Genomic DNA, 55,829 nt, shown 5'->3' on the forward strand with positions numbered 1-55,829 from the left:
CCCCCAATCGGGCCAAAGCAAGGGCCAGGGCCACCTGCGCATCATCGCCGGCGAGTGGCGCAGCCGCCGCCTGGCAGTGCCCGAAGGTGAAGGCCTGCGACCAACGCCCGACCGCGTGCGGGAAACCGTATTCAACTGGCTGGCGCCATACATCGAGGGCGCCCGCGTGCTGGACGCCTTCACCGGCAGCGGCGCCCTGGTACTCGAAGCCCTGTCCCGCGGGGCCGAAGACGCCGTGGCGCTGGACAGCAACCCGGCGGCAATCGCCAACCTGAAGAACAACCTCGAGATCCTGCGCTGCCCGCGCGGGCAAATCCTGCAGACCGACGCCCTGCGCTATCTGCAAGGCCCGGCCAAGCAGCAGTTCGACGTGGTGTTCCTCGACCCACCGTTCCACCAGGACCTGCTGGCAGACACCTGCAACCTGCTGGAACAGAACCAGTGGCTGCGCGAGCAGGCGTGGGTCTATACCGAAAGCGAAGCTGCGCCGTCGACCTTGCAACTGCCGGGCAACTGGCGCCTGCACCGCGAGAAAAAGACCGGCCAGGTGCACTATGCACTCTGGCAGCGGGGCTAATTATCTAGTGCAGGCGGGCTCATTCATTCGCTGAAGCTGTTCTGGTTCACCCCAACCAGAGCACTTCAACGATGACTTTGCCTACACCTTTGCCCGTCGATCTCGACAAGGTTTCTGCGGGGCTTGCGGCACTTGCTTCTGCCGCCCCCGCGCCGCTGCAGCATTTCACCCTGGAAAACGGCCTGTCCGTTTACCTGCGGGAAGATCACCATACCTCGCTGGCCGCAGTCCAACTCTGGTATCACGTGGGCTCCAGCGATGAACCAATCGGCCATACCAACCTGTCACACCTTCTGGAGCATTTGATCTTCGAAGGTAGCAGCAAGCTTGCGGCCGGCCAGTATTCCCGAGTGATCGCGCGCATTGGTGGCGAGGCCAATGCCACCACGCACCTGGACGCCACTTCATACGAAATCTCGCTACCGGCCTCCCGCCTGCCAATCGCACTGGAAATCATGGCCGACGCCATGGACAGCGCGACCTTCGCTCAGCCCGAAATGGACCGGGAAATCAAGGCGGTCGAGGACGAACGCCGGCTCAAGTTCGATATCCAACCGGATCAACAAGCCTTCGATCGGCATAGCGCTCTGGCACACGGGGCCAGCCCCTACGCTGCCCCGACTTTCGGCTACCCGGCCGACCTTGGCAACATCAAGCTGGAGACCCTCCGTACCTGGTATCGCACATGGTACCAGCCAAACAATGCCACCCTCGTGGTTGCCGGCAGCGTGGATTTGCCAACACTTCGGCAACAGGTAACACGTTACTTCGCAAGCTTGCCCAAGGCACCGATCGCCGACCGGCCGGTGCCGCGCCACGACACGCTGCTACAGGCACGCAGCCATGTTGTGAGCCTGCCCGGATTACGCGACGGACTCATCATGTCGTTCAACGTCCCAGGCAAAGCTACCGCCCCGGACACGGCAACGGCACCAACACTGGAACTGCTCAGCGAACTGCTCGGCGAAGGTTTCAGCTCCAGGCTGTATAGCGATCTGGTACGGGACAAACGCATGCTGACAGGCGTCAGGACGACGTATGACCCGCTGGTTCGGGGCGACACGCTGCTAACGATTTCAGCCTATGTGAACACCGCCAACGCCACGCCGGAAGAGGCCGCGGAGGCCGTTTACCAGCATGTGGACGAGCTGCGGAGCAAGGTTCTGTCCGCAGAGGAGCTCGAGCGCGCGAAGCTGCGCATGCTCGCGAGCCGTCTATACAGCCGCGACGACCTTGCTTCGCAGGCAGAGCAGATCGGCGCGGCCGCCGCCGTCGGCCTTCCAGCCTCGGTTATCGACCAGGACATCGCCATCATCCGCCATCTCGGGAGCGCGAAGGTGCAACAAGTGGCGTTGGATTATCTGGGACGCGAACGGCTGACCATCACCTACCTTCAGCCAGGAGCGCCAGCATGAACCACAACAACTCCCTTACCGCCCGGCCCCTGCTGTGCGACGGCCCCGCTACCGATACCGCCCTCGCGGCCATGGCCAATTTGCGGTCCACACAGGATATCGAGCTTGGTCAGGTTCCACCCTTGCAAGCCGCGCCGGAACTGTGGCAAACCGCTGAAGGCGCGAAAGTCAGCTTCATTGAAACCCATGGCCGTCCAATGTTCGACCTGGCACTGCGCTTTCGCGCGGGCAGCGTCCTCGACGGCACCAACCCAGGGCTTGCAGCGCTTGTACTGTATAGCCTGGATCAAGGGACCGAGCAGCTCGATGCAGCGCAGTTTGCGCAGCAGATAGAGGGTTATAGTGCAATCCTGAGCAGAAGAATCAGCGATGACAGTGCTGTCATCACACTACGCTGCCTGAGCCTGCCAACGTTACGTGCCAGCGTCATGCAGTTGCTTGCCGACATGCTGGCTCGGCCTGCTTTTCGTGAACCTGACGTGGCAAAAATCCGCGAGCGTATAGCTTTCAATCGGGCCAAGCTAGGCAACCACCCTTTGATACGGCTAGCAGACACGACAACCGCACATGTCTTCAGAGGCCACCCATATGCCTCCCGCCTCACCGCGGACACTATCTCCAGTATCAGCGACGAGCAGATAAGGGCTTTCCACCAACGCGCCTACTCGGCCAACAACCTCGATATCGGCCTGGTGGGAGACCTCACCCGCGAAGAAGCAGAGCAACTCATCAACGACCTCGTCCGGGCTCTACCGCAAGAGTGGGCCGCAACAGCCCCGCCACCGGCGCCCGAACATCAGCCACTTGTGCAGCACCTGGAAGCCGCCGGGGGCGCGACCCGAGCAATACTGACGGTTTCGTCCAAGGCGTCACCACGCGACCCGGTATTCCCTGCGTTGACATTGCTGAACGTGATTCTCGGCAGTACCTATGAATCACGGTTGTCGCAAGAGTTACGCACCCTGCGAAACCTGACCTACTCCATCTATTCCGACTTGAAGCCACTCGACGCCGCGAGCTTGTTGCAAATTCACTGGGATACCGCGCCTCAATACAGAGACGCGGCCGGTGCGCTGGTGTCGGGCATACTGGCGTGCCTTCGCGACCGGGGCCCCAGCCAGGCGGAATGCGATGTGGCTGTGAACCAGATAGCAGGCAAACTGCATCACAATCTGGCAAACAACGCGAAACTTGCCCAAGCGCTGGCGACATACAGCCATCAAGGGTTACCGGGAGACCACCTGGCCACCTTCCTTGAGAAGCTCGGGGCACTCACGCCTGCGAACCTGCGTGAAGCCGCGCAGGTATGGTTGAACCATGACGCGCAGGTTTTCGTCACGCTTGGCCCGGTTACAGAGCAATTGCCGCTGCCGGTTGCACCGCCGGTCGACCAATAGCGCAGGTACAGTGGCGCTGTTCCATGGCACTCTAGGCAGGCACATCACGAGTCGCCCAGCATGCCCAGCCCCAGCGCCACATTCCGCCCGGCCATCGGCCTGTCCAACCCCCACCTGCAAACCCTGTGGGGGCCCCTGTGGCGCAAGTTGCCCGAACTGCAACGCAACCGCGAACGGTTGTGGCTGGCCGATGGCGATTTCATAGACCTGGACTGGCACGGCCCGCACCAGCCGCATGCACCGTTGGTGCTTGTACTGCACGGGCTGACCGGTTCCTCCCACTCGCCCTACGTCAAAGGCCTGCAACAAGCGCTGCAAGGCCGCGGCTGGGCCAGTGTGGCGGTGAACTGGCGCGGTTGCTCGGGCGAGCCCAACCTGCTGCCACGCAGCTACCATTCCGGCGCCAGCGAAGACCTGGCCGAAATCGTCAGCCACCTGCGCGCCCAGCGCCCTTTGGCGCCATTGTATGCGGTGGGTTATTCGCTGGGGGGCAATGTGCTGCTGAAGTACCTGGGCGAAAGCGGTGTCGCCAGCCAGTTGCAGGCTGCGGTGGCAGTGTCGGTGCCGTTTCGCCTGGACCACTGCGCCGACCGCATCGGCCAGGGCTTTTCAAAGGTGTACCAGGCGCATTTCATGCGCGAGATGCTGGCTTATGTGCAGCTCAAGCAGCGGCACTTCCACGACAAGGGCCAGCATGAAGGGCTGGCGACGCTGCAACGGCTGGGGCCGTTGGGTAACCTGCGCACGTTTTGGGATTTCGACGGCAAGGTCACCGCACCGCTGAACGGTTTTCGCGATGCGCACGACTACTACCGCCGCTCATCGAGTCATTTCTTCCTCGGCCAGAACCGCACGCCGACGCTGATCATCCACTCCAGCGATGACCCTTTCGTCTCCGGCCACAGCCTGCCAACGGCCCGCGAACTGGCGCCGCAGACCCGCTTCGAACTGCACAGCCGCGGCGGCCATGTGGGCTTTGTCGATGGCAGCCTGCGCAACCCGGGGTACTACCTGGAGCGGCGCATTCCGCAGTGGTTGGTGGAAGGTAGCTAGTCCCGAATATCCTGAGACTGCGCGATCCATGTGAAAGCGGGTTCACCCGCGAAGAATCCGGCGCGGTGGATGGCACCCGCTCTGCCGGTATTCGCGGGTGAACCCGCTCCCACAGAGTCCCTGCTAAAACCGCAGATACATTGTTATTCGCCAGTAGCCACACCATGCTCCGGATCATTGATCCACTCGCTCCACGACCCGGCATACAGCTTGCCCAGCGGATACCCCGCCAACGCCAGGGCAAACAGGTTATGACACGCCGTCACCCCTGACCCGCAATACGCCACCAACTGCTCCGGCGCACGCCCGGCCAGCTTTTCAGCAAAGCGCTGTTTTAGCTGCTCCGGCGGCAGGAAACGCCCATCGGCTCCCAGGTTGTCGGTAAATGCCGCGCACTGCGCCCCGGGAATATGCCCGGCCACCGGATCGATCGGCTCCACTTCGCCACGGAAACGCGGCAAGGCACGCGCATCGATCAAGGTCAGGTCTGCGTTACCCAAGCGCTTGGCCAGGTGCTCGGCATCGATCAGCAGCTTGCCGTCCGGCTCACCGTTGAAGGTGCCTTCCCGCTTGAGCGGCGGGTCCAGGCTGAGCGGCAGGTGCGCCGCATGCCAGGCCTTCAGGCCACCGTCGAGGATCGCCACGCCGCTGCGCTTGCCCAGCCAGGCCAGCAGCCACCAGGCACGGGCGGCAAAAGCACCAGGGCCGTCGTCGTACAGCACCACCTCGCTGTCGTCGTCCAGGCCCCACTCACGCAAGCGCTCGACCAGCCGGCGTGCACCCGGCAACGGGTGGCGCCCGGTGCGCCCCTTGCTCACCGGCCCGCTGAGGTCACGCTCCAGGTCGGCAAAATGCGCCCCGGCAATATGCCCCTGGGCATAGCTGCGTTGGCCATAGTCCACATCCTCGAGGGCAAAGCGGCAGTCGAGGATCACCAACTTGGGCGAGCCCAGACGCTCAGCCAACTGCTGCGGGGTGATCAATTGCGCTAGGGGCATGACAATCTCCTGATCGATGGCACTATCGATAGCACTAAGGCCCTGGGCTAGTGCTCCAGGGCCTGGTTGAACGGTACATGGAATTCCTGGCAAAGGGCGTCCACCGCATTGCGGGCGTTGTCGGTGACGAAGCCGAGCTCCAGCACCAGTACCTGGTAGACGCCGCGCTTGAAGGCTTCTTCACCCAGGTGCGCGGAATGCTCCCGCGTGGTGCTGAGAAAACGTACCCAGGACGTCAACACGATCCAGGCGTTGATGGTCAGCGATTCGATCTGCGCTGGTGCCATGGCCAGGATGCCCGCCTCGACGAAGCCGCGGTAGATCGCCTGGCCCTGGCGCAGGCAGCGCTCGGAAAAGCGCCGATAACGGGCGGCCAGTTCCGGGTCGCTGTCCAGCAGGTGCTCCAGGTCGCGATGCAGAAAACGGTAGTTCCACATCGCCGCCAGCAGGGCCTTGAGGTAGAAGCGCTTGTCTTCCACGGTCGCCGCGCGGCCTTGCGGCGGGCGCAGGAAGCTGTCCACCAGTTCTTCGTACTGGCTGAACAGCAAAGCGATGATCGCCTGCTTGTTGGGGAAGTGGTAATACAGGTTGCCGGGCGAAATTTCCATGTGCGCGGCAATGTGGTTGGTACTGACGCTGCGTTCGCCCTGCTGGTTGAACAGCTCGAGGCTGTTCTGCACGATGCGCTCTCGGGTCTTCATGCGCGGGGCCATGCTCAGCTCCCAGTCTGCGGGCCTTCATCAAAGGGTCATCTTACGGCGTATTGGCAATGGAATGCACCGCTCGACAACGCGGAAAAATTCGCACCATGGTACAAATTAGAGTATAGGCTCTAGGGATTCCCTGCCCGGACTCGAAGCCGCCATGAACTCGCCCAGTGCCTTGCCCCCTGTGCAATCCGACCTCGACCTTGCGGCGACGTTCGCCACCCAGCGCCAGGCCTTTTCCGGCAACCCCTTGCCAGCGGCGGCGCAGCGGCGCCAATGGCTGAAAAGCCTGCGGGAAGCCTTGCTGGCCGGCCAGGCCGAACTGATCGAGGCAATCGGCCAGGACTTTGAGGGGCGCAGCGCCGACGAGACCTTGCTGGCCGAGCTGCTGCCCTCGGTGCAAGGCCTGCGCCACGCCGAAAAGCACCTGCAGCGCTGGATGCGCGCCAGCCGGCGCAAGGTCGGCCTGGCCTTCCAGCCGGCCAGCGCTCAGGTGCGCTACCAACCCCTGGGCGTGGTCGGCATCATCGTGCCGTGGAACTACCCGCTGTTCCTTGCCATCGGCCCGCTGACCTGTGCCCTGGCCGCCGGCAACCGGGTCATGCTCAAGCTCAGCGAAGCCACGCCCGCCACTGGCCAGGCGCTCAAGCGACTGCTGGAGCAGGTGTTCCCCACCGATCTGGTCAGCGTGGTGCTCGGCGAGGTCGAGGTAGGTCAGGCCTTTGCCCGCCTGCCGTTCGATCACCTGTTGTTCACCGGTGCCACCAGCGTCGGGCGCCAGGTAATGCTGGCTGCGGCGCACAACCTGACCCCCGTCACTCTGGAACTGGGCGGCAAGTCGCCAGCCATAGTCTCGGCCGACGTACCGCTGGACAGCGCCGCCGAGCGCATCGCCTTCGGCAAGACCCTCAACGCCGGGCAGACCTGCGTCGCCCCCGATTACGTACTGGTGCCACGCGAGCGGCTGGAGGCCTTCAGCGAAGCCTACCAGCGTGCCGTACACCGGCTGTTCCCGCGCATCGCCGACAACCCCGACTACACCGCCATCATCAACACGCGCCAGCTGCAGCGCTTGCAGCACCTGCTGGACGATGCCCACGCCAAAGGTGCGCAGGTGCTCGACCTGTACCCCGGTGAAACCCGCCAGGGCCGGCGCCTGCCACCCCACCTGCTGCTGGAGGTGAACGACGGCATGCAGGTGATGCAGGACGAAATCTTCGGCCCGCTGCTGCCGCTGGTGCCCTACGACAGCCTCGAGCAGGCACTGGCCTATATCAACCAGCGCCCGCGCCCTCTGGCGCTGTACTACTTCGGCTATGACCGCGCCGCTCAGGAGCAGGTGTTGCGCCACACCCACTCCGGCGGGGCATGCCTGAACGACACCCTGCTGCACGTGGCTCAGGATGACTTGCCGTTCGGTGGCATCGGCCCTTCAGGCATGGGCCATTACCATGGCCATGACGGCTTCCTGACCTTCAGCAAGGCCAAGGCGGTGCTGGCCAAGCAACGCCTCAACGCTGCCCGGTTGATCTACCCGCCTTATGGCAAAGCCCTGCAGCGTCTGGTCTTCAAGCTTTTCATCCGCTGAGGGCCGGCCCATGCACCGCCGCGACCTGCTGCGTTTCAGCCTTGGCGCCAGCGTCTTTCTGGCCGGTACCAGCCTGGTCGGCTGCAGCGCACAGACAGCCGCGACGGGCTACCAGGTACTGCGCGACGACGACCTGCCGCTGCTGAACGCGCTGATCCCGGTGGTACTGGCCGGCACGCAGGCCGCCGAGACTCTGGTGCTGCACAGCCTCGACCACAAGTTGGCGGCGCTGTCGCCGGAAATGCTCAAGCTCACCCGGCAGTTGTTCGACGTGCTCAACCTGCCGCTCACCCGCGGCCCACTGACCGGTGTCTGGGGCGCATGGGAATACGCCAGCGCCGCGCAGGTCACGGCCTTCCTGCAACGTTGGCAGCGCAGCTCGCTGAACCTGCTGCGCATGGGCCACGCCTCGCTGCTGCAGTTGCTGCAGATGGCCTGGTACGAACGCCCTGAATCCTGGGCCAACTGCGGTTACCCGGGGCCACCGAAAATCTGAAAACGACAAGAGCAGCGCCAATGCCTGTACCCGACCCCTTTCGCCAAGGCCTGGAACGCGGCTGGATCACCCACGACGCGTCGCGCCTGGAGCACGACCTCACGCTGGAGGCCGACGTTGCCGTGATCGGCAGCGGCGCCGGTGGGGCTACCAGCGCACAGATGCTCAGCACTGCCGGCTTCAAGGTGCTGCTGATCGAAGAAGGCCCGCTGAAGACCAGCAGCGATTTCCACCTGCTGGAAAACGAAGCCTATGCCAGCCTGTACCAGGAAGGCCTGGGCCGCATGAGCAAGGATGGCGCCATCACCATCCTCCAGGGCCGTGCCGTGGGCGGCACCACGCTGGTCAACTGGACCTCGAGCTTTCGCACGCCGCCACAGACCCTGGCGCACTGGGCCGCGGCCCATGACGTGACCGGCCTGGGCGAAGAGCAAATGCGCCCCTGGTTCGAACGCATCGAGCAGGAACTGGGCATCACCCCATGGGCCTTGCCACCGAATGCCAATAATGACGTGCTGCGCCGTGGCTGCGAACAGCTGGGCTATCACTGGGCAGTGATCCCACGCAACGTGCGCGGCTGCTGGAACCTGGGCTACTGCGGCATGGGTTGCCCGGTCAATGCCAAGCAATCGATGCTGGTAACGCGAATTCCCGCCACCCTGGAACGGGGCGGCGAGCTGTTGTACCTGGCTCGGGCCGAGCGCTTCGAACACAACGGCGAGCGCATCCAGGGCTTGTCATGCCAGGCCCTGGATAGCCAGGGCATACACGCCACAGGCCGGCAGGTCCGCGTTCGCGCACGTCACTACGTCCTTGCCGGTGGCGGCATCAACAGCCCGGCCCTGCTGCTGCGCTCCGACGCGCCCGACCCGCACGGACGCCTTGGCAAACGCACCTTCCTGCACCTGGTCAACTTCAGCGCTGCACGCTTCAACGACCGTATCGACCCTTACTACGGCGCGCCGCAGTCCATTTACAGTGACCACTTCCAGTGGCAAGACGGCAGCGACGGCCCGGTTGGCTACAAGCTGGAAGTACCTCCGCTGCACCCTGCCCTGGCCAGCACGCTGCTGGGCGGGCATGGCCACGAGAATGCCCGGCGCATGGCCGAACTGCCACACACCCACGTGATGCTGGCGCTGCTGCGTGACGGCTTCCACCCGCAAAGCCAGGGCGGCGCCGTGGAGCTGCGCGGCGATGGCTCACCGGTGCTCGATTACCCGATCACCGACTACCTGCGCGACGGTCTGCGCCGCGCCTATCGCAGCATGGCGCAGATCCAGTTCGCCGCCGGCGCCACCCAGGTCACCCCGGTGCACAGCGATGCCAGCGCTGCATCCAGCCTGGAGCAGGCCTTGGCCATGATCGACAAATTGCACCTGGAGCCCTTCCGCACGCGCCTGGGCAGCGCCCACGTGATGGGTGGCTGCGCCCTCGGCGACGACCCGCGCCAGGCGGTGTGCGACAGCCTTGGCCGCCATCACCAGCTGGAAAACCTGTCGATTCACGACGGCTCGCTGTTCCCCACAAGCATCGGTGCCAACCCGCAACTGTCGGTGTATGCCATCAGCGCCAAGCTCACCGAAGCGCTGGTCGCCCGCCTGGCACACAGCGCATGACAAGCAACCGGGCCCCTGTCTATAGTGCCATCAGCCGGCCGCATGACTTGGCCGGGGCGCCGTCGCTGCGCTACCATCCGACTCCCCAACGCACTCCAGCCAGGATGACGCGATGAACCGAGTGTTGTACCCGGGTACTTTCGACCCCATTACCAAAGGCCATGGCGATCTGGTCGAGCGCGCCTCGCGGCTGTTCGACCACGTGATCATCGCGGTGGCGGCCAGCCCCAAGAAAAACCCGCTGTTCCCGCTGGAACAACGGGTGGGTCTCGCCCGTGAGGTCACCAAGCACCTGCCCAATGTCGAAGTCATCGGCTTCTCCTCGCTGCTGGCGCATTTCGCCAAGGAACAGGGCGCCAACGTCTTCCTGCGCGGCCTGCGTGCGGTGTCCGACTTCGAGTACGAGTTCCAGCTGGCGAACATGAACCGGCAACTGGCGCCCGACGTCGAAAGCCTGTTCCTCACGCCTTCGGAGCGCTACTCGTTCATTTCCTCGACCCTGGTCCGGGAAATTGCCGCGCTGGGGGGGGATATCAGCAAGTTCGTCCACCCAGTGGTGGCAGATGCGCTGACCGAACGCTTCAAGAAGTAATCTTTAGCGGCTGATCATCGCGCCCGCGTGCACTGCGGGCGCGAATGCGGCACAATTGTGCCCACTGCGTTGAACATGCCCGGGCGCTGAGCCCCGGCCGGAGTCCCCATGTCCCTGATCATCACCGACGATTGCATCAACTGCGACGTCTGCGAACCCGAGTGCCCGAACGAGGCCATCTCCCAAGGCGAAGAGATCTACGTGATCGACCCTAACCTGTGCACCCAGTGCGTGGGTCATTACGACGAGCCGCAGTGCCAGCAGGTCTGCCCGGTCGACTGCATCCCGCTGGATGAAGCGCACCCGGAAACCGAAGAAGAACTGATGGCCAAGTACCGCCGAATCACCGGCAAAGCCTGATCGCTGTATGGCAAGGGCTTCGCCCTTGTTCGCGGGTAAACCCGCTCCCACAGGTATTGCACTACCCTCAAGGCCTGCGCTGTACCTGTGGGAGCGGGTTCACCCGCGAATTGGGCCGCACAGCGGCCCTAGCCTCAGCGCTGACAGCGCGGGCAGAACACGCTGGCCCGTTGCCCCAGCTTCACCTCGCGCAACTCCGTGCCACATACCTTGCACGGCTGCCCGCCCCGTCCGTACACGAACAATTCCTGCTGGAAGTACCCAGGCTGCCCGTCGCCACCGATGAAGTCGCGTAGCGTGGTGCCACCCTGCTCGATCGCCGCCGCCAGCACGCGCTTGATCTCGATCGCCAACTTCAGGTAGCGCGCCCGGGAAATCCCGCCCGCCTCCCGACGAGGGTCGATGCCGGCGGCAAACAGCGCCTCGGTTGCGTAGATGTTGCCCACACCCACCACTACCGCGTTGTCCATGATGAACGGCTTGACCGCCATCGATCGGCCGCGTGACAGCTGGAACAGGCGCTCACCGCCGAACAGGTCGGTCAACGGCTCCGGCCCAAGGCGCAGCAACAGCTCGTGATTGAGCGGGTCCAGGCTCCACAGCATCGCGCCAAAGCGGCGCGGGTCGGTGTAGCGCAGCATCAACCCCGACTCCAGCTCGATATCCACATGCTCATGCTTGGCCGCCGGCAGGCCCAGCTCGACCAGGCGCAGGTTGCCCGACATGCCCAGGTGGCTGATCAGGGTGCCGACCTCGGCATTGATCAGCAGATACTTGGCGCGCCGCTCGACACTGACGATGCGCTGCCCCGACAGGCGCACATCCAGGTCTTCCGGAATCGGCCAGCGCAGGCGCCGGTCACGCACCACCACCCGGCTGACGCGCTGGCCTTCCAGATGGGGCGCAATACCGCGCCGGGTGGTTTCTACTTCTGGCAATTCCGGCATGTGTCAGTGCCCGCCCAACTCGCGAATGTTCTGCTTGAGGTTCTCGAAATCGTATTCCGACAAGCCAATGTAATCGAGCACCAGCGGGCCGACCACATTCCATTCGTGGTCCACGGTCTGGTTGCCCAGCACCCGGTACGATGCGCAGATGTGTTCGGCCATCTTCAGCACCGCCAGCAGGTTTTTCAGCTGGTTCTGGGTATTGCGCGAGCTCTCGTCGCGGAACACCGCCAGGGCGTTGTGGTGGTTGGCAATGGCCGCGCTGAGGTGCTCGGGCAGGCGCCAGGACTTGGCCGTGAAATAGCCGACCACCGAATGATTGGTGTTGAACGCGCGGTTTTCGGTATCGACCACGCGGGTTTCCTCGTCGGCCTTGGCATAGGCTTCTTCCAGCACCTCCATGTAGTCGGGGAAGCGCTTGAGCATAAGCGGCACGCCACAGTCATGGAACAGGCCCAGGGTGTAGGCCTCGTCCGCCGCCTGGATGCCGGTGCGCTTGGCCAGGGTCAGGCAGGTCATCGCCACGTCCTGGGCGGTGTCCCAGAAGCGGTTGAGGGTAACGATGGTCTCGTCGGACATCTCGCCCTTGATCGACTGGGCGTTGATCAGGTTGATGATCGAACGGCTGCCCAGCAGGTTCACCGCGCGCTGGATCGAACCGATCTTGTTGGAAAGGCCGAAATGCGGGGAGTTGACCAGCTTGAGCAAGGCGCCCGAGAGGCCCGGGTCCTGGGAAATCAGCTTGGCGATGGTTTCCAGGTCAGGGTCAGGCATGTACTGCTCGAACTGCAGGTCGACCATGATCTGCGGTTGCGGCGGGATGGTGATGCCTTGCAAGGCTTGCTGGATCTGTTCGGCGCTGAGTTCTTGGGACATACGTGCACACTCGTTTGGGACCGCCGATTCTAACCCTCCAGAGCGGAAAGGGACCAACCACTGAATCGTTGCGCCGGAACTTTACCTTATCCATCCAGGCCTCCTTCTCATATTCATCAAGCAAAGGAGCAAGGCCCATGAGTGCAGAACTGAACGGCAAGCGAGTGGCTTTCCTGGTCACCGACGGCTTCGAGCAAGTGGAACTGACAGGCCCTCGCGAGGCCCTGGAACAGAGCGGCGCGGTGGTGGACATCCTCAGCGACAAGGAGGGAACGGTACGCGGCTGGAACCACGACCAGCCGGCCGATGAATTCGCCGTGGACGCAACCTTCGAAAGCGCCCACCTGGACCTCTACGATGCCCTGGTGTTGCCCGGCGGCGTGCAAAATTCTGACACGATTCGGTTGATCCCCGCTGCGCAGAAACTGGTGAAAAGCCACGATTCGGCTGGCAAGCCGCTGGCGGTGATCTGCCATGGTGGCTGGTTGCTGGTGTCGTGCGGGTTAACCAAGGGCAAGCGGCTGACCAGCTACAAGACCCTGCAGGACGACATCCGCAATGCAGGGGGGGACTGGGTGGATGAAGAAGTGGTAGTCGATGGCAACCTGATCACCAGCCGCCAACCCGATGACATTCCGGCGTTCAACCAGCAACTGATCAAGGCATTGGCAGCCTGACGCCATCTCATGGCCTACGCGAGACCTGTAGGAGCGGCCTTGTGTCGCGAAAGGGCCGCAAAGCGGCCCCGGCAATTTATGCGCCGCTGCTGAAGTTCCGGGGACCGATGCGCAGCCCTTTCGCGACGCAAGGCCGCTCCTGCAAGGGACGCGTGCCCAGGCAACAGGCTATAATCCCGCTCTTTTTTCCCGGAGCGACGTCATGTCCCTGCCCAGCCTACGCCTCAAAGCCAACGCCGACCGCCGCCTGCGCGCCGGCCACCTGTGGGTCTACAGCAACGAAGTCGACGTCAGCGCGACCCCGCTGCAAGGCTTCCAGGCCGGCCAGCAGGCTGTTCTCGAGGCAGCCAATGGCAAGCCGCTGGGCATCGTCGCGCTGAGCCCGAACAACCTGATCTGCGCGCGCCTGCTGTCGCGTGATATCAAGCTGCCGCTGGACAAATCGCTGCTGGTGCACCGCCTCAACGTCGCCCTGTCGCTGCGCGAGCGCCTGTTCGACCAGCCGTGCTACCGCCTGGTCTACGGCGACTCCGACTTGCTGCCAGGCCTGGTGGTAGACCGCTTCTTCGACATCCTCGTGGTGCAACTGGCCTCGGCCACCATGGAAGCGCACAAGGACGACGTGATTGCAGCCCTGGTACAGGTACTCAAGCCAAGCGGCATCCTGTTCAAGAACGACTCCGCCGCGCGTGACGCCGAAGGCCTGCAGCGCTATGTCGAGACCGTTTACGGCGAAGTACCGGACTGGGTGCCGCTGGAAGAGAACGGCGTCAAATTCGAAGCCCCGGTACGCGAAGGCCAGAAGACCGGCTGGTTCTACGACCACCGCATGAACCGTGCACGCCTGGCGCCGTACGTGAAAGGCAAGCGCGTGCTCGACCTGTTCAGCTACATCGGTGGCTGGGGCGTGCAGGCCGGCGCCTTCGGCGCCAGCGAAGTGTTCTGCGTGGATGCCTCGGGCTTCGCCCTGGACGGCGTCGAGCGCAACGCCGCGCTGAACGGCATCAGCGAGAAGCTGACCTGCATCGAAGGCGATGTGTTCGAGGCCCTGCGCGAACTGAAGGCCGCCGAAGAGCGCTTCGACGTGATCATTGCCGACCCACCCGCCTTCATCAAGCGCAAGAAGGACCTGAAAAACGGCGAAGCAGCCTACCGCCGCCTCAACGAGCAGGCCATGCGCATGCTGACCAAGGACGGCATCCTGGTCAGCGCATCGTGCTCGATGCACCTGCCCGAGGACGACCTGCACAACATCCTGCTGACCAGCGCCCGCCATCTGGACCGCAATATGCAATTGCTCGAGCGCGGCGGCCAGGGCCCGGACCATCCGGTGCACCCGGCCATCGCCGAAACCCGCTACATCAAGAGCATTACCTGTCGGTTGCTGCCCAACAGCTGACAGACAAGGCAACTCTGACCCTGTGGGAGCGGGTCTACCCGCGAATGCGATGGCGTGGCTACCGCCGTCTTCGCGGGTGAACCCGCTCCCACAGAGTCCCCTCAGGCTTCAAAAGGGCCAACTATCCATATCTGCATTCCCTCGCCGCGCCAGCGGTGTAGAATCGGCCTATTCATCGCCAGTCATCCCCGGCGGGTTTATGAGCTCTGCCCAAGCACGCGGCGATCCCGCGCGGTCTTCGGCCCCCATCCGTGCCAGTGGCAACCGGCCTGCGGCGCAAAGGACATAGAGAAGCTCACTCCCCTTTTAGTGACCTGATTAAGCCGCCAGGAGTGTTTCATGCCTGATTATCGTTCCAAGACTTCCACCCAAGGCCGCAACATGGCCGGCGCCCGTGCCCTGTGGCGTGCCACCGGGATGAAGGACGAAGACTTCAAGAAGCCGATCATCGCCATCGCCAACTCGTTCACCCAGTTCGTCCCGGGCCACGTGCACCTGAAGGACCTGGGCCAGCTGGTCGCCCGCGAAATCGAACGCGCCGGTGGCGTGGCCAAGGAATTCAACACCATCGCGGTCGATGACGGCATCGCCATGGGCCACGATGGCATGCTCTACTCGCTGCCAAGCCGCGAGATCATCGCCGACGCCGTGGAGTACATGGTCAACGCCCACTGCGCCGACGCCATCGTGTGCATCTCCAACTGCGACAAGATCACCCCCGGCATGCTGATGGCCGCCCTGCGCCTGAACATCCCGGTAATCTTCGTGTCCGGCGGCCCGATGGAAGCCGGCAAGACCAAGCTGGCCAGCCACGGCCTGGACCTGGTCGACGCCATGGTCATTGCCGCCGACTCCTCGGCTTCCGACGAAAAAGTCGCCGAATACGAGCGCAGCGCCTGCCCGACCTGCGGTTCGTGCTCCGGCATGTTCACCGCCAACTCGATGAACTGCCTGACCGAAGCCCTGGGCCTGGCCCTGCCCGGCAACGGTTCGACCCTGGCCACCCACGCCGACCGCGAACAGCTGTTCCTCACCGCCGGCCGCACCATCGTCGAGCTGTGCAAGCGTTACTACGGCGAGAACGATGAGTCGGTACTGCCGCGCAACATCGCCAATTTCAAGGCGTTCGAGAACGCCATGATGCTCGACATCGCCATGGGTGGGTCGACCAACACCATCCTGCACCTGCTGGCTGCAGCCCAGGAAGCCGAGGTAGCGTTCGACCTGCGCGACATCGATCGCCTGTCGCGCAAGGTGCCACAGCTGTGCAAGGTTGCGCCGAACATCCAGAAGTATCATATGGAAGACGTGCACCGTGCCGGCGGCATCTTCAGCATCCTCGGCTCGCTGGCCCGTGGCGGCCTGCTGCACACCGACCTGCCGACCGTGCACAGCCGCAGCATGGAAGAAGCCATCGCCAAGTGGGACATCACCCAGACCGATGACGAAGCCGTGCACACCTTCTTCAAGGCCGGCCCTGCCGGCATCCCGACCCAGACCGCGTTCAGCCAGTCGACCCGCTGGCCGAGCCTGGACCTGGACCGTGCCGAAGGCTGCATCCGCAGTGTCGAGCACGCCTATTCGCAGGAAGGCGGCCTGGCCGTGCTGTACGGCAACATCGCGCTGGACGGCTGCGTGGTGAAAACTGCCGGCGTCGACGAGTCGATCCACGTATTCGAAGGCACCGCGAAGATCTTCGAGAGCCAGGACAGCGCCGTACGCGGCATCCTCGCTGACGAAGTGAAGGCCGGCGACATCGTGATCATCCGCTACGAAGGCCCGAAAGGTGGCCCGGGCATGCAGGAAATGCTGTACCCGACCTCGTACCTGAAGTCCAAGGGCCTGGGCAAGGCTTGTGCCCTGCTCACCGACGGCCGCTTCTCGGGCGGCACCTCGGGCCTGTCGATCGGCCACGCCTCGCCGGAAGCCGCCGCTGGCGGCGCCATCGGCCTGGTGCGCGACGGCGACAAGGTGCTGATCGACATCCCGAACCGTTCGATCAACCTGCAGGTCAGCGACGAAGAGCTGGCCGAGCGCCGAGTCGAGCAGGACAAGAAGGGCTGGAAACCGGCTGAAGTACGCCCACGCAAGGTGACCACCGCGCTGAAGGCCTATGCCCTGCTGGCGACCAGTGCCGACAAGGGTGCTGTGCGTAACAAGGCTATGCTCGAAGGGCTGTGAGGCTCTGAAGGTGTGAAAGAAGAACCGGCGCCCAGAGCGCCGGTTTTTTTATGCCTGCAAGGGCCCTTTCGCGGGTAAACCCGCTCCCACAGGTACAGCGCCTGACTCAAAGGCAGTGGGGTCCTTGTGGGAGCGGGTTTACCCGCGAAGAGGCCTCTCCCACAGGTACGGTGCCTGGCTCAAAGGCTGTGGGGTCTCTGTGGGAGCGGGCGCGCCCGCGAAGAGGCCAGCACAGGCACCCCATGGCTTACTGAATCTGCTCCGGCGTCACGATCACCCAGTTCTTGTCCGCCGTCACCGGCAGCCCTTCCTTGGCCTGCGCCGCGGCATTCCTGGCAATCATCCCGTTCATCTGATCCATGTACTTGGCCTTGCGGTTTATCCACAAGTGGATGCCGCCTTTGCCCACATCCACCCCATGAAACTGCATGTAGCCATCGCTGGTCGGCGTATCGCCCCCCACCAGCACCGGCTTCTTCCACTCATCGATATAGGTCAGGATCGCCGCCTGCTTGCCCGCCATCCAGGTGGCCGGGGTCCACAGGTACGGGGTCAGCTCCAGCCCCACGTTAGCCTTGGCATCATACTGCCCGGCGCTGATCTGCTTGCGTGCGGTGGTCAACTGGCCGCTGGCGCGGTCCTTCAGCAACAGGCTGACGCCAATCACGTTCTGCGGCTTCACGTTGTAGCCGTACTTGGGGTCCGACGCGACCATGCGCACCAGCTCCTCGGAAGCGGCGGAAATCACGTAGACCTCGATACCGTTCTCCATCAGCTTGTTGTACAGCTCGGTCTGGCCCTTGAAGACCTTGGGCGGCTGTACCTCGATGGCCTTGACCTGGTCCCCTTCGTAATAGGTGGCGGGGATCGGCTTGCCCGAGGCCATTAGCTCATCCACCTGCACTTTCAGCTCCTGCAGGGTAAAGCCGGAGAATACCTGGGCCACCCACGGGTAACAGACCATGTCATCGACTTCGCACAGCCGGTAGTAGTAGCTGAACAGGCTTTCCTTATGCTCGGCGGTGTCCTTGAACGGCATCAGCTTCAACGAGGGGTCGAGCTTGTCGCGGCTCAGCAGGCCTTTGTTTTCCATGAACGGCAGCAAGGCCTCTTCAAGGTCGTAGCGGTAACTGGTGTTGTCCATGTCGAACACCGCGTAGTTACCCTTGTTGGCATTGGCGGCAATCATGCTGTCGAGCTGCCTGGCTGCCTCGGCGGGCCAGTGTTTGAGCTCGGTGGCGAAGGTTTCGATACTGAACAGCAGGGACAGGCTGATGGCGACGGCTTTCGGAGCGAATTTCATGCATGAATCTCCTGAAATGACCCGGAAACGCTAGTGCAACAATCCCCGTCGACAGGCCTCGATAACGACCCTCATGCAACTGCAAACGCCTTGTTCATTGCAATCCGCGACACGCCGTTATTCCATAAACGACTATGCACATTCGATTTAGGTATAAATTCGTTTGTTTTCAGGCTGTTAGCATTTCCGTTCGCAATCGCTCACAGAGGCGATGCCTCTTCTGCTTTTTTCCGCTGGAGCTTCAATGAATCTGCCGCTGTCCCTTAATCTGCTGGCGTTCCTGGCCCTGCTGCTGGGCCTGGCACAAACCCGCCGCACCGACTGGAGCCTGGCCAAGAAGGTATTGCTGGGCCTGGTGCTGGGCGTGGTGTTCGGCCTGGTCCTGCATACCATCTATGGCGCTGGCCACCCTGTGCTCAAGGCCACCATCACCTGGCTCGACCTGGTCGGCAACGGCTATGTCGGCCTGTTGCAGATGATCGTCATGCCGCTGATCTTCGCCTCGATCCTGAGTGCCGTGGCGCGCCTGCACAACGCCTCTTCGCTGGGCCGCATCAGCGTGCTGAGCATCGGCACCCTGCTGCTGACCACCGCTATCGCTGCGTTGATCGGCATCGTCCTGACCAACCTGTTCGGCCTCAGCGCCGAAGGCCTGGTAGCTGGCGCGCAGGAAAGCGCGCGCATGCAGGTTATCCACAGCGACTACGCTGGCAAGGTTGCCGACCTCAACATCCCGCAGCTGCTGCTGTCGTTCATCCCCAGCAACCCGGTAGGTGACCTGGCACGGGCCAAGCCGACCTCGATCATCAGCGTGGTGATCTTTGCCGTGTTCCTCGGCCTGGCTGCGCTGCAGCTGATCAAGGACGATGCCGAGAAAGGCGAACGCGCGCTGACGGCCATCGACACCCTGCAGGCCTGGGTGATGCGCCTGGTGCGGGTGGTGATGAAGCTCACCCCGTATGGCGTTCTGGCGCTGATGACCAAGGTGGTGGCCAGCTCGAACATGGAAGACATCCTCAAGCTGGGCAGTTTCGTGGTGGTGTCCTATTTGGGTCTGGCGCTGATGTTCGTGGTGCACGGCGTTATCCTCGCCGCCACCGGCGTGAGCCCGCTGCGCTTCTTCCGCAAGGTGTGGCCGGTACTGACCTTCGCCTTCACCAGCCGCTCCAGCGCCGCAAGCATTCCGCTGAACATCGAAGCGCAAACCCGCCGCCTGGGCGTACCGCAGTCGATTGCCAGCTTCAGTGCATCGTTCGGGACCACCATTGGCCAGAACGGCTGCGCCGGCCTCTATCCCGCCATGTTGGCGGTGATGGTGGCACCGGCGGTGGGCATCGATACCTTCGACCCGCTGTGGATCGCCACCCTGGTGGCCATCGTCACCCTGAGTTCGGCAGGTGTTGCCGGTGTGGGCGGCGGTGCAACTTTCGCCGCGCTGATCGTGCTGCCGGCCATGGGCTTGCCGGTGGAACTGGTGGCGTTGCTGATTTCGGTAGAGCCGCTGATCGACATGGGCCGTACGGCGTTGAACGTGAACGGTTCGATGACCGCAGGGGTGGTGACCAGCCAGCTGCTGAAAGAGACCGACAAGAATGTGCTGGCTGGCGATGAACATGCCGAGCTGAGCCATACCTGACGGATTGCCGAGCCACTGTGGGAGCGGCTTTAGCCGCGAACACCGGCGAAGCCGGTGCCATGCACCGCGTTGGATTCTTCGCGGGTGAACCCGCTCCCACAGGGACCGCGCAGGCCTCGACCTCACTTGGTCCCTGAGCGGCCTTGTGTCGCGATAGGCTGCAAAGCAGCCCCAAAATCTCAAACCCTGTCCCAAACCTCAAAGTGGTACGCAGGTTTACCTTCCTCAGCCTGCGCCTCGCTCGACACCAGCTTCCACTGCTCCCGATCAAACTCCGGGAACCACGCATCCCCTTCCGGCGACAGCTCGACCCGCGTCAGGTACATCCGGCTGACCAACCCCTTCTCCAGCGCCTGCCCATACAGCTGCGCCCCGCCAATCAGCATCAGCTCATCGACACCCTTCTCCCGCGCCCACTGCTCGGCCCGCAGCAGCGCCTCTTCCAGCGATGCAAACACCTCGGCCCCCGCCAGTTCCAGCCCTGCCTGGCGGCTGACGACGATATTCAATCGCCCTGGCAATGGCCTGCCCAGCGAGTCCCAGGTCTTGCGCCCCATGATGATCGGCTTGCCCAGGGTAGTGGCCTTGAAGTACTTGAAGTCCCCCGGCAGATGCCAGGGCATGGAGTTGTCGATGCCGATCACGCGGTTCTCGGCGTGAGCCGCGATCAGGCTGAGGGGGAGTGATGTATTCATGCCAGCGAGGATAGCACCGGGCGTGTGGGTTATGCTTCTGCCCTGACCTGTGCAATGGAAGACCTTGTGACCGCACCGACTTCACTGGACAAGCGCTGGCTCACCGAAGCGATACGCCTGCGCGAGGAACATGCCGGCCCCCTGGAGGACCAGGAAGCCAACCGCCGCGCCCGCCAGGCAGGCGGTGACCTGGCGGCCCGCATCGAAACCCGTGCCCTGTTCCTGGCCGAACGCGACGGCATCAGCACCGCCCTGCGCCACTGGAAACAGGGTGCACGCCTGGCGTTGCTGGCCTTGCTGGTGCTGGCCATGCTCAGCGGCGCAGGGTTGGCGCTGGCCGCCCTGGGCGACGGACAGCGCCCGGTGAATGTGTTCTGGGCCCTGGGCAGCCTGCTCGGGCTGAACCTGCTGATGCTGCTGGGCTGGGCCATCGGCTTTGCCCTGAGCGGCGAGCATGGCGCGGGGCTGGGCCGCCTGTGGCTATGGTTGAGCGAACGCTTTGCCCGCGACGCCAAGGCCGCGCACCTGGCACCGGCGCTGCTGGTGCTGCTGCAACGCCAGCGCCTCAACCGCTGGCTGCTCGGCCTGCTGGTGCATGGCCTGTGGCTGCTGGGGATGATCACCGCGCTGGGCATGCTGCTGGCCCTGCTGGCGACCCGGCGCTATGGCTTTGTCTGGGAGACCACCTTGCTCGCCGCCGACCCGTTCATCCACCTGACCCGGGCCCTGGGCGCACTGCCCTCGTTGCTGGGCTTCACGGTACCCGACGAGGCCATGATCCGCGCCAGCGGCGATAGCCAGCCGGCCCTGGACCTGGCGCGCCAGGCCTGGGCCAGCTGGCTGCTTGGCGTGGTGCTGGTGTACGGCCTGCTGCCGCGCCTGCTGTTGGCCGGGCTGAGCCTGTGGCGCTGGCGCCAAGGCCGCCAGCGCCTGGCGCCGGACCTGAGCCTGCCCGGTTACGCGCAATTGCGTGAAGCGCTGATGCCGCGCAGCGAACGCATCGGTGTCCAGGATGCCGCGCCCGAAGCACTGCCGCAGTTTGCCGCTGGCCAACTGGAAAGCGGCAGCAGTGGTGCCCTGCTGGTCGGCCTGGAGCTGGACGACCAGCACCCCTGGCCGCCCGCCCTGCCGAAAAACGTGACCAGTGCTGGCGTGCTCGACAGCCGCGAATCGCGCAACCGCCTGCTCGAACAGCTCAGCCGTTTTCCACCGGCACGCCTGGCCATCGCTTGCGACCCACGCCGCTCGCCCGACCGTGGCAGCCTGGCGCTGCTCGCCGAGCTGGCACGCAACGCCGGTGCCACCCGTATCTGGCTACTGCAGGCCGCACCGGGCGAGGCCCTGGACGCCCAGCGCCTGGGCGACTGGCACGAAGCCCTCGACCGCCTTGGCCTGGCGTATGCCGATACCTCGCCGCTGACCTGGCTGGAGCATGGCCATGACTGAGCCGCTGAAACTGGCCGTGGTCGGCCACACCAACGTCGGCAAGACCTCGCTGCTGCGCACCCTGACGCGCGATGTCGGCTTTGGCGAAGTCTCCCACCGCCCCAGCACCACCCGCCATGTGGAAGGTGCGCGGCTGTCGGTGGACGGCGAACCCTTGCTCGAGCTGTACGACACCCCGGGCCTGGAAGACGCCATCGCCCTGCTCGACTACCTCGAGCGCCTGGAGCGCCCGGGTGAGCGCCTGGATGGTCCGGCCCGCCTCGAGCGCTTTCTGCAAGGCAGCGAGGCACGCCAGCGTTTCGAGCAGGAAGCCAAGGTGCTACGCCAGCTGCTGGCCAGCAATGCCGGCTTGTATGTAATCGACGCCCGTGAACCGGTGCTGGCCAAATACCGCGACGAACTGGAAGTGCTGGCCAGCTGCGGCAAGCCGCTGCTACCGGTGCTCAATTTCGTCGCCAGCCATCAGCACCGCGAGCCGCAATGGCGTGAAGCCCTTGCCAGGCTTGGGCTTCACGCGTTGGTGCGGTTTGACAGCGTGGCACCGCCAGAGGATGGCGAGCGCCGTTTGTACGAAAGCCTGGCCCTGCTGCTGGAGGACGCCCGACCGGCCCTGCAGCGGCTGATCGATGACCAGCAGGCACAGCGCCTGGCGCGCCGGCACAGCGGCAAGCGCCTGATTGCCGAGCTGCTGCTGGACTGCGCCGCCTGCCGGCGCAGCGTCGAGACCGACCCGGCTGCCGAAGCCCGGGCCATCGAGGCATTGCGGCAGGAGGTGCGCCAGCGCGAACAGCGCTGCGTCGAAGCACTGCTCAAGCTATATGCCTTCCGCCGCGAGGACGCCCATGCCAGTGACCTGCCGTTGCTGGATGGCCGTTGGGGCGATGACCTGTTCAACCCCGAAACCTTGAAGCTGCTGGGCGTGCGCCTGGGCAGTGGTGTGGCCGCCGGTGCTGCGGCGGGTGCCGGGGTGGACCTGCTGGTCGGCGGCCTGACACTGGGGGCTGCCGCCCTGGCCGGGGCGATTGCCGGCGGCGCGCTGCAAACGGCGCGCAACTATGGTTCACGGTTGATGGGCAAGCTCAAGGGCAAGCGCGAGCTGACGGTGGACGATACGGTGTTGCGCTTGTTGGCCTTGCGTCAGCAGCAGTTGATGGTGGCGCTGGAAAACCGCGGGCATGCGGCGCAGGACAGCATTCGGCTGGGGGAACTGGATGAGAAAGCCTGGCGGGAGGGCAAGTTGCCGGAGGCGCTGAGCAAGGCGCGGGCGCACCCGCAATGGTCCACGTTGAACCCTGGGGCGAAGCTGAATCAGGCTGAGCGGCAGGAGCAGCTGGAGGCGCTGGTTTCACAATTCTGAGTGGGCAGGTCTGGCCTCTTCGCGGGCATGCCCGCTCCCACAGGTATCTCACATTCCTTGAGATGTGCGCTATTCCTGTGGGAGCGGGTTCACCCGCGAAGAGGCCGGTGCAGGTTACTGCTGGGCCACCTTCTCCGACTTGCCGTCATAGCGCTTGCGCCACTCGGCCAGGATCTGGTCACGGTTCTTCGAGGCCCAGGCAAAGTCGTTCTTGATCAGGCGCTGTTCATAGTCCGCCGGCAGCTCGGTCTGCGGCTTGGCAATACCCGGCGCAGCCAGCACGGCAAAGTTCTCCTTGTACAGCTCCATGGCCGCCGGGCTTGCCGAGAAATCAGCCAGGCGCTTGGCCGCATCCGCTTTTGGCGAACCTTTGATCACCGCAGTCGCCTCGATCTCCCAACCCAGGCCTTCCTTCGGCAGCACGATATCCAGCGGCGCGCCCTGGCGCTTGAGCTGCACGGCCGGGTACTCGAACGAGATACCGATCGGGAATTCACCCGCTGCGGCAAGCTTGCACGGCTTGGAACCGGAATGAACGTACTGGCCGATGTTCTGGTGCAGCGCATCCATGTACGCCCAACCCTGCGGCTCGCCAAAAGTCTGCAACCACGCACTGACATCCAGGAAGCCGGTGCCGGACGAGGCCGGGTTAGGCATGACGATCTTGCCTTTGTACTCAGGCTTGGTCAGGTCCTGCCAGCTCACCGGCTTGCTCAGGCCCTGCTTCTCGGCCTCGATGGTATTGAAGCAGATGGTGGCGGCCCACACGTCCATACCGACCCAGGCTGGCGGGTTGGCAGCATCGCGGTAGTTGGCGGCAATCTTGCCCAGGTCCTTCGGTGCATAGGCTTCGAGCATGCCGTTCTGGTCGAGGATGGCCAGGCTGGAAGCGGCCAGGCCCCACACCGCGTCGGCTTGCGGGCGGTCTTTCTCGGCCAGCAGCTTGGCAGTGATGATGCCGGTGGAGTCACGGACCCACTTGATCTCGATGTCCGGGTTGGCCTTCTCGAAGGCCTGCTTGTAGCTCTTCAGCTGTTCGGCTTCCAGGGCGGTGTAGACCGTCAGCTGGGTACCAGCGGCCGAAGCCTGCAGGCTGAACACGGCGGAAACGGCAGCGGCAAGTGCAAGGTGCTTGTACATGGGTAGGTTCCCTACAGGTCAGACAGTCGCGGCGCGTTGGCGCCAGGCTTGGGAGCGGCGCAGCAGGCCGCGTGAGGCTGCGGCCAGCAGCAGTGAAGCGCCGGCACTGGTCAGCAGGATCAGGGTGGACATGGCGGCGGCACCACCGACGTTGCCGGCGTCGTCCATGTTCAGCACGGCGACGGCTGCCAGGATGGTGTCGGGGCTGTACAGGAAGATCGCCGCCGAGACGGTGGTCATCGCCGAGACGAACAAGTAGCGAATGATGTCCAGCAGCGCCGGCAGGCAGATCGGCACGGTCACCCGCAGGAAGTGCCTGTACAACGGCGCCTTCAGCGACAGCGCGGCGGCCTCGAATTCGCCGTCTAGCTGGCGCAGGGCGGTGGTCGCGGTCATCTGCGCGGTGGTCAGGTAGTGGGCGATGGTACACACCACCAGTAGCCCCATGCCGCCGTAGAACACATGCAGCGGGTTGCCGTTCAGGTTGAAGAAGAATACGTAGCCCAGGCCCAGCACCAGGCCCGGCACGGCCATGGGGATGAAGCTGAGCAGGCGCAGCGCCTGGTTGAGCAGGCGTTGGCCCTGGGTCTTCTCCATCAGGTAGGCGCCGGTGAAGATCACCATGCTGCCGATCAGCGCGGTGCCGATGGCCATGGTCACGCTGTTGCGGTAGGCCAGCCAACCGCCACCAGCGGTGTCCTCGAACATGTAGTGACGCAGCGACAACGACAGGTTGTAGGGCCAGAACGTGACCAGCGAGGAGTAGACCGCCATGCCGATCACCAGCAGCAACGCCGCGCACACCAGCAGCACGATCATCAGAAAGCAGGCATCACGGCCACGCGACGGCTTGGGCTCGAACACCTGGGCACGGCCGCTCATGGCCTCGCCCTGGCGCCGGCGCAGCCAGGCATCGACGGTAAAGCTGAGCAGCGCCGGCACCAGCAGCACCATGCCGATCAGTGCACCACGGCCGAACTGTTGCTGGCCGACCACCGCCTTGTAGGCTTCCAGCGCGAGCACCTGATAATCGCCACCGACCACGACCGGCACACCGAAGTCGGTGATGGTAAGGGTAAATACCAGGCAGAACGCCGCGAACACTGCCTGGCGCGTGGCCGGCCAGGTAATGCTGGTGAACGCCCGCCAAGGGCCGGCACCCATGCTGGACGCTGCGTCGAACAGGCGTGCATCAGCCAGCGACAGCGCCGACAGCAGGATCATCAGGGCATGCGGGAAGGTGTAGATGGCCTCGCCCAACACAATGCCCCAGAAGCCGTAGATGTTGTCGTTGAGCAAACCGCGCAGCAGCCCCTGGTTACCGAACAGGTAGACCAGGGCGATGGCCGGCAGCATCGACGGCGCCAGCAGCGGCAGCAGCGAAATCCCCCGCCACAGGCCCTTGGCCGGGATCAGCGTGCGTTGCAGGGCATAGGCGAACAGGTAGGCCAGCGGCACCACGATGGCCGCCACCGTGAAGGCCACCGACAGGCTGTTGCCCAGTAGCCAGTGGAAGTTTTCGCTGGCGAACAGCTCGCGGGCCGCCAGCAGGCCACCACCTTGGCCCGCTTCGGCACTGAAGCCGCGCCAGAAGATCGCCAGCAGCGGCATCAGCACCGCCAGCACCAGAAGAATCAGCAACAGGCTCTTGCCACCGACGATGAACAATCGGTCGCCCAGGGCGACGCCCGCACGCGGGGTGGCCTTGGCCTGGCTCAGCGGCAGGGACATTGGCGCGGCCATCTCAGGCAAACACCTGCAGGCTCTGCGGCGGCAGCGCCACCCAGATGTCCTGCGAGCCCAGCCGCGGCATGGCCTCGGGGGCCAGCTCCGCCAGCAGTGCATGGCCAGGCAGGGCCTTGAGCTCGAAGCTCATGCGGCAGCGGTTACCGAGAAAGGTAATTTCACGGACCATGGCCGGGAACAGGTTTTCTTCGTGCACCGCCGGGTTGACCGTGATCGCCTCCGGGCGGCAGAACAGCCGGCCGCTGCTCGGTCGGGCCGAACCTGGTGCCAGACGCATGTTCATGCCACCGACCTGGGCATGGCTGTCACTGCTGCGCTGGAACGGCAACCAGTTGCCCTGGCCGACGAACTCGGCAACGAACGGCGTGGTCGGCCGGTCGTAGATTTCCTGAGGGGTGGCGTACTGCTCGACCTGGCCGTTGTTCATCACCGCAATACGGTCGGCCATCAGCATGGCCTCGTCCTGGTTGTGGGTGACCATCAGCGTGGTGATACCCAGCTGGCGCTGCAGCTGACGCAGTTCGGTGCACAGGTGCTCGCGCACCCGGGCGTCCAGCGCCGACATCGGCTCGTCCAGCAGCAGCAACGATGGCGACGGTGCCAGCGCACGGGCCATGGCCACACGCTGCTGCTGGCCACCTGAGAGCTGACCGGGGTATTTCTTCTCGCTGCCGGCCAGGCCCACCAGTTCGAGCATTTCGGCCACTCGCTGGCGGGCCTGTTCGCGGCCGCTGCCGGCCAGGCCATAGGCAATGTTGGCTTCGACGGTGAGGTTGGGGAACAGCGCGTAGGACTGGAACAGGATGCCGTAGTCACGGGCCTGGGGTGGCAGCTCGGAGATATCGCGCTCGCCGATGTACAACGTACCGCGGTCCTGGCGCTCCAGGCCGGCGATGCAGCGCAACAGTGTGGTCTTGCCGCAGCCGGACGGGCCGAGCAGGCACACCAGTTCGCCGGCGGCAATGTCCAGCGAGACATCATTCAGCGCCGTGAAGGCGCCGAAGCGCTTGTGGATGTTGCGCACTTTCATCTGTGCGCCGGGGGTGGTGTGGTTCATGGCAGGGCCTCATCGAAGAGATGGGGGCCATGCTAGGAAGGCTGTGCGAAGGTTCTGTGGCTTTAGGGCAAAAGCGGGTGATAGTGGTATAGGCAGATTTTGTAGTGGCCTTCGCGGGCCTCTTCGCGGGTAAACCCGCTCCCACAGGGATCGCGCCGCATCTGAAGGCTGTGCAGTACCTGTGGGAGCGGGCAAGCCCGCGAAGAGGCCAACACAGGTCTAGAAGTGTGAACCGGCAACTTCCTGCGCCACCCCAAGGAACGCCGCCGGCAACCGGGCCTGGCGCCGCTCCTTCAGGCAATACAGGTACTCATGCATCACCGGCGCGTTATCCAGCGCCAGCACCCGCAATTCAGGGTTGTGCGGCACCTCATGCCGGGCAATCACGCTGATGCCGATATTGCGCAGCACCGCCTCGCGGATCGATTCGCGGCTGCCAATCTCCAGCAATGCCGTGGCCTTCACCCCGGCCTCCTGCATCATCTGCTCGGTCAGCTTGCGCGTGGTCGAGCCTTTCTCGCGCATCAGCAGGCAATGCCCGGCCACTACGTCGATGGACACCGCCTGGCGGTGTGCCAACGGGTGGTTGCGATGCACCGCGACTACCAATGGGTCCATCCCCAGCACCCGCCGCACCAACCGCGAGTCTTCCAGCAGTTGCGACGAAGCGGCGATATCCACCCGGTAGTCCTCGAGCATCTCCAGCACCTGCTGCGAGTTGCCGATTTCCACCGCTACTTCCACCTGCGGCAGGCGTTCGCGGTAGATCTTCACCAGGTCGAGAATGTAGTACGGCGCCGTGGCCGCAATGCGCAAGCTGCCCTGGGCCTGGCCGCTGTTGCGCAGCTCGAATTCGATGTCGGCCTCCTGCTGCAGCAGTGCCTTGACCATCGGCAGCAGGCGCACGCCCTCCTCGCTCAGCACCAGGCGCCGCCCGCCTCGGTAGAACAGCTCCACCGCGTACTGGCTCTCCAGGTTGCGAATCTGCGTGGTCACCGTGGGCTGGCTGAGCCCGAGCTTCTTCGCCGCCAGGGTGATACTGCCCAGGCGGGCCACCATGTAGAAGGCTTTCAGCTCCGAACTCAGCATGCACGTCCTCTATTTGCGCAACAGGCGCAAGCCGTTGAATACCACCAGCAGGCTCACGCCCATGTCGGCAAACACCGCCATCCACATGGTGGCCATGCCGGCAAAGGTGATCGCCAGGAAGATCGCCTTGATGCCCAACGCCAGAACGATGTTCTGCATGAGGATCGCCGCACTTTGGCGCGACAGCCTGACGAAGGCCGGGATTTTCCGCAAGTCATCGTCCATCAGCGCCACATCGGCCGTCTCGATGGCAGTGTCGGTACCGGCCGCCGCCATGGCAAAACCGATCTCGGCGCGGGCCAGCGCCGGGGCGTCGTTGATGCCGTCACCGACCATGCCCACCCGATGGCCCTGGGCGTACAGGGCTTCGATGCTCTTGAGCTTGTCGGCTGGCAGCAGGTTGCCTTCGGCACGGTCGATACCCACCACGGTGGCGATGGCCTGGGCGGTATGCGGATTGTCACCGGTCAGCATGACAGTCTTGATGCCCAGTTCATGCAGCTCGGCGATGGCCTGGCGACTGCTTTCCTTGACCGTGTCGGCAACCGCGAACAGCGCCAACGGGCCGGAGCGGTCGAGCAGCAGCACAACGGTCTTGCCCTGGCGCTCCAGCGCATCCAGCTGGGCCTCGAGCTCGGGCGAGCACAGCCCCAGTTCCTCGACCAGACGGTGGTTACCCAGGTGGTAAACCTCCCCCGCGATGGTGCCACGCACGCCGCGCCCGGCCAGGGCGGCGAAATCATCGACCTCGCTCAACGCCAGGCCTTGCTCCTTGCCGAACTGGGCAATGGCGCGGGAAACCGGGTGGTCCGAACGCTCGCCCAGGCTGGCGGCCAGGGCTTGCGCGCGGCCTTCGAACAGCGGCTCCAGCACCTTGGCGTCGGTCTGCACCGGCTTGCCATGGGTGATGGTGCCGGTCTTGTCCAGGGCCAGGAAGTCCAGCTGGCGCCCGCCTTCCAGGTACACCCCACCCTTGATCAGGATGCCCTTGCGCGCGGCGGCGGCCAGGCCGCTGACGATGGTCACCGGGGTCGAGATCACCAGGGCGCATGGGCAGGCCACCACCAGCAGCACCAGGGCGCGATAGACCCAGTCGAACCAGGCACCGGCCATGAACAGCGGCGGTATCACCGCAACGGCCAGGGCGATAGCGAACACCACCGGCGTATAGATGCGCGAGAAGCGGTCGACGAAACGCTGGGTAGGCGCCCGCGCGCCTTGCGCTTCCTCGACGGCCTTGATGATACGCGCCAGGGTCGACTGCCCGGCAGCGGCGGTAACGCGGAACTCCAGCGCCCCTGCCTGGTTGATGGTACCCGCGAACAGTTTGTCGCCTACAGCCTTTTCCACTGGCAGACTTTCGCCGGTGATCGGCGCCTGATCGACACTGGATTGCCCGCTAGTCACTTCACCGTCCAGGCCAATGCGTTCGCCTGGGCGTACCCGCACCAGGGCACCGATGGCCACCTCCCGCACCTCCACTTCCCGCCACTGGCCGTCGGCCTGGCGCACGGTGGCCATGTCGGGGGTGAGCTGCATCAGGCCACCGATGGCGTTGCGCGCGCGGTCCAGCGAGCGAGCTTCGATCAACTCGGCGACGGTGAACAGCACCATCACCATGGCCGCTTCCGGCCATTGGCCGATCAGCACTGCGCCAGTCACGGCAATGCTCATCAGCGCGTTGATGTTGAGGTTGCGGTTTTTCAGGGCGATCCAGCCCTTTTTGTAGGTACCCAGGCCACAGCCGAAGATCGCTGCCAGCGCCAACGCCGCCACCACCCACTCCGGAGCCAGCGCGGCAAAATGCACGATTTCGGCGGCGACAGCGGCAATACCGGACAGCGTCAGCGGCCACCAGCGGGTCTTGGCCACTTGTGGTGGGCTGGCGGCGCCTTCGTCTTCGGCGCCAAGCGGCTCGGCTTTCATGCCCAGGCTATCGATGGCCTGCTCGATTTCAGCGGTGCCGCCCAGGGTATGGCGAACGCCAAGCACACGGTTGATCAGGTTGAATTCCAGCTGCTCGATACCGGCCAGCTTGCCCAGCTTGTCCTGGATCAGGGTCTGCTCGGTAGGGCAGTCCATGGCCTCGATGCGGAAACGGCTGAACTGGGCATGGCTGCTGGCCTTTTCGCTCAGTTGGACCAAGGCTGGCGCAGCAGCGCTGCCACAGCAGCTGTGAGCGTGGTGATCGTGCTTGTGTTCGTGGCTGACAGGCTGGTTCATGGGGTCATCCTTAATTTGAGCCTGTTGCCAAGTGAACACCCTGTAGCCACTATAGGGTCAAGCCACTTGCTGGAGAATTTGCTGATGAAGATCGGAGAGCTGGCCAGAGCCACCGACTGCGCGGTGGAAACCATCCGCTACTACGAGCGCGAACAGCTGCTGCCGGAGCCGGCGCGCAGCGACGGCAACTACCGGCTGTACACCCAGGCCCATGTCGAGCGGCTGACCTTCATCCGCAACTGCCGCACCCTGGACATGACCCTGGATGAGATCCGCAGCCTGCTACGCCTGCGCGACAGCCCCGATGATTCGTGCGGCAGCGTCAATGCGCTGATCGACGAGCATATCGAGCATGTGCAGGCGCGGATCGATGGGCTGGTGGCGTTGCAGGAGCAGCTGGTAGAACTGCGCCGACGCTGCAATGCGCAGGGGGCGGAGTGCGCGATCTTGCAGCAACTGGAGACGAACGGGGCGGTATCAGTGCCGGAAACCGAGCATTCGCATGTGGGCCGAAGTCACGGGCATTGAGCCAAAAAGCTTCGCGGGTAAACCCGCTCCCACAGGGACCGCACAAAGCTCAGACCTGTGCAGCACCTGTGGGAGCGGGTTTACCCGCGAATAGGCCATTTCAGGCAAATAGAGATCTGTCAGACCGCCATCGGCGCTGTCATCGGCGCATGATGCTCATACCCTTCCAGCCAGAAATCGCTCGGCTCGATCTTCTCCAGCCACTCCGGCTCGTACTTGCCCGTCTCGGCAAACGCCGGCACGCGGTCGCTGATCACCAGCTTCGGTGCCTCCAGCGGCTCACGCTTGAGCTGCTCGTTGAGCATGTCCAGGTGATTCTCATACACATGGGCATCGCCAATGAAATAGGTGAACCAGCGAGGGGTGTAGCCGGTCAGGCGGCCGAACAGCGACAGCAGCGCCGCACCTTCGGTGAGGTTGAACGGCGTACCCAGGCCCAGGTCGTTGGAGCGGATGTAGAGGGTCAGGGAAATCTCCCTGGTCTCCACATTCGGGTGGAACTGGTACAGCAGGTGGCACGGCGGCAGGGCCATTTCGTCCAGCTGTGCACAGTTCCAGCCGTGGAACAGGATACGACGGCTGCCCGGATCGTTGGCGATGGTGTCCAGGCACTGGCGCACCTGGTCGATGGCCTTGTACAGGATGACGAACGCGACGCCGTCCTCCTCGTCCTGGGCGATGCGGCGGAAGCCCGCCTTTTCAGCCATTTCAATGGCCGCCGGGTTGGTCAGCGGAATGCGTTTGTAGCCCGGCCACTGGCGCCACTGCACGCCGTAGATCTCGCCCAGGTCGTCATGGCCCTGGCGGAACGGGTTGGCCAGCCACTGGGCGTTCTCATTGGCGTTCTGGTCCCAGACCTTGCAGCCCAGCTCGCGGAATTCACCGGCGTTCTTCACGCCACGCAGAAAGCCGACCATTTCGCCGATCGCCGACTTGAACGCCAGCTTGCGCGTGGTAATGGCCGGAAAGCCCTTCTGCAAGTCGAAACGCAGCATGGCGCCCGGCAGGCTGATGGTGCGGATGCCGGTGCGGTTCCCCTGCAATGTGCCGTTGTCGATGACGTCGCGGACCAGGTCCAGATACTGTTTCATGGCTTACCTGTAGCAAAAACGGCAGGAGGATCGCCCCTGCCGTGGGATTAATCAGGCGGGTTTCGCCGTAGGCTTGCGATTATAAGCCCACCAGATCAGGCCAAGGCCAGCCAGGATCATCGGCACGCACAGAATCTGACCCATGGTCAGCCAGCCCCAGGCCAGGTAGCCAAGCTGGGCATCCGGTACGCGGACGAATTCGACGATGAAGCGGAAGATGCCGTAGAACAACGCAAACATGCCGGATACCGCCATGGTCGGCCGCGGTTTGCGCGAGAACGCCCAGAGGATCAGGAACAGCGCCACACCTTCGAGTGCGAACTGGTAAAGCTGCGACGGGTGGCGCGGCAGCTGCGCCGGGTCGCTGAACGGCGGGAAGACCATCGCCCATGGCACATCGGTGGCCTTGCCCCACAGCTCGGCGTTGATGAAGTTGCCGATGCGCCCGGCCCCCAGGCCGATCGGCACCAGCGGAGCGACGAAGTCCATCAGCTCGAAGAACGACTTGTTGTTGCGCTTGCCGAACCACAGGGCCGCCAGCATCACGCCGATGAAGCCGCCATGGAACGACATGCCACCCTTCCATACCTCGAAGATAAGCGTCGGGTTGGCCAGGTAGGCGTGCAGGTCGTAGAACAGCACGTAGCCCAGGCGGCCACCGACGATCACGCCCATCGACAGCCAGAACACCAGGTCGGAGAGCTTTTCGCGCGTCCAGGTGGGGTCAAAGCGGTTCAGCCGGCGCGAGGCGAGCAGCCAGGCACCGCCGATGCCGACCAGGTACATCAGGCCGTACCAATGGATTTTCAGCGGCCCGATGGCGACGGCCACGGGGTCTATCTGCGGGTAAGGCAGCATGGAACTTCCTCTCGATTCAAATCAAAAAGCTGAGGCCGACACAGAACAACAGGGCTGCGAACAGGCGTTTCAACAAACGTGGCGACAGCTTGTGCGCCAGGCGCGCGCCGAAGCGGGCGAAAAACATGCTGGTCACGGCAATGCCGAGCAGCGCCGGCAGGTATACGTAACCCAAGCTGTGGTCCGGCAGGTGCTCCTCATGCCAGCCCAGCAGCATGAAACTGAAGGCACTGGCCAAGGCAATCGGCAGGCCACAGGCCGAAGATGTGGCCACTGCCTGCTGCATGGGCAGGCTGCGCCAGGTCAGGAACGGCACGGTCAGCGAACCGCCGCCGATGCCGAAAATGGCCGAAGCCCAGCCGATCACCCCACCTGCACCGATCAGCGCGGGCTTGCCGGGGATACCACGACTGGCCTTTGGCTTGATGTCCAGGGCCATCTGCACGGCGATGACCAGGGCGAACACGCCGATGATCTTTTGCAGCAGCGGCCCCTGGATCAGCGAGGCGGTCTTTGCCCCGACACCAGCCCCAAGGAGGATGCCGAGGGTCATCCAGGCAAAGATCGGCCATTGCACCGCGCCCTTGCGATGGTGCTCGAGCACGGCGTTGATCGAGGTGAAGACGATGGTTGCCAGCGAGGTACCGACCGCCAGGTGGGTCAGCACCGAGGCATCGAAACCTTGCAGCGTGAAGCTGAACACCAGCACCGGCACGATGATGATACCGCCGCCCACGCCGAACAGCCCGGCCAGCACACCGGCACAGGCCCCCAACAGCAGATAGAGCACGAATTCCATTCGTCTTCCCCGAGAAAACAATGCGGCATGGTAACGGAAGCCGGGCTCGGGGCTCTAGTGAACAGTGTGTCAGGATGGATCGTCTCTGCCGCTGTGCGTAAAGTGGCAAAAAACCCAGAGGCCTGACCGATGTGCCTGATCGTATTCGCCTGGCGGCCGGAACATGCCCTGCCGCTGATCGTGGCGGCCAACCGCGATGAGTTCTATGCCCGCCCCACCCAGGCTCTGGCGGCCTGGGAGGATGCGCCCGGGATATATGCCGGGCGCGACCTGGAGGCCGGTGGCACCTGGCTGGGCGTTGGCCCGCAGGGGCGGTTCGCGGCGCTGACCAATATTCGCGACCCGGCGCAGCCACTGGGGCCGCGCTCGCGGGGCGAGCTGGTGGCGGCGTATCTGCAGGGTGAGTTGGGGGTCGAGGCCTATCTGGACCAGGTGGCCAGCCGCAGCGCTCAGTACTCCGGGTTCAACCTGCTGGTCGGCGATAGTCGGCAGCTGGGTTATCTGCATGCCCGGGACGCAGCGCCGCGCTTGCTGGAGACAGGGGTTTACGGGCTTTCCAATGCCGGGCTGGATACGCCTTGGCCGAAGCTGGTGAAGGCGCGTAGTGGGCTGGAAGGGTTACTGGAAACGCCGGAGCCACAGCGCTTGCTGGGGTTGCTGGCAGATGCCGAACCGGCGCCGGAGGGCGAGTTGCCGGAGACGGGCGTTGGTTTGGCAACAGAGAAACTGCTGTCGAGTGTGTTCATTGCCAGCCAGAACTACGGGACACGGGCGAGCACGGTGCTGATTGTGGATGATCAGGGCAGAAGGCGTCTGGTTGAGCGCAGTTTCGGGCCTTTTGGTGGGCACTTGGGGGAAGTTGAGTTGCTGGTCTGATAATTTGATGTTGCTTGCTCCGGCCTCTTCGCGGGTAAACCCGCTCCCACAGGTACTGCGCCGCATCTGAAGGCTGCGCAGTACCTGTGGGAGCGGGTTTACCCGCGAAGAGGCCGGAACAGGCTACCTCACATTCACAGGGTTTTATTGGCCCCAGGCCCGATCATCCGCGCCAACCCGAGGTTCTTCAGGGCCAGCTGCAGCGAGCTGTGGATAACCTGCGGGTTGTCATGGCTCAAGGCCTCCACCAGCAGCTCCTTGGCCTTGCTCATGTTCACCTGGCGCAGCATCCACTTCACCTTCGGCAGGTTGGTGGCGTTCATCGACAGGCTGTCGAAGCCCATGGCCATCAACAGGATCGCCGCTGCCGGGTCACCGGCCATCTCACCGCAGATACTTACCGGCTTGCCTTCACCATGGGCGTCGCGCACTACCGTGTTCAGCGCCTGCAACACCGCCGGGTGCAGGTAGTCGTACAGGTCGGCGACACGCGGGTTGTTGCGATCCACCGCCAGCAGATACTGGGTCAGGTCGTTGGAGCCGACCGACAGGAAGTCCACCTGCCGCGCCAGCTCCTTGGTCTGGTACACCGCCGCAGGAATTTCCACCATCACGCCAACCGGCGGCATCGGCACATCGGTGCCTTCGTCACGCACCTCGCCCCAGGCGCGGTGGATCAGGTGCAACGCTTCTTCCAGCTCATGGATGCCGGAAATCATCGGCAGCAGGATGCGCAGGTTGTTCAGCCCCTCGCTGGCCTTGAGCATGGCGCGGGTCTGCACCAGGAAGATTTCCGGGTGGTCGAGGGTGACGCGGATGCCGCGCCAGCCCAGGAACGGGTTTTCTTCCTTGATCGGAAAGTACGACAGCGACTTGTCGCCGCCGATGTCGAGAGTACGCATGGTCACTGGCAGCGGGTGGAAGGCCGCCAGCTGCTCGCGGTAGATGGCCAACTGCTCTTTCTCGCTGGGGAAGCGCTGGTTGATCATGAACGGCACTTCGGTGCGGTACAGCCCCACCCCTTCGGCGCCGCGCTGCTGGGCACGGGCCACATCGGCGAGCAGGCCGGTATTGACCCACAGCGGCATGCGATGGCCGTCCGGGGTAACGCACGGCAGTTCGCGCAGGGCATCCAGGCCCTGGGCCAGCTGGCGCTCCTCCTCGACCACGTCGCTGTACTGCTTGCGCAGCACTTCGCTGGGGTTGGTGAACACCTCGCCCTTGTAGCCGTCGACGATCATCTCGATGCCGTCGACCTTGGAATAAGGCAAATCGACCAGGCCCATCACCGTGGGGATGCCCATGGCGCGGGCCAGGATGGCTACGTGGGAGTTGCCCGAGCCCAATACCGAGACCAGGCCGACCAGCTTGCCTTCCGGCACTTCGCCGAGCATCGCCGGGGTCAGCTCTTCACTGACCAGGATGGTGTTGTCGGCATACACCAGCGACTGCGCGCGGGCTTCCTGCAGGTAGGCCAGCAGGCGCCGGCCCAGGTCCTTGACGTCGGAGGCGCGCTCGCGCAGGTAGTCATCGTCCATCAGCTCGAAGCGGTTGACGTGCTCGCCCACCACCTGGCGCAGGGCGCCCTGGGCCCACTGGCCGGTCTTGATGACCTCGGTCACCTCACCGCCCAGGGCCGCATCTTCGAGCATCATCAGGTACACATCGAACAGTGCGCGCTCCTCCGGGCGCAGCTGGGTGGCCAGCTTGGCCGACAGCTTGCGCATATCGTCGCGCACGCCTTCGAGGGCGTTCTGGAACAGTTTCAGTTCGGCGTCGATGTCGTCGACAGTCTTGTCCGGTACCACTTCCAGATCCGCTGGCGGCAGCATCACCACCGCGCGCCCCACGGCGGCGCCAGGCGAGCCCGGCACGCCGACGAAGCGCGCTTCCTGGATGCCCTTGCCCTGGCGGCCCAGGCCGCGGATCGAGCCGGTCGCTTCGGCGTGGGCGATAACCCCGGCGAGCTGGGCGCTCATGGTGACCAGGAAGGCTTCTTCGCCCTCGTCGAACTGGCGGCGCTCCTTTTGCTGGATGACCAGTACCCCGACCACGCGGCGGTGGTGGATGATCGGCGCACCAAGGAACGACGCGAATTTTTCTTCGCCGGTTTCGGCAAAGTAGCGGTAACGCGGGTGATCGGCAGCGTTTTCCAGGTTCAGCGGCTCTTCCCGGGTACCGACCAGGCCGACCAGGCCTTCGTTGGGGGCCATGCTGACCTTGCCGATGGAACGCTTGTTCAGGCCTTCGGTGGCCATCAGCACGAAGCGGTTGGTTTCCGGGTCGAGCAGGTAGACCGAGCAGACCTGGCTGCCCATGGCCTCCTTGACACGCAAGACAATGATCCCCAACGCCGACTTGAGATCTTTGGCGGAGTTTACTTCCTGGACGATCTTGCGCAGCGTATTGAGCATGGCTCGGGGTCGAACTCCGTCGTCAGTCGCGCGTCAGCAGACGCGGTGCTAGCTCTTTCAGGGCGCGTCGGTAGACCTCGCGCTTGAATGTCACAACCTGGCCCAGCGGGTACCAATAGCTGACCCAGCGCCAACCATCGAATTCCGGCTTGCCGGTCAGGTCCATCCGCACCCGTTGTTCGTTGCTGACCAGGCGCAGCAGGAACCATTTCTGCTTCTGGCCGATGCACAGCGGCTGGCTATGCGTACGCACCAGTCGCTGGGGTAAACGATAACGCAACCAGCCACGGGTGCAGGCAAGAATTTCCACATCATCGCGTTCAAGGCCAACTTCTTCGTTCAGCTCGCGGTACAGGGCATCTTCCGGCGTCTCGTCAGGGTTGATACCACCCTGGGGAAACTGCCAGGCATCCTGGTTGATCCGTCGAGCCCATAGCACCTGCCCGGCATCATTCGTGAGAATGATCCCGACGTTGGGGCGAAAACCATCCGGGTCGATCACGGCAGCAACCTCGCAAACGCATGTCACCGCATTGTTCCACAAAGCTTGCGAGCGCAGCAACGCGCCCGCAAAGCTTATGTGCAGCTGCGTGAAAACTCCGTATTCTGCGGGCCTACCCTGTGGCTGATGCGAGTGACCGCGATGCGCCTGGCTTTATTCGACCTGGACAATACCCTCCTCGGTGGCGACAGCGACCATGCCTGGGGTGACTACCTTTGCCAGCGCGGCATTCTCGACCCGATTGCCTACAAGCAACGCAACGATGGCTTCTATCAGGACTACCTGAACGGCACCCTGGACCTGCAGGCCTACCTGGCCTTTTCCATGGAAATCCTTGCGGCAACACCGGTAGCCCAGCTCGACGAATGGCACCGCGATTTCATGCGCGACTGCATCGAGCCGATCATCCTGCCCAAGGCGCTGAGGTTGCTGCAGCAGCACCGCGAGGCCGGCGACCAGCTGGTGATCATCACCGCCACCAACCGCTTCGTCACTGCACCGATTGCCCGGCGCCTGGGTGTTCGCGTGTTGCTGGCGACCGAATGTGAGACGCGTGATGGCCGCTATACCGGGCGTAGTACCGATATACCGTGTTTCCGTGAAGGCAAGGTGACGCGGCTGGAGCGCTGGATGCTGGAGAACGGCTTCGATCTTGAGGACAGCTATTTCTATAGCGACTCGATGAATGACCTGCCGTTGCTGCAGCGGGTAGCGCATGCGGTGGCGGTGGACCCCGACCCGAAGCTGCGGGCGGAGGCCGAGAAGCGCGGGTGGCCGGTGGTTTCACTGCGGGATTGAGGTTTTCCTGTGCCGGCCTCTTCGCGGGTAAACCCGCTCCCACAGGTACTGCACAGCCCTCAAGCCTTGCGCATAGCCTGTGGGAGCGGGTTTACCCGCGAAGAGGCCAGCACATACAGCACAAGGCTGTCAGACCGGCTTGGCCCCCATCAGCCCTGCGATGGACAGGAAGCAAACCCCACTGAACACCGCCAATGCCAAGGTCAAGCGCAACCCGACCACCTCGGCCTTGCGCAGCCGGTTCAGCCGCACCAGCAGCCACCACACGGCAAACGCGCCCAGCGTATAGATGACGCTGGAAGCCAGCACCCAGGCCTGCCCCAGCGGCCAGCCCACCAGGTGTACCAGCCACCAGCCGGTGAACGGCATGCTCACCAGGCACAGACCCATCACCAGCCAGACGAACACCAGCGGGCGACGCAGCAGCTTGGCATAGGCCTCGGCATCGCCCTGACGGCGGGCGCGCACGGTCCAGAGCGCCAGGCCCAGAGCGCCCAGCAGCAGGAGTACGGTGGCGATGATGTGCAGGGTCTTGAGGGTGGTCAGGTGTTCCATGTCTCGGTTGTCCTTAAGCAGGCCATTTTGTGCAGGCTTCTTCGCGGGCTTGCCCGCTCCCACAGGGATATCACAGGCCCTGAAGCCTGCGCAGTACCTGTGGGAGCGGGCAAGCCCGCGGAAGGCCATCAGCCCCAGCTTAGCCGCTCAGCCCAGGAACAGCTTGTAGGCCGGGTTGTCAGTCTCGTCCCAGTACGGGTAGCCGATCTTCGCCAGCGCCGCCGGCACCAGGTGGCGCTCGTCCTCCGGCACCTGCAGCCCCGCCACCACGCGCCCGTCAGCGGCGCCATGGTTGCGGTAATGGAACATCGAGATGTTCCAGCGCCCGCCCAGCTTGTTGAGGAAGTTGAACAGCGCCCCCGGCCGCTCGGGGAACTCGAAGCGCAGCACCATTTCGTCACTGGCACCGGCCGAATGGCCACCGACCATGTGGCGAATATGCAGCTTGGCCAGCTCGTTGTCGGTCAGGTCGGTAACCGGGAAGCCCTGCTCGGTCAGCTGCTGCACCAGCGCCGCCCGTGGGTCGTTGTCCGGGTGGGTCTGCACGCCTACGAAGATATGCGCCTCGTCGGAGGTGTGCTTGCGGTAGTTGAACTCGGTGATCTGGCGCTTGCCGATAGCCTCGCAGAAGGCCTTGAAGCTGCCCGGGCGCTCGGGAATGGTCACGGCGATGATCGCTTCGCGCTTTTCACCCAGCTCGGCACGCTCGGCCACATGGCGCAGGCGGTCAAAGTTGACGTTGGCACCGGAGTCGATGGCCACCAGAGTCTGCCCGGTCACGCCGTACAGCTCGACGTACTTCTTGATGCCCGCCACACCCAGGGCACCGGCAGGTTCGGTGATCGAGCGGGTATCATCGTAGATATCCTTGATAGCCGCGCAGATCTCGTCGGTACTGACGGTGACCACTTCATCCACATGATGGCGGCAGATATCGAAGGTATGCTGGCCGATCTGCGCCACCGCAACGCCGTCGGCGAACAGCCCCACCTGCGGCAGCACCACGCGCTCACCGGCCGCCATGGCCGCCTGCAGGCAGTTGGAGTCGTCCGGCTCGACGCCTATCACCTTGATTTCCGGGCGCAGGTACTTCACGTAGGCAGCAATCCCGGCGATCAGGCCACCGCCACCCACCGGCACGAAGATCGCGTCCAGCTGGCCAGGGTGCTGGCGCAGGATTTCCATGGCCACCGTGCCCTGCCCGGCGATGGTGTGCGGATCGTCGTAGGGGTGTACGTAGACGAAGCCCTTTTCATCGACCAGTTTCAGCGAATAGGCCAGCGCCTCGGGGAACGAGTCGCCATGCAGCACCACCTTGCCGCCCCGCGAACGCACGCCTTCGACCTTGATCTCAGGGGTGGTCTTGGGCATCACGATAGTGGCCTTGATGCCCATCTCGCGTGCGGCCAAGGCCAGGCCCTGGGCGTGGTTGCCGGCCGAGGCGGTGACCACGCCACGGGCTAGCTCATCCGGTGTCAGTTGGGCCAGCTTGTTGTAGGCCCCGCGGATCTTGAACGAGAACACCGGCTGCAAGTCTTCGCGCTTGAGCAGAATCTGGTTGCCCAGGCGCTTGCTCAGCTGCCCCGCGCTCTGCAGCGGGGTTTCGACCGCAACGTCGTAGACGCGCGAGGTGAGGATCTTCTTGACGTACTGTTCGAGCATCGGGAAAGCATCACTGGGCCGCGGGACAAGGGCTGGGAGTCTACCCCAGCGCTACGTCGGGCGACCACAGCAAAGCCGCCCGAGCCGTTATACTAGGCTCTTTTCAAAACCGCACCTGCCCCTCTCGGAGCCCGCATGACCCAGGACCAACTCAAACAGGCCGTCGCCCAGGCCGCTGTCGACATCATTCTGCCCAAGCTGGATGAAAAGAGCGTCGTCGGCGTCGGTACCGGTTCGACCGCCAACTTCTTCATCGACGCCCTGGCTCAGCACAAGACCGCCTTCGACGGCGCGGTCGCCAGCTCCGAAGCCACCGCCCAGCGTCTGAAGGGCCATGGCATCCCGGTCTACGAGCTGAACAGCGTCAGCGAACTGGAGTTCTACGTGGACGGCGCCGACGAGAGCGACGCGCACCTGAACCTGATCAAGGGCGGCGGCGCAGCCCTGACCCGCGAGAAAATCGTCGCTGCAGTGGCCAAGACCTTCATCTGCATCGCCGACGCCAGCAAACTGGTACCGGTGCTGGGCGCCTTCCCGCTGCCGGTCGAAGTGATCCCTATGGCCCGCAGTCACGTGGCGCGTCAGCTGGTCAAGCTGGGTGGTGACCCGGTTTACCGTGAGGGCGTGGTTACCGACAACGGCAACGTGATCCTCGATGTGCACAACCTGCAGATCACCAACCCGGTGGAGCTGGAAGCGCAGATCAACGCCATCGTTGGCGTGGTGACCAACGGCCTGTTCGCGGCGCGGCCGGCGGATTTGCTGTTGCTGGGTACCGCTGAGGGCGTGAAGAGCCTGAAGGCCGAGTAAAACCCTTCGCGGGTAAACCCGCTCCCACAGGTAATGCGCTGGCCTCAAGGCCCGTGACATCCCTGTGGGAGCGGGTTCACCCGCGAATAGGTCCTCACAGGCACTCACTCCGCTGGCTGTTTGAACACATAGAACAGGTTCGGCTCACTGACCAGGTAGATGGTCCCCGCCTCGTCCATCGCAATCCCCTCCGCCTGCGGCACCGTCGCCTGCAACCCCTGAAACCCCTTGCGCAACGACATGGTACTCAGCGGCCGACCCTCGACATCCAGCTCCAGCACCAGCCGCGACTCGTCCGACAGCGCCAGCAGGTGCCCGCTGCGCTCATCGAACTGCAAGCTCGACAGGTCCCGCACGAACAGCCGCGAATCGCGCTTGCGGTCCTGTACCACATGCACCGCATAGGGCTGCTCAGGTTTGTCGTGCGGGAAGCCATGCACCTCGTAGATCAACATCGGGTCACGCTCCTTGGCAACGAACAGGCGCTTGCCCGCCGAATCGTAGGCCAGCCCCTCGAAGCCCTTGTTGCCGTTCAGGCCAATGCCCAGGGTCAGCTGCTCGGCATCGCCGGCATCAAGGAACATCGTGTCGTCTTCCAGGCGCACGCGAATCAGCCGCTGCTGACGCTCGTCGGTGATCACATAGCTGTTGGGCCCGACGTACTCCACGGCTTCCGGGTCGCCGAAGCCGGTCAGCGGTACCCGGCGCAGGATGCGGCCGTCCAGCGACAGCTCGATCAGCTCCGAGCGGGCATTGGTGACTGTAAACAGAGTCTTGCGATCGGGGTCGTAGGTCAGCGCCGATATGTCGTCATCCAGCCCTTCAACCGGCTGCGCCTCAACCACTACCTGGTAACGGTCCAGGCCGATGCTCTGTTCGGCTGGCTGCCACCAGGCCTTGAGGTTGAACCAGCCACGCTCGAACAGGCGAAACTCCTGCCCGGCCAAGCCGAGCAGGATCAAGCCGATGACGGCCAGAACAGGAAACGGGCGAACAAAACGGCGCATGGGGGCAGACTCGACATAGGGGTGGCGAATCTAACCATGAACAACTGAAGTAAAGCTTAATGCCAGCATCCGAAAAGTCGGATATTGGGCTCAGTTCTTTCTGAAGCGATAGAACAGGGCCGGCTCGCTGACCATGTACAGGTTGCCCTTGTCGTCCATGGCCACCCCTTCGGCACGCGGGATGGTGTCCTGCAGGCCGTTGAAACCGCCGAGCAAGGTCATGAAGCTGACTTGCTGGCCCTGCTCGTCCAGCTCCAGGAGCATGTTGGAATCGGCCGAAAGTACCAGCAGGTGGCCTGTACGCGGGTCGACACCCAGCGCCGAGAGGTTGCGCAGGTCCAGTTCGTCACTAGGCAACGGCTGCTTTTCGCCCGTGAGCGGGCTGCGGCCATCGGTGTTCCAGGTGTACAGCTTGGGCGGGCGCTCCTCGCCGATGACCAGGCGCTGGCGCAGCGGGTCCCAAGCTACCGCCTCGAAACCTTTGTTGCTCTTCACCGACTGGCCGAGGTCGTGGCTCTGGAAATCATCATGGTTCAACACGGTGGTCTGCGCATCCACCTTGACCACGGTCAGGTCGTGCAGGCGCTCGTCGGTGATTGCCAGGTAGCCGTCTTCCAGCACGGCGACGCCTTCGGGGTTGTTCCAGCCGTTTAGGGGGATCTTGCGCAGAACATCGCCATCCAGGCTCAGTTCGACCAGGATCGGGTTCTTGCCCATGACAGCGAACAGCGTGCGGGTACGTGGGTTGAAGGCCACATCCGAAGCTTCATCATCGTCCATGCCCGGCAAAGGTTTGGCATCGATATCCACCTGGTAGTCCGGCAGCCATACGCTTTCGCTGCGTTCGGCGGTGCTTTCGAAGCTTTCCTTGACCCACAGCGCGCCGCGGTCATCCCAGTGCATGGCCACGGCCACGCCATAGCCGATTACCGCTGCCACGGCCAGGCCGAAGGGCCAGCGCAGGAAGAAACGACGCTTTGGGGTTGCCGGGGCGCTGGGTGATGGCATGCGGGGGTCCTGAGGAGAATGGGCATAGGTTCGCGCATTATCCTGATCGGGTGTGAAAAATCGGTAAACAGGACCGGCCTCTTCGCGGGTGAACCCGCTCCCACAGGGGTCTCCACAGGCCTGAGGCTGGTGAAATTCCTGTGGGAGCGGGTTTACCCGCGAAGAAGGCGACGCGGTTTCGAGTCAGAGCACCCGGCTTTCGAAGCGGCTAACACCCGGCAGCTCGAGCACCACTTCGTCACCGACATTAAACGGCCCCACACCCGACGGGGTGCCGGTGAGGATCACATCCCCAGCCTGCAGCGAAAAATGCGCGGCCATGTGCTGGATCATCGGCACGATGGGGTTGAGCATCATCGCGCTGTTGCCGTCCTGGCGAACTTCGCCGTTGACGGTCAGGCGCACCGGGATGTCGGTCACATCCTCGAAACTGGCAGCCGACACGAACGGCGGCAATACGCAGGCGCCGTCGAAGCACTTGGCCAGCTCCCAGGGCAGGCCCTTTTCCTTCAGCTTGGCTTGCACATCGCGCAGGGTCAGGTCCAGCGCCGGGGCGTAACCGGAAATGGCATCCAGCACCTCCTCCTCGCTCGGATGAGTCGATAGCGGCTTGCCCAGCAGCACGGCAATTTCCGCCTCGTAGTGCACCGAGCCACGCTCGACCGGAATCTTGAAACCGCCCTCGGCCGGCACCACGCAGCTACCCGGCTTGATGAACAGCAGCGGTTCGGTGGGGATCGGGTTGTCCAGCTCCTTGGCATGCTCGGCATAGTTACGGCCGATACACACCACCTTGCCCAACGGGAAGTGAATGCGTGTGCCGTCTACGTACTGGTGCTGGTAACTCATGGCCGACTCCTCTGGATGCTGCTTTCTATTCAGGTGCGAAGATCTTACCCGGATTCATGATGCCGTTAGGGTCGAACACGGCCTTTATTGCCTTCATGCAGGCGATTTCTTCGGGCGAGCGGCTGTAGCCCAGGTAGTCACGCTTGGTCATGCCAACACCATGCTCGGCGGAGATCGAGCCGTTGTAGCGCTCGACGATCTCGAACACCCACTTGTTGACCTTGGTGCACGAGGCGAAGAAGTCGTCCTTGCTCATGTGCTCGGGCTTGAGAATGTTCAGGTGCAGGTTGCCGTCACCGATGTGGCCGTACCACACCACTTCGTAATCCGGGTAATGCTCAGCGACGATGGCATCGATATCGCGCAGGAACGCTGGCACTTTCGAGACCGTGACAGAAATGTCGTTCTTGTACGGGGTCCAGTGCGAGATGGTTTCCGACAGGTACTCACGCAGTTTCCACAGGTTTTTCAGCTGGGTCTCGCTCTGGCTCATCACCCCGTCCAGCACCCAGCCCTGCTCGACGCAGTGCTCGAAGGTGGCCAAGGCTTCGTTCGCCACCTCTTCGGTGCTGGCCTCGAACTCCAGCAGCGCGTAAAACGGGCAGTCGGTCTCGAACGGCGCCGGCACGTCGCCACGCGCCAGGATCTTGGCCAGGCCCTTGTCGGAGAAGAACTCGAAGGCGGTCAGGTCCAGCTTGCCCTGGAAGGCATGCAGCACCGGCATGATCGAGTCGAAGTCCGGCGTACCCAGCACCATCGCGGTGAGGTTGCGCGGCGCGCGGTCCAGACGCATGGTGGCCTCGACCACGAAGCCCAGCGTGCCTTCGGCACCGATGAAAAGCTGGCGCAGGTCGTAGCCGGTGGCGTTCTTGATCAGGTCCTTGTTCAGCTCCAGCAGCTCGCCCTTGCCAGTGACCACTTTCAGCCCGGCCACCCAGTTGCGAGTCATGCCGTAGCGAATCACCTTGATCCCGCCGGCATTGGTGCCGATATTGCCGCCGATCTGGCTGGACCCGCTGGAGGCGAAGTCCACCGGGTAATACAGGCCCTGCTCTTCGGCGAAGGTTTGCAGCTGGCGGGTAATCACCCCTGGCTGGCAAACCACTGTGCGATCGAAAGCATTGAAGCCGAGTATCTGGTTCATGTAATCGAAGGCGACCACCACTTCGCCATTGGCCGCCACGGCGCCTGCGGATAACCCGGTACGCCCGCCAGACGGCACCAGCGCCACCTTGTGCGTATTGGCCCAGCGAACGATCGCCTGTACCTGCTCCACCGTCTTGGGGAAAACGATGGCGCTGGGCGCCGGTGGGTAATGCTTGGTCCAATCCTTGCCATAGGCTTCCAGGGAAGCTGCGTCGGTCAGGACCTTGCCAGGGTCGACAAGGGTCATCAGTTCATCAATTACAGCGGGGTGGGTCATCGCTGGAACTCTCGACTTATTCATAGTCACCCTGAGCACTCTTCACCTGTCGGGATAAGCTCAGATTGTGTCGCGTATGCTAGCATAGCCCTCCCGCTGTTCATGCTAAGGCTGCCTTTGCGCCTGGCATCACCCTCGCCATTTTTTCTCCGGGATACAGGTTTACGCAGATGAGCAAGACTTCTCTCGACAAGAGCAAGATCCGGTTCCTTCTTCTTGAAGGTGTGCACCAGAACGCGGTCGATACCCTCAAGGCCGCCGGCTACACCAACATCGAATACCTCACTGGTTCGCTGCCGGAAGCCGAGCTGAAGGAAAAGATCGCCGATGCCCACTTCATCGGCATCCGTTCGCGCACTCAGCTGACCGAAGAGATCTTCGACTGCGCCAAGAAACTGGTCGCTGTTGGCTGCTTCTGCATCGGCACCAACCAGGTCGACCTGGAAGCTGCCCGCGAGCGCGGTATCGCCGTGTTCAACGCGCCATACTCCAACACTCGTTCGGTAGCCGAACTGGTACTGGCCGAAGCCATCCTGCTGTTGCGCGGCATCCCCGAGAAGAACGCTTCCTGCCACCGTGGCGGCTGGATCAAGAGCGCGGCCAACTCCTTCGAAATCCGCGGCAAGAAGCTGGGTATCGTCGGTTATGGCTCGATCGGCACCCAGCTGTCGGTCCTGGCCGAGAACATGGGCATGCAGGTGTATTTCTACGACCCGCTGACCAAGCTGCCACTGGGCAACGCCGTGCAGGTCCCCAGCCTGCACGAGCTGCTGGGCCTGGCCGACATCGTTTCGCTGCACGTGCCTGAGCTGCCGTCCACCCAGTGGATGATCGGCGAGAAGGAAATCCGCGCGATGAAGAAGGGCGCGATCCTGATCAACGCCGCCCGTGGCACCGTGGTCGAGCTGGACCACCTGGCCGCCGCCATCAAGGACCAGCACCTGATCGGCGCCGCCATCGACGTGTTCCCGGTCGAACCGCGCTCCAACGACGAGCAGTTCGAAAGCCCGCTGCGTGGCCTGGACAACGTGATCCTGACCCCGCACATCGGTGGTTCCACTGCCGAAGCCCAGGCCAACATCGGCCTGGAAGTGGCCGAGAAGCTGGTCAAGTACAGCGACAACGGTACCTCGGTATCCTCGGTCAACTTCCCGGAAGTGGCCCTGCCGGCGCACCCGGGCAAGCACCGCCTGCTGCACATCCACGAAAACATCCCAGGCGTGCTCAGCGAGATCAACAAGGTCTTCGCCGAGAACGGCATCAACATCTCCGGTCAGTTCCTGCAGACCAACGAGAAAGTCGGTTACGTGGTGATCGACGTTGACGCCGAGTATTCCGACCTGGCGCAAGAGAAGCTGCAACAGGTCAAGGGCACCATCCGTTCCCGCGTCCTGTTCTAAGTTCGCTGGCGGCATGAAAAAGGGAGGCCCTGGTGGCCTCCCTTTTTTTTACCTGTGATATCGACGTCGCCTGCTTCGCGGGTAAACCCGCTCCCACAGAATCACCACAAGCTTCAGACCTGTGGGATCCCTGTGGGAGCGGGTTTACCCGCGAAGAATCCGACACCTATTTCACATCGACAGTAATCTTCTGCGACACGACGCTCGGCTTGAACGGCACGTGATACTGGTCACCCAGCACCAGTTGCAGGGTGTGCTTGCCCGGGGTCAGGGTAATGCTGGTTTCGGTCTGCGCCTTGCCGAAGTGCAGCACTTGCGGGCCGTCCGGCAATGCGGTGCCGGCCTGTGGCATCAGGCTGGTCGGCAGCGCCATGTCGGCCACCGGCTCTTTGTCCACATCCACCAGCAGGTGGTGGTGCCCGCTGTGCGGGGTGCTGTCACCCGCAGGCTTGAGCGCCATGCCCTCGATGCCGAACTTGACGGTGAAGGTCTTGTCGACCGTTGCGCCATCGGCGGGGGAAACGATGAAGACCTTGGCCTCCTTGGGCGGCTCCTGGCTTTTCAGGACATCTGCGGCGCTGGCGAACATTGACGCTCCCATCAACAGACCAGCAACGGCAGCACGCGAAAATAGGCTGTTCATTCACTTCTCCTGTGATTCACTTATTGACCGCCGCCAGTATTCCAGTGGCGGCGGTGGTTCACCTTAGTTGATATGTACGCCCAGATGTTCACATCGTCGGGCAGAAATATTTCAGTCAGGGTTAAACAATGCCGAGGCTTCAAGGTCATAGGCTGCGCTCGACCATGGCGAGGAAGAAAGCCGTGGCGAAGGTTATTCATCTGCCAAAAAGATAAAGGGGCTTTTCATGCGGACGACCATTGGAGTAATGCTGGCGGTACTGATCACGCCATTGGCTCAGGCCGAGCTGATTGATGATATTGCCGACCGGGGCGAACTGCGCATTGCCGTGCAGGCCGACAACTCGCCGTACGCGTTCAAGGAAAACGACCAGCTGAGCGGCTTCGAGATCGACTTCGGCCAGGCGCTGGCCAAGGAACTGGACCTGCGCGCCGAATTCATCGAAGCCCCTGCGGCAGAGGTGCTGCCGGGTGTCGAGGCTGGCAAGTACGACATCGCACTGACCCCGTCGAGCGAATCGCCCAAGGGTGACGGCCCACTTGATGTGAGCCTGCCGTTCAGCGAGAAGCAGCTGGTGATCCCGTTCCAGAAGGACAACCCGGCGTTCGAGAGCGCGGTGAACAATGCACTGCAGCGGCTCAAGGACAACGGGCGAACTGCCGAGCTTGAGCAGAAGTGGTTCAAGGGTGTGCCTGAGACTGCGGCCGAACAATAGGATTTTTGCTGCCTGTACCGGCCTCTTCGCGGGTGAACCCGCTCCCACAGGGACATCACAAGCCTTGAGGGCTGTGGAGAACCTGTGGGAGCGGGTTCACCCGCGAATGGGCCGGTACAGGATTACTCCAAGGCCCGCTGTGCCTGCTCCAGCTCCAGCTCGCTGAACACCTGCACCCCCGCTCGCTGCAGCAACGCCGTGGTCACCCCTTCCCCGGCCACCTTCACACCACTGAACGTGCCGTCGTAGGTCAGCCGGTTGCCACACGAAGGGCTACCCGCCTTCAGCACCGCCACGCGAATGCCATGCTGGCGCACCAGCTCAAGCGCCCGCTGTGCCCCGGCCAGGAACTCGGCGCTGACATCCTCGCCCGTCACCGTCAGCACCTGCGCGCCACCGTCGAGCACCTCAGCGCCCTGCCCGCCCGGTATCTCGGCAGGCGGCCGTGGGGTCGGCAAGCCACCCGCCACTTCCGGGCACAACGGCACCACGCGCCCTTCGGCCTGCCAGCGCTGCAACAGGTCGGGGTGGCCACTGGCGCGGCCGTCATAGCGCACCGGCTGCCCCAGTAGGCAGGCGCTGACCAGCACCTTGGGCAGGTCAGAAGGGGTCATTGCCACGGCGCCGGAACCAGCCGGTCAACGAAAGCCGCTCACGCCCTGCCGGCAGCACCTCATGGGGCACCTCGCCCGACAGGAACACCACCAGGCAGCCCGCCACCGGCTCGACATCATGCTCGACACCGTCCGCCAGGAACATGCGCAACTGGCCACCGTCCTGCGGCTGCCAGCCTTCATTCAGGTACAGGACTGCCGACACCATGCGCCGGTCATCGTCGCGGAAGCGGTCCAGGTGCCGGCGATAGAACGCCCCCGGCGGGTACAAGGCAAAGTGGCACTCGAAGTCTTCCAGGCCCAGGAACAGGCCCTGGTTGATGGCCTGGCGCAGCTGGTCCATGGCGCCAAGGTACTGGTCGCAGGCCTCGGCCTGGCCAGGGTCGATCCACTGGATCTGATCGCCGCGAATGGCCTCGCGCACCTCCTGGGCAGCCCCGCGCCCAACCCCTGCCGGGTTGAGTTCGCCTTCGGCATCACGGCGGCGGCACTCGGCCGCAAGCGCGCGCACCAGGTCGGCAGGCAGAAAAAGCGCCTGCTGGGACCAGCCATGGGTGGCCAGATCGTCGACGACGGCCGCAAGCATCGGGTGTTCAGGGGAGGTGTGCATGGCGCGCATCATATCCATTAGCCATGCCGGCGCACAGCGCCACTTGGCCGAGAAGCATGCGGATATCTCGACAAACTGGCGCCCGGCCACGGACAATAGCCACCTGCCGACAGGAGTCCTGAATGCGCCGTCTGTTTTCCCTGATTCTGCTGATGATCTGCACCGTGCCTGTCTGGGCAGACAACCTGGATCAACTGTACAAGGCCGCCGGCTGGCCCGACCAGCGCGCCCATTTCAATGATGCCCTGACCGCCGCCCAGGAGCGCTACCGCAACAGTTTGCCACCCGCCGTGTACCAGGCACTGGTAAACAACAGCAACCAGCGCTTCCAGGCCCAGGCGGTGGACCGTCGCGCCCAGGCGCAGCTGCGCGCAACCTTGGCCAACCCGGCACCGGCGCTGGCCTTCTTCCGGTCGCCGCTGGGGCGCAAGGTTGTGGCTGCCGAGCTCAAGGCCACACGCAAGGACGAGCTGGCCAGGAATGCCAAGGGCTTGCCGAAGATTCAGGCCAGCGATGATCGCCTGCTGATAATCGGGCACCTGGCCCAGGCCCTGCCAGCGCGCGAAGCCGGCGCCGAAGTGAGCCTGGCCATCGCCGGCGTGGCCGCCGACAGCCTCAGCTCGATGATCCCCGGCCTGTTCGGCGGCGGCCAGGCCCAGGGCCTGCTCGATGGTCAGCGCCAGCGTTTGATGAGCCAGATCGGCGAAGACCTCAACAACACGTTGCTGTATGTCTACCGTGACCTGTCCGACGCCGAGCTGGAAGAGTTCGCCACCTTTGCCGAGTCGCCAGACGGCAAGGCTTACTACCAGGCCGCCCTGGCCGCAGTACGCGCAGGCCTGGCGGTTGGCCAGAGCAGCAGCGACCTGAAGTGATCAGCCCAGGCGCTGGTCGATGAAGTCGAAGTAGCGCTGCCGAATGCCCGGCAGCTCGTTGGCCAGGTGGTGACGGGCCTCGGGCAGCATCAGAATCTGCGGCTCGGCAAACTTGGCCTTGAGCACTTCGAGGTTGTACGGCCAGTCCACCGTGCCATCCGCTTCTCCTTGCACGATCAACGGCCGCCGCGTGCTGCGCGGCGCGGCCTCGATGCGTTTGACCCAGGCAATCAAGGCACCCACCCAGGCCGTCGGCAGGCGGCGCGGTTGCAGCGGGTCGGCTTCGAGGAACGGCAGGAAGGTCGGGTCATTGGTGTTCTCGCTGAAGCGCCGCTCGATGCCGTTCACGAAGTGACGCAACACGCGATAGCTCAGCTTCGACCAGCGCCAGGCGCAGGGCCGCACCAGCGGCGCCAACAGGATGACCTGGCCATCGATGGGGCTGCGCGCGCCCTGGTGCAGCAGGTGGTCCACGGCGATGGCGCCACCGGTGCTTTGCCCGCACAGGTGCCAGGGGCGCGGCAATTGCAGCGTGCGCGCCTGCTCGAACAACGCCTCCAGCACCTGCTGGTACAGCGCGAAATCACTGATGCTGGCCCGCTCGCCGCTGGACAGACCGTGGCCGGGCAGATCGCAGCTGATCACGGCGAAACCCTGTTTGAGCGCCCAATCGATCACATGCCGGTAGAGGCCCATATGGTCGTAATAACCGTGCAGCAGGAACAGCGTCGCGCTCGGCTGGTCGGGTAGCCAGGCTTGCCCGACCAGCTCGAAGCCTGCGGCCTGGAAGCCGCCCAGCCAACTGTTGGCCGACAGGTTCAGGCCATAGAAGCGCTGGTAGTCCTGCGCCTGGGCCGACAACGGCTGGCGAACGGTGAACGGCGCCAGACTGGTGCGCAGGAGGTCAGGGTGAAAGGCAGCGGGCATCGGGTACATCCACAGCGAAGCAAGTATTGATCTGGGATATTCAGCTCTGGCTGGCGTCGTGGCAAGCTTGCTCACCTTCGAACTTGTAGGAGCGGCCTTGTGTCGCGATAGGGCCGCAAAGCGGCCCCAGCAATATCAGCTTGATGCACACATCTTGGGGGCGCTTCGCACCCCTTTCGCGACACAAGGCCGCTCCTACAGGGGCCGCGGGAAATTCATGAAGACTCGGACCATCAAACAGCTGTGCACGGCAATCGCCCTCCTGGTCGGCGCCGTCACCCTCTGGCAGGCCTACACCACCTTCCAGGCCCGCTACCTGCGCCCGTTCGACAACCAGACAACGCTGTTCGACGGCAGCCAACTGCAACTGCCCTCCGAACTGGCCGGACCAGGCCCGATCCGCGTGGTGCACTTCTGGGACCCGGCCTGCCCGTGCAACGTCGGCAACCAGCAGCACCTAGGTGAACTGGTCAGCCAGTTCGCCAGCCAGGGCGTGACCTTCCACGTGCTGCAAAAGCCTGGCAGCCATGGCCAGCTGCCCGCGAACCTCACTGCCCTCAAGCCGCTCGCCAGCCTGCCCGGCAGCGAGCAGCTGCCCGCCTCCCCAGCCGTGGCCATCTGGGACCGGCAGGGTCGCCTGGCCTATTTCGGCCCCTACAGCGAAGGCACGGTGTGCAATGCCAGCAACAGCTTCATCGAGCCGATCCTCAAGGCACTACTCGACGGCCGCCAGGTGAATGCCTCCAATACCCTGGCGGTGGGCTGCTACTGCCCCTGGGCCGGCTGACGCACCCGAGCAGGGTTGCCCACCACCACCGCGCCTGCCGGCACATCACGGGTGACCACACTGCCAGCCCCCACCACGGCGTTGTCGCCAATGATCACCCCCGGCAGGATGATCGCCGCACCGCCGATCCACACGTTGTTGCCGATGGTCACCGGCCGACCGCTCTCCAGCCCTGTGCGGCGCACCTCGGGGTCGAGCGGGTGGTCGGCGGTATAGATCTGCACGTTGGGGCCGATCTGGCAGTCATCACCGATACGCACCGGCAGCACATCGAGGATCACGCAGTTGAAGTTCATGAAGGTGTTGCGGCCGACGCTGATGTTATAGCCATAGTCGCAATAGAACGGCGGGCGGATCACCGCGCCTTCGCCGACCTGGCCAAAGTGCTCGACCAGAAGCCCATGACGTGCGTCGTTGAGCAGTTCGACACTGCTGTTGTAACGGTGCATCCAGTGCTTGTTGGCGATCTGCTCGGCCTGCAGCTCGGGGCAGCCAGCGTGATAGAGCTGGCCTGTAAGCATTTTCTGTTTTTCGCTGAGGGACATGGAAACTCCTTCCTGGGGGCTATGCTCTGTTCGCGAATCCGCCGATCATCGGACCACATTTTTCGCTTGAACGCACAAGGAGCCTGCATGAAGCGCAGCCTGACCCTGTTGGCCGTGGTGGTTGCCGCGGCCGCCGGCGCCGGATACTGGTACGTGCAGGGCAAGCTGCCGCAACGCGAGGGCGAGGTCGCCATCGCCGGCCTGCAGGCGCCGGTCAGCGTGCGCTACGATGCCCGCGGCGTGCCGCACCTGCAGGCGCAGAACGAGCCCGACCTGTACCGTGCCCTCGGCTACGTGCATGCCCAGGACCGGCTGTTCCAGATGGAGATCCTGCGCCGCCTGGCCCGAGGCGAGCTGGCCGAGGTGCTGGGCGACAAGCTGCTGCCCACCGACACCCTGTTCCGCAGCCTGCGCATTCGCGAACAGGCAGCACTGATGGCCAAGCGTCAGGACCACCAGTCAGCCGCCTGGCAAGCCCTGCAGGCCTACCTCGACGGGGTGAACAGCTGGCAGGCCAGCCACCCCAAGCCCATGGAATTCGACCTGCTCGGCATCACCCCGCGCCCGTTCAGCGCCGAAGACACCCTGAGCATCGCCGGCTACCTGGCCTACAGCTTTGCCGCCGCGTTCCGGACCGAGCCCGCGCTCACCTACATCCGCGACCAGCTGGGCCCTGAGTACCTGAACATCTTCGATCTGGCCTGGCAGCCCGAGGGCGCCTTGGGTACACCGCTGGCCGCTGCCGACTGGCAAGGCCTGCAGGCCCTCGCCCGCCTCAGCCATGATGCACTGGGCGATGCGGGCATCCCGCAATTCGAGGGCAGCAACGCCTGGGCCGTGGCCGGCAGCCACACCCGCAGTGGCAGGCCGCTGCTGGCCGGCGACCCGCACATCGGCTTCGCGGTGCCGGCTGTGTGGTACGAGGCCGAGCTGTCGGCGCCGGGCTTCAACCTGTATGGCTACTTCCAGGCGCTGAACCCGTTCGCCCTGCTCGGCCACAATCGCGATTTCGGCTGGAGCCTGACCATGTTCCAGAACGACGACGTCGACCTGATCGCCGAGCGCACCAACCCGGCCGACGCCAACCAGGTGATGGTCGATGGCAAATGGCAGGCGCTGGAAAAGACCGAGCAACAGATCGCCGTCAAAGGCGAAGCACCGGTCACCCTCAGCCTGCGCCGCTCGCCCCATGGCCCGATCATCAACGATGTGCTGGGCGCCACTGCCGGGCCTACGCCCATCGCCATGTGGTGGGCGTTTCTGGAAACCGAAAACCCGATCCTCGACGGTTTCTACCAGCTCAACCGCGCCGATACGCTGGGCAAGATGCGCGAGGCTGCGGCCAAGGTGCATGCGCCGGGGCTCAACCTGGTGTGGGCCAATGCCCGTGGCGATATCGGCTGGTGGGCAGCGGCGCAGTTGCCGATCCGCCCCGACGGCGTCGAACCCGCGTTCATCCTCGACGGTGCCAGTACGCAGGCGGACAAGCTCGGCTTCTATCCCTTCAGCGTCAACCCGCAGCAGGAAAACCCGGCGAGCGGTTACATCGTCTCTGCCAATTACCAGCCTCCGGCGGCGGTGCCGATACCCGGTTACTACAACCTGCCGGACCGAGGCCGCCAGCTCGACCGCCACCTGGCCAACCCCGATGTGAAGTGGGATACCCAGAACAGCCAGGCGCTGCAGCTGGACACTGCCAGCGACCATGGGCCGCGCACCCTTGCACCGCTGCTGGCAACACTGCGCGCAGTGGCCGAAGGTGACGAAGAGAAGGAGCTGGTCGAACAACTGGCAGCCTGGGGCGGCGATTACCCGCTCGACTCGACCAGCGCCACGCTTTTCAACCAGTTCCTCTACGAGCTGGCATTCGCGGCCCTGCATGACGAACTGGGCGACACCTGGTTCCCGGTGCTGATCAGCACCCGCGCCATCGACGCCGCCCTGCCGCGCCTGGCGGCGGATGCCGATTCGCCGTGGTGGAATACCCGCGGAGGCAACCAGCGTACCGACCGTACCCTCGTGGTGCGCACGGCCTGGCAGAACAGCCTGAAGCACCTGCGCGAGACCTTTGGCAGTGACCCGGCCAGCTGGCAGTGGGGCAAGGCGCATACCTTGACCCACAACCACCCGCTGGGGGTTAAAAAGCCGCTGAACCTGCTATTCAACGTCGGCCCGTTCGCCGCGCCGGGCACTCATGAAGTGCCGAACAACCTCTCGGCGAAGATCGGCCCGGCGCCATGGCCGGTGACCTATGGGCCGTCGACGCGGCGGCTGGTCGACTTTGCCGATGCCGGGCAAGCGCTGACCAGCAACCCGGTCGGGCAGAGTGGCGTGCCGTTCGACCGGCATTATGCGGACCAGGCCGAAGGGTATGTGCAGGGGCAGTACCAGAAGGCGCAGATGGGGGTGATTCCGGCGCAGAGTACCTTGCGTCTGGTGCCAGCTCAGTAAAGGGGCTGCCATGCAGCCCCCGACAATTTCGAATCCCTACAACACTCCAAACCGAGACCCACCCCATGCAAAGACAATTCATCGAAATCGACGGCGCCCGCATGAGCTACATCGACCAGGGCCAAGGCTTCCCGGTCCTGCTCGGCCACAGCTATCTGTGGGACGCCGAGATGTGGCAGCCGCAGATCGACGCCCTGTCGCAACATTTCCGCGTCATCGTCCCCGAGCTGTGGGGCCACGGCCGCTCCGATGCTCCGCCTGCCACGACCATCGACATGGACAGCCTGGTCCGCCAGCATCTGGCGTTGCTGGACGCCCTGGACATTCCCAAATGCCACCTGGTCGGGCTATCGGTAGGCGGTATGTGGGGTGCACCGCTGGCTGCTGCCCACCCTGAACGAATTGACCGCCTGGTGCTCATGGACACTTACCTGGGCGCCGAGCCGGAGGAAACCCGGCTCAAATACTTTGCCTTGCTGGATCAAGCGAGCGAGGCCGGCGAATTCAC

The 55,829-nt window shown here is 64.0% G+C and carries 52 protein-coding genes (1 of these 52 running past the window's edge); 25 read left to right on the forward strand and 27 right to left on the reverse strand.

Annotated features, from left to right (window positions below):
* From rsmD to J5M58_RS19200, 4 genes are all read left to right on the forward strand, one after another.
* Positions 1-577: 16S rRNA (guanine(966)-N(2))-methyltransferase RsmD (rsmD, locus tag J5M58_RS19185; protein WP_207879171.1), on the forward strand; the 577-nt coding region annotated here is incomplete at its 5' end.
* A 71-nt stretch (positions 578-648) separates the two neighbouring features.
* Complete coding sequence (locus tag J5M58_RS19190; protein WP_112249702.1) at positions 649-1,992, forward strand: pitrilysin family protein; 1,344 nt, start codon at positions 649-651, stop codon at positions 1,990-1,992.
* Positions 1,989-3,389: a pitrilysin family protein gene (locus J5M58_RS19195; protein WP_207879173.1), complete on the forward strand. Its 1,401-nt coding sequence runs from the start codon at positions 1,989-1,991 to the stop codon at positions 3,387-3,389. The genes J5M58_RS19190 and J5M58_RS19195 overlap by 4 nt, the downstream gene beginning before the upstream one ends.
* A 60-nt stretch (positions 3,390-3,449) precedes the next feature.
* Positions 3,450-4,442, forward strand: a complete 993-nt coding sequence (locus J5M58_RS19200; RefSeq protein WP_112249706.1) for a hydrolase — start codon at positions 3,450-3,452, stop codon at positions 4,440-4,442.
* A gap of 143 nt (positions 4,443-4,585) precedes the next feature.
* On the opposite strand, the gene J5M58_RS19205 is transcribed toward J5M58_RS19200, so the two are convergent.
* Positions 4,586-5,440, reverse strand: a complete 855-nt coding sequence (locus tag J5M58_RS19205; RefSeq protein WP_207879175.1) for a sulfurtransferase — start codon at positions 5,438-5,440, stop codon at positions 4,586-4,588.
* A 47-nt stretch (positions 5,441-5,487) separates the two neighbouring features.
* A complete protein-coding gene (locus J5M58_RS19210; protein WP_025340981.1) occupies positions 5,488-6,153 on the reverse strand; it encodes a TetR/AcrR family transcriptional regulator in 666 nt (221 codons plus the stop codon).
* Positions 6,154-6,304: 151 nt separating this feature from the next.
* Here J5M58_RS19210 and J5M58_RS19215 point away from each other — a divergent pair, with 151 nt between their 5' ends.
* The 5 genes from J5M58_RS19215 to J5M58_RS19235 all read left to right on the forward strand — a co-directional run bounded on the left by J5M58_RS19215 (position 6,305) and on the right by J5M58_RS19235 (position 10,802).
* Positions 6,305-7,735, forward strand: coding sequence for a coniferyl aldehyde dehydrogenase (locus tag J5M58_RS19215; protein WP_207879177.1), 1,431 nt, complete (start codon positions 6,305-6,307; stop codon positions 7,733-7,735).
* A 10-nt stretch (positions 7,736-7,745) separates the two neighbouring features.
* Positions 7,746-8,231: a twin-arginine translocation pathway signal protein gene (locus J5M58_RS19220; RefSeq protein ID WP_112249713.1), complete on the forward strand. Its 486-nt coding sequence runs from the start codon at positions 7,746-7,748 to the stop codon at positions 8,229-8,231.
* Between the two features lie 20 nt (positions 8,232-8,251).
* Positions 8,252-9,850, forward strand: a complete 1,599-nt coding sequence (locus tag J5M58_RS19225; protein ID WP_207879179.1) for a GMC family oxidoreductase — start codon at positions 8,252-8,254, stop codon at positions 9,848-9,850.
* Positions 9,851-9,962: 112 nt separating this feature from the next.
* A complete protein-coding gene (gene coaD / locus J5M58_RS19230; RefSeq protein WP_112249717.1) occupies positions 9,963-10,442 on the forward strand; it encodes a pantetheine-phosphate adenylyltransferase in 480 nt (159 codons plus the stop codon).
* 108 nt (positions 10,443-10,550) lie between these two features.
* On the forward strand, positions 10,551-10,802 hold the full coding sequence (locus J5M58_RS19235; RefSeq protein WP_013974644.1) for a YfhL family 4Fe-4S dicluster ferredoxin: 252 nt from the start codon (positions 10,551-10,553) through the stop codon (positions 10,800-10,802).
* Between the two features lie 134 nt (positions 10,803-10,936).
* Here J5M58_RS19235 and mutM read toward each other — a convergent pair whose 3' ends face one another.
* Both mutM and J5M58_RS19245 read right to left on the reverse strand, forming a co-directional pair.
* Positions 10,937-11,749 carry a bifunctional DNA-formamidopyrimidine glycosylase/DNA-(apurinic or apyrimidinic site) lyase gene (gene mutM / locus J5M58_RS19240; RefSeq protein ID WP_112249719.1) on the reverse strand — a complete coding sequence of 271 codons (813 nt, stop codon included), beginning with the start codon at positions 11,747-11,749 and terminating at the stop codon, positions 10,937-10,939.
* 3 nt (positions 11,750-11,752) lie between these two features.
* Positions 11,753-12,571, reverse strand: a complete 819-nt coding sequence (locus J5M58_RS19245) for an HDOD domain-containing protein (RefSeq protein ID WP_181457298.1) — start codon at positions 12,569-12,571, stop codon at positions 11,753-11,755.
* 191 nt (positions 12,572-12,762) lie between these two features.
* Between J5M58_RS19245 and J5M58_RS19250 the strand changes: the two genes are divergently transcribed.
* The 3 genes from J5M58_RS19250 (at position 12,763) to ilvD (ending at position 16,882) form a co-directional block, all read left to right on the forward strand.
* Positions 12,763-13,302, forward strand: a complete 540-nt coding sequence (locus tag J5M58_RS19250; protein WP_112249723.1) for a type 1 glutamine amidotransferase domain-containing protein — start codon at positions 12,763-12,765, stop codon at positions 13,300-13,302.
* Between the two features lie 202 nt (positions 13,303-13,504).
* The gene (locus J5M58_RS19255; RefSeq protein ID WP_133976112.1) at positions 13,505-14,701 is read left to right on the forward strand and encodes a class I SAM-dependent rRNA methyltransferase; all 1,197 of its coding nucleotides are present in this window, start codon (positions 13,505-13,507) and stop codon (positions 14,699-14,701) included.
* Between the two features lie 339 nt (positions 14,702-15,040).
* On the forward strand, positions 15,041-16,882 hold the full coding sequence (gene ilvD, locus J5M58_RS19260; RefSeq protein ID WP_112249726.1) for a dihydroxy-acid dehydratase: 1,842 nt from the start codon (positions 15,041-15,043) through the stop codon (positions 16,880-16,882).
* A gap of 247 nt (positions 16,883-17,129) precedes the next feature.
* On the opposite strand, the gene J5M58_RS19265 is transcribed toward ilvD, so the two are convergent.
* Complete coding sequence (locus J5M58_RS19265; RefSeq protein ID WP_112249727.1) at positions 17,130-18,185, reverse strand: haloacid dehalogenase-like hydrolase; 1,056 nt, start codon at positions 18,183-18,185, stop codon at positions 17,130-17,132.
* A 244-nt stretch (positions 18,186-18,429) separates the two neighbouring features.
* On the opposite strand from J5M58_RS19265, the gene J5M58_RS19270 reads away from it, so the two are divergent.
* Positions 18,430-19,821, forward strand: a complete 1,392-nt coding sequence (locus J5M58_RS19270) for an L-cystine transporter (protein WP_112249728.1) — start codon at positions 18,430-18,432, stop codon at positions 19,819-19,821.
* A 179-nt stretch (positions 19,822-20,000) separates the two neighbouring features.
* On the opposite strand, the gene J5M58_RS19275 is transcribed toward J5M58_RS19270, so the two are convergent.
* A complete protein-coding gene (locus tag J5M58_RS19275) occupies positions 20,001-20,516 on the reverse strand; it encodes a dihydrofolate reductase (RefSeq protein WP_112249729.1) in 516 nt (171 codons plus the stop codon).
* 54 nt (positions 20,517-20,570) lie between these two features.
* On the opposite strand from J5M58_RS19275, the gene J5M58_RS19280 reads away from it, so the two are divergent.
* Positions 20,571-21,962, forward strand: coding sequence for a DUF2868 domain-containing protein (locus J5M58_RS19280; RefSeq protein ID WP_207879181.1), 1,392 nt, complete (start codon positions 20,571-20,573; stop codon positions 21,960-21,962).
* The gene (locus J5M58_RS19285) at positions 21,955-23,319 is read left to right on the forward strand and encodes a GTPase/DUF3482 domain-containing protein (RefSeq protein ID WP_207879183.1); all 1,365 of its coding nucleotides are present in this window, start codon (positions 21,955-21,957) and stop codon (positions 23,317-23,319) included. The genes J5M58_RS19280 and J5M58_RS19285 overlap by 8 nt, the downstream gene beginning before the upstream one ends.
* Positions 23,320-23,433: 114 nt before the next feature.
* Here the strand turns inward: J5M58_RS19285 and J5M58_RS19290 are convergent, their stop codons facing one another.
* The 5 genes from J5M58_RS19290 to J5M58_RS19310 form a co-directional block, all read right to left on the reverse strand.
* Positions 23,434-24,459 carry a putative 2-aminoethylphosphonate ABC transporter substrate-binding protein gene (locus tag J5M58_RS19290; protein ID WP_085592463.1) on the reverse strand — a complete coding sequence of 342 codons (1,026 nt, stop codon included), beginning with the start codon at positions 24,457-24,459 and terminating at the stop codon, positions 23,434-23,436.
* A gap of 18 nt (positions 24,460-24,477) precedes the next feature.
* The gene (locus tag J5M58_RS19295) at positions 24,478-26,202 is read right to left on the reverse strand and encodes a putative 2-aminoethylphosphonate ABC transporter permease subunit (protein ID WP_207879185.1); all 1,725 of its coding nucleotides are present in this window, start codon (positions 26,200-26,202) and stop codon (positions 24,478-24,480) included.
* Between the two features lies 1 nt (position 26,203).
* Positions 26,204-27,262 carry a putative 2-aminoethylphosphonate ABC transporter ATP-binding protein gene (locus J5M58_RS19300; RefSeq protein WP_207879187.1) on the reverse strand — a complete coding sequence of 353 codons (1,059 nt, stop codon included), beginning with the start codon at positions 27,260-27,262 and terminating at the stop codon, positions 26,204-26,206.
* 219 nt (positions 27,263-27,481) lie between these two features.
* Positions 27,482-28,351 (reverse strand): LysR family transcriptional regulator, encoded by an 870-nt coding sequence (locus J5M58_RS19305; RefSeq protein WP_112249736.1) that lies wholly within the window; start codon positions 28,349-28,351, stop codon positions 27,482-27,484.
* 9 nt (positions 28,352-28,360) lie between these two features.
* Positions 28,361-30,574, reverse strand: coding sequence for a heavy metal translocating P-type ATPase (locus tag J5M58_RS19310; protein WP_207879189.1), 2,214 nt, complete (start codon positions 30,572-30,574; stop codon positions 28,361-28,363).
* An 84-nt stretch (positions 30,575-30,658) separates the two neighbouring features.
* Between J5M58_RS19310 and cadR the strand changes: the two genes are divergently transcribed.
* Positions 30,659-31,102 carry a cadmium resistance transcriptional regulator CadR gene (gene cadR / locus J5M58_RS19315; RefSeq protein ID WP_112249739.1) on the forward strand — a complete coding sequence of 148 codons (444 nt, stop codon included), beginning with the start codon at positions 30,659-30,661 and terminating at the stop codon, positions 31,100-31,102.
* Positions 31,103-31,221: 119 nt separating this feature from the next.
* Here the strand turns inward: cadR and J5M58_RS19320 are convergent, their stop codons facing one another.
* Genes J5M58_RS19320 through J5M58_RS19330 form a run of 3 tightly spaced genes read right to left on the reverse strand, consistent with a single transcriptional unit; the run spans position 31,222 to position 33,850 of the window.
* Positions 31,222-32,193, reverse strand: coding sequence for a thymidylate synthase (locus J5M58_RS19320; protein ID WP_207879191.1), 972 nt, complete (start codon positions 32,191-32,193; stop codon positions 31,222-31,224).
* A 51-nt stretch (positions 32,194-32,244) separates the two neighbouring features.
* Positions 32,245-33,051 (reverse strand): prolipoprotein diacylglyceryl transferase, encoded by an 807-nt coding sequence (lgt, locus tag J5M58_RS19325; protein ID WP_013974665.1) that lies wholly within the window; start codon positions 33,049-33,051, stop codon positions 32,245-32,247.
* Between the two features lie 16 nt (positions 33,052-33,067).
* Entirely contained in the window at positions 33,068-33,850 is a 783-nt protein-coding gene (locus tag J5M58_RS19330) for a sulfite exporter TauE/SafE family protein (protein WP_112249741.1), read from the reverse strand.
* Positions 33,851-33,979: 129 nt separating this feature from the next.
* Here J5M58_RS19330 and J5M58_RS19335 point away from each other — a divergent pair, with 129 nt between their 5' ends.
* Entirely contained in the window at positions 33,980-34,726 is a 747-nt protein-coding gene (locus tag J5M58_RS19335) for an NRDE family protein (RefSeq protein ID WP_207879193.1), read from the forward strand.
* A 134-nt stretch (positions 34,727-34,860) separates the two neighbouring features.
* Here the strand turns inward: J5M58_RS19335 and ptsP are convergent, their stop codons facing one another.
* Together ptsP and J5M58_RS19345 are read right to left on the reverse strand one after the other, a co-directional pair.
* Positions 34,861-37,140 carry a phosphoenolpyruvate--protein phosphotransferase gene (gene ptsP, locus J5M58_RS19340; RefSeq protein WP_013974668.1) on the reverse strand — a complete coding sequence of 760 codons (2,280 nt, stop codon included), beginning with the start codon at positions 37,138-37,140 and terminating at the stop codon, positions 34,861-34,863.
* Positions 37,141-37,162: 22 nt separating this feature from the next.
* Positions 37,163-37,642, reverse strand: a complete 480-nt coding sequence (locus tag J5M58_RS19345) for an RNA pyrophosphohydrolase (RefSeq protein ID WP_003249017.1) — start codon at positions 37,640-37,642, stop codon at positions 37,163-37,165.
* Between the two features lie 141 nt (positions 37,643-37,783).
* Here J5M58_RS19345 and J5M58_RS19350 point away from each other — a divergent pair, with 141 nt between their 5' ends.
* Positions 37,784-38,440 carry an HAD family phosphatase gene (locus J5M58_RS19350; RefSeq protein ID WP_207879195.1) on the forward strand — a complete coding sequence of 219 codons (657 nt, stop codon included), beginning with the start codon at positions 37,784-37,786 and terminating at the stop codon, positions 38,438-38,440.
* Between the two features lie 129 nt (positions 38,441-38,569).
* Here J5M58_RS19350 and J5M58_RS19355 read toward each other — a convergent pair whose 3' ends face one another.
* Positions 38,570-38,995: a DUF2269 domain-containing protein gene (locus J5M58_RS19355; RefSeq protein ID WP_207879197.1), complete on the reverse strand. Its 426-nt coding sequence runs from the start codon at positions 38,993-38,995 to the stop codon at positions 38,570-38,572.
* Between the two features lie 147 nt (positions 38,996-39,142).
* Positions 39,143-40,657, reverse strand: a complete 1,515-nt coding sequence (gene ilvA / locus J5M58_RS19360) for a threonine ammonia-lyase, biosynthetic (RefSeq protein ID WP_207879199.1) — start codon at positions 40,655-40,657, stop codon at positions 39,143-39,145.
* A 135-nt stretch (positions 40,658-40,792) separates the two neighbouring features.
* On the opposite strand from ilvA, the gene rpiA reads away from it, so the two are divergent.
* Positions 40,793-41,467: a ribose-5-phosphate isomerase RpiA gene (gene rpiA, locus J5M58_RS19365; protein ID WP_112249749.1), complete on the forward strand. Its 675-nt coding sequence runs from the start codon at positions 40,793-40,795 to the stop codon at positions 41,465-41,467.
* A gap of 104 nt (positions 41,468-41,571) precedes the next feature.
* Here rpiA and J5M58_RS19370 read toward each other — a convergent pair whose 3' ends face one another.
* The 4 genes from J5M58_RS19370 to J5M58_RS19385 all read right to left on the reverse strand — a co-directional run bounded on the left by J5M58_RS19370 (position 41,572) and on the right by J5M58_RS19385 (position 45,754).
* A complete protein-coding gene (locus J5M58_RS19370) occupies positions 41,572-42,474 on the reverse strand; it encodes an SdiA-regulated domain-containing protein (RefSeq protein ID WP_112249751.1) in 903 nt (300 codons plus the stop codon).
* Between the two features lie 90 nt (positions 42,475-42,564).
* Positions 42,565-43,482 (reverse strand): SdiA-regulated domain-containing protein, encoded by a 918-nt coding sequence (locus J5M58_RS19375; RefSeq protein ID WP_207879201.1) that lies wholly within the window; start codon positions 43,480-43,482, stop codon positions 42,565-42,567.
* 183 nt (positions 43,483-43,665) lie between these two features.
* Complete coding sequence (locus tag J5M58_RS19380) at positions 43,666-44,331, reverse strand: fumarylacetoacetate hydrolase family protein (RefSeq protein WP_207879203.1); 666 nt, start codon at positions 44,329-44,331, stop codon at positions 43,666-43,668.
* A gap of 25 nt (positions 44,332-44,356) precedes the next feature.
* On the reverse strand, positions 44,357-45,754 hold the full coding sequence (locus J5M58_RS19385; protein ID WP_112249757.1) for an FAD-binding oxidoreductase: 1,398 nt from the start codon (positions 45,752-45,754) through the stop codon (positions 44,357-44,359).
* Positions 45,755-45,924: 170 nt separating this feature from the next.
* Between J5M58_RS19385 and serA the strand changes: the two genes are divergently transcribed.
* Entirely contained in the window at positions 45,925-47,154 is a 1,230-nt protein-coding gene (serA, locus tag J5M58_RS19390; RefSeq protein WP_112249759.1) for a phosphoglycerate dehydrogenase, read from the forward strand.
* Positions 47,155-47,320: 166 nt separating this feature from the next.
* On the opposite strand, the gene J5M58_RS19395 is transcribed toward serA, so the two are convergent.
* Positions 47,321-47,797: a DUF4399 domain-containing protein gene (locus tag J5M58_RS19395; RefSeq protein ID WP_112249761.1), complete on the reverse strand. Its 477-nt coding sequence runs from the start codon at positions 47,795-47,797 to the stop codon at positions 47,321-47,323.
* Positions 47,798-48,023: 226 nt separating this feature from the next.
* On the opposite strand from J5M58_RS19395, the gene J5M58_RS19400 reads away from it, so the two are divergent.
* Complete coding sequence (locus tag J5M58_RS19400) at positions 48,024-48,512, forward strand: ABC transporter substrate-binding protein (protein WP_207879205.1); 489 nt, start codon at positions 48,024-48,026, stop codon at positions 48,510-48,512.
* Positions 48,513-48,634: 122 nt separating this feature from the next.
* On the opposite strand, the gene J5M58_RS19405 is transcribed toward J5M58_RS19400, so the two are convergent.
* Entirely contained in the window at positions 48,635-49,126 is a 492-nt protein-coding gene (locus J5M58_RS19405; RefSeq protein WP_207879207.1) for a DUF523 domain-containing protein, read from the reverse strand.
* Positions 49,113-49,745, reverse strand: coding sequence for a 2OG-Fe(II) oxygenase (locus J5M58_RS19410; protein ID WP_112249937.1), 633 nt, complete (start codon positions 49,743-49,745; stop codon positions 49,113-49,115). Before J5M58_RS19410 ends, J5M58_RS19405 begins: the two co-directional genes overlap by 14 nt.
* A 113-nt stretch (positions 49,746-49,858) precedes the next feature.
* On the opposite strand from J5M58_RS19410, the gene J5M58_RS19415 reads away from it, so the two are divergent.
* A complete protein-coding gene (locus J5M58_RS19415; protein ID WP_112249767.1) occupies positions 49,859-50,611 on the forward strand; it encodes a DUF2059 domain-containing protein in 753 nt (250 codons plus the stop codon).
* Here the strand turns inward: J5M58_RS19415 and J5M58_RS19420 are convergent, their stop codons facing one another.
* On the reverse strand, positions 50,612-51,538 hold the full coding sequence (locus J5M58_RS19420) for an alpha/beta hydrolase (RefSeq protein WP_112249769.1): 927 nt from the start codon (positions 51,536-51,538) through the stop codon (positions 50,612-50,614).
* A gap of 217 nt (positions 51,539-51,755) precedes the next feature.
* On the opposite strand from J5M58_RS19420, the gene J5M58_RS19425 reads away from it, so the two are divergent.
* On the forward strand, positions 51,756-52,325 hold the full coding sequence (locus J5M58_RS19425; RefSeq protein ID WP_112249771.1) for a DUF6436 domain-containing protein: 570 nt from the start codon (positions 51,756-51,758) through the stop codon (positions 52,323-52,325).
* On the opposite strand, the gene J5M58_RS19430 is transcribed toward J5M58_RS19425, so the two are convergent.
* Positions 52,304-52,870 carry a sugar O-acetyltransferase gene (locus J5M58_RS19430; protein ID WP_207879209.1) on the reverse strand — a complete coding sequence of 189 codons (567 nt, stop codon included), beginning with the start codon at positions 52,868-52,870 and terminating at the stop codon, positions 52,304-52,306. The genes J5M58_RS19425 and J5M58_RS19430 overlap by 22 nt on opposite strands.
* Before the next feature lie 87 nt (positions 52,871-52,957).
* Here J5M58_RS19430 and J5M58_RS19435 point away from each other — a divergent pair, with 87 nt between their 5' ends.
* Complete coding sequence (locus J5M58_RS19435) at positions 52,958-55,321, forward strand: penicillin acylase family protein (RefSeq protein ID WP_207879210.1); 2,364 nt, start codon at positions 52,958-52,960, stop codon at positions 55,319-55,321.
* 65 nt (positions 55,322-55,386) lie between these two features.
* Positions 55,387-55,829, forward strand: the 5' portion of a protein-coding gene (locus tag J5M58_RS19440) for an alpha/beta fold hydrolase (protein WP_112249777.1). 376 nt of this gene lie beyond the right edge of the window; 443 of the gene's 819 nt are visible here — the first part of the coding sequence; the start codon lies at positions 55,387-55,389; its stop codon lies off the right edge, out of view.

This window comes from Pseudomonas sp. 32_A (assembly GCF_017490905.1).
Classification (GTDB): Bacteria; Pseudomonadota; Gammaproteobacteria; order Pseudomonadales; family Pseudomonadaceae; genus Aquipseudomonas; species Aquipseudomonas inefficax.

Excerpts from the sequence above, each read along its gene's own strand:
- J5M58_RS19235 (WP_013974644.1), top strand. The coding sequence starts at position 10,551 with ATGTCCCTGATCATCACCGACGATTGCATCAACTGCGACGTCTGCGAA.
- J5M58_RS19270 (WP_112249728.1), top strand. The coding sequence starts at position 18,430 with ATGAATCTGCCGCTGTCCCTTAATCTGCTGGCGTTCCTGGCCCTGCTG.
- J5M58_RS19410 (WP_112249937.1), bottom strand. The coding sequence starts at position 49,745 with ATGCGCGCCATGCACACCTCCCCTGAACACCCGATGCTTGCGGCCGTC.
- J5M58_RS19250 (WP_112249723.1), top strand. The coding sequence starts at position 12,763 with ATGAGTGCAGAACTGAACGGCAAGCGAGTGGCTTTCCTGGTCACCGAC.
- rpiA (WP_112249749.1), top strand. The coding sequence starts at position 40,793 with ATGACCCAGGACCAACTCAAACAGGCCGTCGCCCAGGCCGCTGTCGAC.
- J5M58_RS19350 (WP_207879195.1), top strand. The coding sequence starts at position 37,784 with ATGCGCCTGGCTTTATTCGACCTGGACAATACCCTCCTCGGTGGCGAC.
- J5M58_RS19395 (WP_112249761.1), bottom strand. The coding sequence starts at position 47,797 with ATGAACAGCCTATTTTCGCGTGCTGCCGTTGCTGGTCTGTTGATGGGA.
- J5M58_RS19415 (WP_112249767.1), top strand. The coding sequence starts at position 49,859 with ATGCGCCGTCTGTTTTCCCTGATTCTGCTGATGATCTGCACCGTGCCT.
- J5M58_RS19275 (WP_112249729.1), bottom strand. The coding sequence starts at position 20,516 with ATGAATACATCACTCCCCCTCAGCCTGATCGCGGCTCACGCCGAGAAC.
- J5M58_RS19405 (WP_207879207.1), bottom strand. The coding sequence starts at position 49,126 with ATGACCCCTTCTGACCTGCCCAAGGTGCTGGTCAGCGCCTGCCTACTG.
- J5M58_RS19320 (WP_207879191.1), bottom strand. The coding sequence starts at position 32,193 with ATGAAACAGTATCTGGACCTGGTCCGCGACGTCATCGACAACGGCACA.
- J5M58_RS19430 (WP_207879209.1), bottom strand. The coding sequence starts at position 52,870 with ATGTCCCTCAGCGAAAAACAGAAAATGCTTACAGGCCAGCTCTATCAC.
- mutM (WP_112249719.1), bottom strand. The coding sequence starts at position 11,749 with ATGCCGGAATTGCCAGAAGTAGAAACCACCCGGCGCGGTATTGCGCCC.
- cadR (WP_112249739.1), top strand. The coding sequence starts at position 30,659 with ATGAAGATCGGAGAGCTGGCCAGAGCCACCGACTGCGCGGTGGAAACC.
- J5M58_RS19220 (WP_112249713.1), top strand. The coding sequence starts at position 7,746 with ATGCACCGCCGCGACCTGCTGCGTTTCAGCCTTGGCGCCAGCGTCTTT.
- J5M58_RS19370 (WP_112249751.1), bottom strand. The coding sequence starts at position 42,474 with ATGCGCCGTTTTGTTCGCCCGTTTCCTGTTCTGGCCGTCATCGGCTTG.
- coaD (WP_112249717.1), top strand. The coding sequence starts at position 9,963 with ATGAACCGAGTGTTGTACCCGGGTACTTTCGACCCCATTACCAAAGGC.
- J5M58_RS19420 (WP_112249769.1), bottom strand. The coding sequence starts at position 51,538 with ATGCCCGCTGCCTTTCACCCTGACCTCCTGCGCACCAGTCTGGCGCCG.
- J5M58_RS19435 (WP_207879210.1), top strand. The coding sequence starts at position 52,958 with ATGAAGCGCAGCCTGACCCTGTTGGCCGTGGTGGTTGCCGCGGCCGCC.
- J5M58_RS19280 (WP_207879181.1), top strand. The coding sequence starts at position 20,571 with ATGGAAGACCTTGTGACCGCACCGACTTCACTGGACAAGCGCTGGCTC.
- ilvA (WP_207879199.1), bottom strand. The coding sequence starts at position 40,657 with ATGCTCGAACAGTACGTCAAGAAGATCCTCACCTCGCGCGTCTACGAC.
- J5M58_RS19290 (WP_085592463.1), bottom strand. The coding sequence starts at position 24,459 with ATGTACAAGCACCTTGCACTTGCCGCTGCCGTTTCCGCCGTGTTCAGC.
- J5M58_RS19380 (WP_207879203.1), bottom strand. The coding sequence starts at position 44,331 with ATGAGTTACCAGCACCAGTACGTAGACGGCACACGCATTCACTTCCCG.
- J5M58_RS19195 (WP_207879173.1), top strand. The coding sequence starts at position 1,989 with ATGAACCACAACAACTCCCTTACCGCCCGGCCCCTGCTGTGCGACGGC.
- J5M58_RS19295 (WP_207879185.1), bottom strand. The coding sequence starts at position 26,202 with ATGGCCGCGCCAATGTCCCTGCCGCTGAGCCAGGCCAAGGCCACCCCG.
- J5M58_RS19385 (WP_112249757.1), bottom strand. The coding sequence starts at position 45,754 with ATGACCCACCCCGCTGTAATTGATGAACTGATGACCCTTGTCGACCCT.
- J5M58_RS19355 (WP_207879197.1), bottom strand. The coding sequence starts at position 38,995 with ATGGAACACCTGACCACCCTCAAGACCCTGCACATCATCGCCACCGTA.
- J5M58_RS19375 (WP_207879201.1), bottom strand. The coding sequence starts at position 43,482 with ATGCCATCACCCAGCGCCCCGGCAACCCCAAAGCGTCGTTTCTTCCTG.
- ilvD (WP_112249726.1), top strand. The coding sequence starts at position 15,041 with ATGCCTGATTATCGTTCCAAGACTTCCACCCAAGGCCGCAACATGGCC.
- ptsP (WP_013974668.1), bottom strand. The coding sequence starts at position 37,140 with ATGCTCAATACGCTGCGCAAGATCGTCCAGGAAGTAAACTCCGCCAAA.
- J5M58_RS19425 (WP_112249771.1), top strand. The coding sequence starts at position 51,756 with ATGAAGACTCGGACCATCAAACAGCTGTGCACGGCAATCGCCCTCCTG.
- J5M58_RS19215 (WP_207879177.1), top strand. The coding sequence starts at position 6,305 with ATGAACTCGCCCAGTGCCTTGCCCCCTGTGCAATCCGACCTCGACCTT.
- J5M58_RS19400 (WP_207879205.1), top strand. The coding sequence starts at position 48,024 with ATGCGGACGACCATTGGAGTAATGCTGGCGGTACTGATCACGCCATTG.
- serA (WP_112249759.1), top strand. The coding sequence starts at position 45,925 with ATGAGCAAGACTTCTCTCGACAAGAGCAAGATCCGGTTCCTTCTTCTT.
- J5M58_RS19285 (WP_207879183.1), top strand. The coding sequence starts at position 21,955 with ATGACTGAGCCGCTGAAACTGGCCGTGGTCGGCCACACCAACGTCGGC.
- J5M58_RS19300 (WP_207879187.1), bottom strand. The coding sequence starts at position 27,262 with ATGAACCACACCACCCCCGGCGCACAGATGAAAGTGCGCAACATCCAC.
- J5M58_RS19310 (WP_207879189.1), bottom strand. The coding sequence starts at position 30,574 with ATGAACCAGCCTGTCAGCCACGAACACAAGCACGATCACCACGCTCAC.
- J5M58_RS19255 (WP_133976112.1), top strand. The coding sequence starts at position 13,505 with ATGTCCCTGCCCAGCCTACGCCTCAAAGCCAACGCCGACCGCCGCCTG.
- J5M58_RS19330 (WP_112249741.1), bottom strand. The coding sequence starts at position 33,850 with ATGGAATTCGTGCTCTATCTGCTGTTGGGGGCCTGTGCCGGTGTGCTG.
- J5M58_RS19225 (WP_207879179.1), top strand. The coding sequence starts at position 8,252 with ATGCCTGTACCCGACCCCTTTCGCCAAGGCCTGGAACGCGGCTGGATC.
- J5M58_RS19305 (WP_112249736.1), bottom strand. The coding sequence starts at position 28,351 with ATGCTGAGTTCGGAGCTGAAAGCCTTCTACATGGTGGCCCGCCTGGGC.
- J5M58_RS19335 (WP_207879193.1), top strand. The coding sequence starts at position 33,980 with ATGTGCCTGATCGTATTCGCCTGGCGGCCGGAACATGCCCTGCCGCTG.
- J5M58_RS19265 (WP_112249727.1), bottom strand. The coding sequence starts at position 18,185 with ATGAAATTCGCTCCGAAAGCCGTCGCCATCAGCCTGTCCCTGCTGTTC.
- lgt (WP_013974665.1), bottom strand. The coding sequence starts at position 33,051 with ATGCTGCCTTACCCGCAGATAGACCCCGTGGCCGTCGCCATCGGGCCG.
- J5M58_RS19210 (WP_025340981.1), bottom strand. The coding sequence starts at position 6,153 with ATGGCCCCGCGCATGAAGACCCGAGAGCGCATCGTGCAGAACAGCCTC.
- J5M58_RS19190 (WP_112249702.1), top strand. The coding sequence starts at position 649 with ATGACTTTGCCTACACCTTTGCCCGTCGATCTCGACAAGGTTTCTGCG.
- J5M58_RS19205 (WP_207879175.1), bottom strand. The coding sequence starts at position 5,440 with ATGCCCCTAGCGCAATTGATCACCCCGCAGCAGTTGGCTGAGCGTCTG.
- J5M58_RS19200 (WP_112249706.1), top strand. The coding sequence starts at position 3,450 with ATGCCCAGCCCCAGCGCCACATTCCGCCCGGCCATCGGCCTGTCCAAC.